Source organism: Rhizobium sp. WCS2018Hpa-16, from assembly GCF_031843705.1.
GTDB classification, from domain to species: Bacteria; Pseudomonadota; Alphaproteobacteria; order Rhizobiales; family Rhizobiaceae; genus Agrobacterium; species Agrobacterium tumefaciens_C.
This window is the reverse complement of record NZ_JAVTIX010000002.1, coordinates 342869-400539: the sequence shown is the minus strand read 5'-3', so window position 1 is coordinate 400539 and position 57671 is coordinate 342869. Positions and strand designations below refer to the sequence as shown.

The 57671-nt window shown below is 58.3% G+C and carries 51 protein-coding genes, 2 tRNA genes and 1 riboswitch (2 of these 54 running past the window's edge); of the genes, 23 read left to right on the top strand and 30 right to left on the bottom strand.

Annotated elements, in window-relative coordinates; all coding sequences use genetic code 11:
- On the bottom strand, nt 1–1291 hold the 5' portion of the coding sequence (locus RQI55_RS08070) for an acyl-CoA dehydrogenase C-terminal domain-containing protein (protein WP_243256681.1). Its footprint begins 506 nt before the window's first position; the window shows 1291 of its 1797 coding nt (coding positions 1–1291); its start codon is at nt 1289–1291; its stop codon lies beyond the left edge, outside the window.
- A gap of 356 nt (nt 1292–1647) precedes the next feature.
- On the opposite strand from RQI55_RS08070, the gene RQI55_RS08065 reads away from it, so the two are divergent.
- The 3 genes from RQI55_RS08065 to RQI55_RS08055 all read left to right on the top strand — a co-directional run bounded on the left by RQI55_RS08065 (nt 1648) and on the right by RQI55_RS08055 (nt 7361).
- Nucleotides 1648–5415 (top strand): peptidoglycan-binding protein, encoded by a 3768-nt coding sequence (locus tag RQI55_RS08065; protein ID WP_243256682.1) that lies wholly within the window; start codon nt 1648–1650, stop codon nt 5413–5415.
- 201 nt (nt 5416–5616) lie between these two features.
- Nucleotides 5617–6543 (top strand): sulfite exporter TauE/SafE family protein, encoded by a 927-nt coding sequence (locus RQI55_RS08060; RefSeq protein WP_042617975.1) that lies wholly within the window; start codon nt 5617–5619, stop codon nt 6541–6543.
- Nucleotides 6540–7361 carry a TIGR02186 family protein gene (locus RQI55_RS08055; RefSeq protein WP_243256683.1) on the top strand — a complete coding sequence of 274 codons (822 nt, stop codon included), beginning with the start codon at nt 6540–6542 and terminating at the stop codon, nt 7359–7361. Before RQI55_RS08060 ends, RQI55_RS08055 begins: the two co-directional genes overlap by 4 nt.
- Nucleotides 7362–7364: 3 nt before the next feature.
- Here RQI55_RS08055 and pdeM read toward each other — a convergent pair whose 3' ends face one another.
- From pdeM to RQI55_RS08030, 5 genes are all read right to left on the bottom strand, one after another.
- The gene (gene pdeM / locus RQI55_RS08050) at nt 7365–8093 is read right to left on the bottom strand and encodes a ligase-associated DNA damage response endonuclease PdeM (RefSeq protein WP_243256684.1); all 729 of its coding nucleotides are present in this window, start codon (nt 8091–8093) and stop codon (nt 7365–7367) included.
- Nucleotides 8094–8165: 72 nt separating this feature from the next.
- Nucleotides 8166–10685: a ligase-associated DNA damage response DEXH box helicase gene (locus tag RQI55_RS08045; protein ID WP_311272458.1), complete on the bottom strand. Its 2520-nt coding sequence runs from the start codon at nt 10683–10685 to the stop codon at nt 8166–8168.
- A gap of 39 nt (nt 10686–10724) precedes the next feature.
- A complete protein-coding gene (locus RQI55_RS08040) occupies nt 10725–11366 on the bottom strand; it encodes a YitT family protein (protein ID WP_243256686.1) in 642 nt (213 codons plus the stop codon).
- A 58-nt stretch (nt 11367–11424) separates the two neighbouring features.
- Nucleotides 11425–12036: a YitT family protein gene (locus tag RQI55_RS08035; RefSeq protein WP_243256999.1), complete on the bottom strand. Its 612-nt coding sequence runs from the start codon at nt 12034–12036 to the stop codon at nt 11425–11427.
- 183 nt (nt 12037–12219) lie between these two features.
- Nucleotides 12220–13161 carry a methyltransferase domain-containing protein gene (locus RQI55_RS08030; protein ID WP_243256687.1) on the bottom strand — a complete coding sequence of 314 codons (942 nt, stop codon included), beginning with the start codon at nt 13159–13161 and terminating at the stop codon, nt 12220–12222.
- A 158-nt stretch (nt 13162–13319) separates the two neighbouring features.
- Here RQI55_RS08030 and RQI55_RS08025 point away from each other — a divergent pair, with 158 nt between their 5' ends.
- The gene (locus tag RQI55_RS08025; protein WP_042617970.1) at nt 13320–13586 is read left to right on the top strand and encodes a DUF6460 domain-containing protein; all 267 of its coding nucleotides are present in this window, start codon (nt 13320–13322) and stop codon (nt 13584–13586) included.
- A gap of 1 nt (nt 13587) precedes the next feature.
- A complete protein-coding gene (locus RQI55_RS08020; protein WP_042617969.1) occupies nt 13588–14085 on the top strand; it encodes a CAP domain-containing protein in 498 nt (165 codons plus the stop codon).
- A gap of 267 nt (nt 14086–14352) precedes the next feature.
- Here the strand turns inward: RQI55_RS08020 and RQI55_RS08015 are convergent, their stop codons facing one another.
- Together RQI55_RS08015 and RQI55_RS08010 are read right to left on the bottom strand one after the other, a co-directional pair.
- Nucleotides 14353–15441 (bottom strand): quinone-dependent dihydroorotate dehydrogenase, encoded by a 1089-nt coding sequence (locus RQI55_RS08015; protein ID WP_243256688.1) that lies wholly within the window; start codon nt 15439–15441, stop codon nt 14353–14355.
- Nucleotides 15441–15809 (bottom strand): DUF952 domain-containing protein, encoded by a 369-nt coding sequence (locus RQI55_RS08010; RefSeq protein WP_243256689.1) that lies wholly within the window; start codon nt 15807–15809, stop codon nt 15441–15443. Before RQI55_RS08010 ends, RQI55_RS08015 begins: the two co-directional genes overlap by 1 nt.
- Before the next feature lie 222 nt (nt 15810–16031).
- On the opposite strand from RQI55_RS08010, the gene RQI55_RS08005 reads away from it, so the two are divergent.
- Together RQI55_RS08005 and RQI55_RS08000 are read left to right on the top strand one after the other, a co-directional pair.
- Nucleotides 16032–16682: a response regulator transcription factor gene (locus tag RQI55_RS08005; RefSeq protein WP_042617966.1), complete on the top strand. Its 651-nt coding sequence runs from the start codon at nt 16032–16034 to the stop codon at nt 16680–16682.
- 113 nt (nt 16683–16795) lie between these two features.
- Complete coding sequence (locus tag RQI55_RS08000) at nt 16796–17461, top strand: helix-turn-helix transcriptional regulator (RefSeq protein WP_243256691.1); 666 nt, start codon at nt 16796–16798, stop codon at nt 17459–17461.
- 9 nt (nt 17462–17470) lie between these two features.
- Here the strand turns inward: RQI55_RS08000 and RQI55_RS07995 are convergent, their stop codons facing one another.
- Nucleotides 17471–18232 (bottom strand): transporter substrate-binding domain-containing protein, encoded by a 762-nt coding sequence (locus tag RQI55_RS07995; RefSeq protein WP_311272560.1) that lies wholly within the window; start codon nt 18230–18232, stop codon nt 17471–17473.
- Nucleotides 18233–18447: 215 nt separating this feature from the next.
- Here RQI55_RS07995 and RQI55_RS07990 point away from each other — a divergent pair, with 215 nt between their 5' ends.
- On the top strand, nt 18448–20343 hold the full coding sequence (locus tag RQI55_RS07990) for a glycosyltransferase family 2 protein (protein ID WP_311272457.1): 1896 nt from the start codon (nt 18448–18450) through the stop codon (nt 20341–20343).
- A 28-nt stretch (nt 20344–20371) separates the two neighbouring features.
- Here RQI55_RS07990 and RQI55_RS07985 read toward each other — a convergent pair whose 3' ends face one another.
- Together RQI55_RS07985 and RQI55_RS07980 are read right to left on the bottom strand one after the other, a co-directional pair.
- Nucleotides 20372–20695 (bottom strand): BA14K family protein, encoded by a 324-nt coding sequence (locus RQI55_RS07985; protein ID WP_243256694.1) that lies wholly within the window; start codon nt 20693–20695, stop codon nt 20372–20374.
- A gap of 192 nt (nt 20696–20887) precedes the next feature.
- Entirely contained in the window at nt 20888–23140 is a 2253-nt protein-coding gene (locus tag RQI55_RS07980; RefSeq protein ID WP_311272456.1) for an autotransporter domain-containing protein, read from the bottom strand.
- A 256-nt stretch (nt 23141–23396) separates the two neighbouring features.
- Here RQI55_RS07980 and RQI55_RS07975 point away from each other — a divergent pair, with 256 nt between their 5' ends.
- A complete protein-coding gene (locus RQI55_RS07975; RefSeq protein WP_042617961.1) occupies nt 23397–24386 on the top strand; it encodes a helix-turn-helix domain-containing protein in 990 nt (329 codons plus the stop codon).
- Here the strand turns inward: RQI55_RS07975 and RQI55_RS07970 are convergent.
- The 3 genes from RQI55_RS07970 to RQI55_RS07960 all read right to left on the bottom strand — a co-directional run bounded on the left by RQI55_RS07970 (nt 24364) and on the right by RQI55_RS07960 (nt 27001).
- On the bottom strand, nt 24364–25551 hold the full coding sequence (locus tag RQI55_RS07970; RefSeq protein WP_243256696.1) for an MFS transporter: 1188 nt from the start codon (nt 25549–25551) through the stop codon (nt 24364–24366). The two genes, RQI55_RS07975 and RQI55_RS07970, sit on opposite strands and share 23 nt — an antisense overlap.
- 234 nt (nt 25552–25785) lie before the next feature.
- Nucleotides 25786–25859, bottom strand: a tRNA-Gly gene (locus RQI55_RS07965).
- Between the two features lie 44 nt (nt 25860–25903).
- Nucleotides 25904–27001 (bottom strand): 2'-deoxycytidine 5'-triphosphate deaminase, encoded by a 1098-nt coding sequence (locus tag RQI55_RS07960; protein WP_243256697.1) that lies wholly within the window; start codon nt 26999–27001, stop codon nt 25904–25906.
- Nucleotides 27002–27076: 75 nt separating this feature from the next.
- Nucleotides 27077–27155, top strand: a riboswitch (SAM riboswitch).
- Nucleotides 27156–27200: 45 nt separating this feature from the next.
- Here RQI55_RS07960 and RQI55_RS07955 point away from each other — a divergent pair.
- Together RQI55_RS07955 and apaG are read left to right on the top strand one after the other, a co-directional pair.
- On the top strand, nt 27201–28385 hold the full coding sequence (locus RQI55_RS07955) for an O-succinylhomoserine sulfhydrylase (RefSeq protein WP_243256698.1): 1185 nt from the start codon (nt 27201–27203) through the stop codon (nt 28383–28385).
- Between the two features lie 262 nt (nt 28386–28647).
- Complete coding sequence (gene apaG, locus RQI55_RS07950) at nt 28648–29040, top strand: Co2+/Mg2+ efflux protein ApaG (protein ID WP_042617919.1); 393 nt, start codon at nt 28648–28650, stop codon at nt 29038–29040.
- 49 nt (nt 29041–29089) lie between these two features.
- Here apaG and RQI55_RS07945 read toward each other — a convergent pair whose 3' ends face one another.
- The 3 genes from RQI55_RS07945 to RQI55_RS07935 form a co-directional block, all read right to left on the bottom strand.
- A complete protein-coding gene (locus RQI55_RS07945; RefSeq protein WP_243256699.1) occupies nt 29090–30082 on the bottom strand; it encodes an Hsp33 family molecular chaperone in 993 nt (330 codons plus the stop codon).
- 264 nt (nt 30083–30346) lie between these two features.
- Nucleotides 30347–31264, bottom strand: a complete 918-nt coding sequence (argF, locus tag RQI55_RS07940) for an ornithine carbamoyltransferase (RefSeq protein ID WP_243256700.1) — start codon at nt 31262–31264, stop codon at nt 30347–30349.
- Between the two features lie 58 nt (nt 31265–31322).
- Nucleotides 31323–32519, bottom strand: a complete 1197-nt coding sequence (locus tag RQI55_RS07935) for an aspartate aminotransferase family protein (protein WP_243256701.1) — start codon at nt 32517–32519, stop codon at nt 31323–31325.
- A 437-nt stretch (nt 32520–32956) separates the two neighbouring features.
- Between RQI55_RS07935 and RQI55_RS07930 the strand changes: the two genes are divergently transcribed.
- The gene (locus tag RQI55_RS07930) at nt 32957–33502 is read left to right on the top strand and encodes a GcrA family cell cycle regulator (protein WP_192063348.1); all 546 of its coding nucleotides are present in this window, start codon (nt 32957–32959) and stop codon (nt 33500–33502) included.
- 375 nt (nt 33503–33877) lie between these two features.
- On the opposite strand, the gene RQI55_RS07925 is transcribed toward RQI55_RS07930, so the two are convergent.
- From RQI55_RS07925 to phoR, 10 genes are all read right to left on the bottom strand, one after another.
- On the bottom strand, nt 33878–34267 hold the full coding sequence (locus RQI55_RS07925) for a DUF6481 family protein (RefSeq protein ID WP_042617914.1): 390 nt from the start codon (nt 34265–34267) through the stop codon (nt 33878–33880).
- A 37-nt stretch (nt 34268–34304) separates the two neighbouring features.
- Nucleotides 34305–34526 carry a hypothetical protein gene (locus RQI55_RS07920; RefSeq protein WP_042617913.1) on the bottom strand — a complete coding sequence of 74 codons (222 nt, stop codon included), beginning with the start codon at nt 34524–34526 and terminating at the stop codon, nt 34305–34307.
- A 225-nt stretch (nt 34527–34751) separates the two neighbouring features.
- Complete coding sequence (locus RQI55_RS07915) at nt 34752–34961, bottom strand: cold-shock protein (protein ID WP_042617912.1); 210 nt, start codon at nt 34959–34961, stop codon at nt 34752–34754.
- Nucleotides 34962–35323: 362 nt separating this feature from the next.
- A complete protein-coding gene (gene phoB / locus RQI55_RS07910) occupies nt 35324–36007 on the bottom strand; it encodes a phosphate regulon transcriptional regulator PhoB (RefSeq protein ID WP_174152016.1) in 684 nt (227 codons plus the stop codon).
- A 31-nt stretch (nt 36008–36038) separates the two neighbouring features.
- Entirely contained in the window at nt 36039–36755 is a 717-nt protein-coding gene (phoU, locus tag RQI55_RS07905) for a phosphate signaling complex protein PhoU (RefSeq protein WP_042617910.1), read from the bottom strand.
- A 92-nt stretch (nt 36756–36847) separates the two neighbouring features.
- Nucleotides 36848–37663, bottom strand: coding sequence for a phosphate ABC transporter ATP-binding protein PstB (gene pstB / locus RQI55_RS07900; RefSeq protein WP_042617909.1), 816 nt, complete (start codon nt 37661–37663; stop codon nt 36848–36850).
- Nucleotides 37664–37677: 14 nt separating this feature from the next.
- The gene (pstA, locus tag RQI55_RS07895) at nt 37678–39000 is read right to left on the bottom strand and encodes a phosphate ABC transporter permease PstA (RefSeq protein ID WP_042617908.1); all 1323 of its coding nucleotides are present in this window, start codon (nt 38998–39000) and stop codon (nt 37678–37680) included.
- The gene (gene pstC / locus RQI55_RS07890) at nt 38997–40481 is read right to left on the bottom strand and encodes a phosphate ABC transporter permease subunit PstC (RefSeq protein ID WP_042617907.1); all 1485 of its coding nucleotides are present in this window, start codon (nt 40479–40481) and stop codon (nt 38997–38999) included. The genes pstA and pstC overlap by 4 nt, the downstream gene beginning before the upstream one ends.
- Before the next feature lie 271 nt (nt 40482–40752).
- The gene (locus RQI55_RS07885; RefSeq protein ID WP_042617906.1) at nt 40753–41787 is read right to left on the bottom strand and encodes a substrate-binding domain-containing protein; all 1035 of its coding nucleotides are present in this window, start codon (nt 41785–41787) and stop codon (nt 40753–40755) included.
- Between the two features lie 212 nt (nt 41788–41999).
- Nucleotides 42000–43259 carry a phosphate regulon sensor histidine kinase PhoR gene (phoR, locus tag RQI55_RS07880; RefSeq protein ID WP_409233703.1) on the bottom strand — a complete coding sequence of 420 codons (1260 nt, stop codon included), beginning with the start codon at nt 43257–43259 and terminating at the stop codon, nt 42000–42002.
- 203 nt (nt 43260–43462) lie between these two features.
- On the opposite strand from phoR, the gene ppk2 reads away from it, so the two are divergent.
- Nucleotides 43463–44344, top strand: a complete 882-nt coding sequence (gene ppk2, locus RQI55_RS07875) for a polyphosphate kinase 2 (protein WP_042617904.1) — start codon at nt 43463–43465, stop codon at nt 44342–44344.
- Between the two features lie 74 nt (nt 44345–44418).
- Here the strand turns inward: ppk2 and RQI55_RS07870 are convergent, their stop codons facing one another.
- Nucleotides 44419–45609 carry a hypothetical protein gene (locus tag RQI55_RS07870; RefSeq protein WP_243256703.1) on the bottom strand — a complete coding sequence of 397 codons (1191 nt, stop codon included), beginning with the start codon at nt 45607–45609 and terminating at the stop codon, nt 44419–44421.
- Between the two features lie 317 nt (nt 45610–45926).
- Between RQI55_RS07870 and RQI55_RS07865 the strand changes: the two genes are divergently transcribed.
- A complete protein-coding gene (locus tag RQI55_RS07865; protein WP_243256704.1) occupies nt 45927–46883 on the top strand; it encodes a nitronate monooxygenase family protein in 957 nt (318 codons plus the stop codon).
- 126 nt (nt 46884–47009) lie between these two features.
- Nucleotides 47010–47085 (top strand) — tRNA-Thr (locus RQI55_RS07860).
- A 350-nt stretch (nt 47086–47435) separates the two neighbouring features.
- Here the strand turns inward: RQI55_RS07860 and rhaI are convergent.
- Nucleotides 47436–48728 carry an L-rhamnose catabolism isomerase gene (rhaI, locus tag RQI55_RS07855; RefSeq protein ID WP_243256705.1) on the bottom strand — a complete coding sequence of 431 codons (1293 nt, stop codon included), beginning with the start codon at nt 48726–48728 and terminating at the stop codon, nt 47436–47438.
- 90 nt (nt 48729–48818) lie between these two features.
- On the opposite strand from rhaI, the gene RQI55_RS07850 reads away from it, so the two are divergent.
- Nucleotides 48819–48977, top strand: a complete 159-nt coding sequence (locus tag RQI55_RS07850) for a YqaE/Pmp3 family membrane protein (RefSeq protein WP_042618061.1) — start codon at nt 48819–48821, stop codon at nt 48975–48977.
- Nucleotides 48978–48995: 18 nt separating this feature from the next.
- Here RQI55_RS07850 and RQI55_RS07845 read toward each other — a convergent pair whose 3' ends face one another.
- Complete coding sequence (locus RQI55_RS07845; RefSeq protein WP_243256706.1) at nt 48996–51089, bottom strand: bifunctional rhamnulose-1-phosphate aldolase/short-chain dehydrogenase; 2094 nt, start codon at nt 51087–51089, stop codon at nt 48996–48998.
- A 202-nt stretch (nt 51090–51291) separates the two neighbouring features.
- Here RQI55_RS07845 and RQI55_RS07840 point away from each other — a divergent pair, with 202 nt between their 5' ends.
- The 7 genes from RQI55_RS07840 to RQI55_RS07810 all read left to right on the top strand — a co-directional run.
- Entirely contained in the window at nt 51292–52119 is an 828-nt protein-coding gene (locus tag RQI55_RS07840) for a DeoR/GlpR family DNA-binding transcription regulator (RefSeq protein WP_243256707.1), read from the top strand.
- A 46-nt stretch (nt 52120–52165) separates the two neighbouring features.
- Nucleotides 52166–53176 carry a rhamnose ABC transporter substrate-binding protein gene (gene rhaS, locus RQI55_RS07835; protein WP_243256708.1) on the top strand — a complete coding sequence of 337 codons (1011 nt, stop codon included), beginning with the start codon at nt 52166–52168 and terminating at the stop codon, nt 53174–53176.
- A 252-nt stretch (nt 53177–53428) separates the two neighbouring features.
- Complete coding sequence (locus RQI55_RS07830) at nt 53429–54925, top strand: sugar ABC transporter ATP-binding protein (protein WP_243257000.1); 1497 nt, start codon at nt 53429–53431, stop codon at nt 54923–54925.
- A 13-nt stretch (nt 54926–54938) separates the two neighbouring features.
- On the top strand, nt 54939–55940 hold the full coding sequence (locus tag RQI55_RS07825; protein WP_243256709.1) for an ABC transporter permease: 1002 nt from the start codon (nt 54939–54941) through the stop codon (nt 55938–55940).
- Nucleotides 55937–56944 carry an ABC transporter permease gene (locus tag RQI55_RS07820; protein ID WP_243256710.1) on the top strand — a complete coding sequence of 336 codons (1008 nt, stop codon included), beginning with the start codon at nt 55937–55939 and terminating at the stop codon, nt 56942–56944. Before RQI55_RS07825 ends, RQI55_RS07820 begins: the two co-directional genes overlap by 4 nt.
- A gap of 3 nt (nt 56945–56947) precedes the next feature.
- Nucleotides 56948–57271, top strand: coding sequence for an L-rhamnose mutarotase (gene rhaM, locus RQI55_RS07815; protein ID WP_243256711.1), 324 nt, complete (start codon nt 56948–56950; stop codon nt 57269–57271).
- On the top strand, nt 57268–57671 hold the beginning of the coding sequence (locus RQI55_RS07810) for an FGGY-family carbohydrate kinase (protein ID WP_311272454.1). Its footprint extends 988 nt past the window's final position; 404 of the gene's 1392 nt are visible here — the first part of the coding sequence; it begins with the start codon at nt 57268–57270; its stop codon lies beyond the right edge, outside the window. The genes rhaM and RQI55_RS07810 overlap by 4 nt, the downstream gene beginning before the upstream one ends.

Here is a 57671-nt window from a genome sequence, read left to right as displayed (position 1 = left end):
CATACTGGCTCATGCCGTGTTCTTCGATATAGCCGTGGCCGCCATAGACCTGTTGCGCCATGACCGCGTGGTCAAAGCCCTTGTCGGTCAGCACGCCCTTGAGGATCGGTGTCACGAGGCCGATGAGATCATCCGCCGCCTGACGTTCCTTCTCATCGCTCGAGCGGTGGGCGATATCCGATTGCAGAGCGGACCACAGAAGGAAGGCGCGGCCAGCTTCGTTGAAGGCACGGATGGTCATCAGAGTGCGGCGAATATCGGGGTGAACGATAATCGGATCGGCTTTCTTTTCCGGTGCCTTGACGCCGGAGAGAGAGCGGCCCTGAATACGCTCGCGTGCATATTCCACGGCATTCTGATAGGCGATTTCGCTGACGGAGAGGCCCTGAAGGCCAACGCCCAGACGCGCCTCGTTCATCATCACGAACATGGCCGAAAGGCCCTTGTTTTCCGCGCCGATGAGGTAGCCCGTCGCGTCATCATAATTCATGACGCAGGTGGCGTTGCCGTGAATGCCCATCTTATGCTCAAGCGCACCGCAGACCACGCCATTGCGGCTGCCGACCGAGCCATCCTCATTGACGAGGAATTTCGGCACGATGAAGAGCGAAATGCCCTTGGTACCCTCTGGTGCGCCTTCGATGCGGGCGAGCACCAGATGGATGATATTGTCCGTCATGGAATGTTCGCCAGCCGAGATGAAGATCTTCTGGCCTGAGAGCTTGTAGGAGCCATCACCCTGCGGCACGGCTTTGGTGCGGAGCAGGCCCAGATCGGTGCCACAATGGGGCTCCGTCAGGTTCATGGTGCCGGACCATGTGCCTTCCACCATCTTCGGCAGATAGGTCTGCTTCTGCGCATCCGAACCATGCACGAGAATGGCGGCAATCGCGCCCTGCGTCAGGCCCGGATACATCATCAGCGAGAGGTTGGCTGACGACATATATTCGCCGATGGCGGCATGCAGCGTATAGGGAAGGCCTTGGCCGCCATATTCCGGCGGCACGGCAAGGCCAGTCCAGCCGCCTTCGCAATAGGCATCATAGGCCTGCTTGAAACCATCCGGCACGGACACGGAGCCATCTTCGGCGCGCTTGCAGCCCTGCTGATCGCCAGACCAGTTCAGAGGGAAAAGCTGCTCCTCAGCAAGCTTTGCGGCTTCACCCGTGATTGCCTCGATCATGTCGGGCGTTGCGTCTTCAAAGCCGGGGAGATTGTTGTAGCGCTCTAAACCGAGCACGTCGTTGAGTATGAAAAGCGTGTCTTTGACAGGGGCCTTGTATACAGGCATTCCGATGATCCTCCGCACCGCGCCGGAATATTCCGGCCAATTATGAGGACACAATATTTGACGTGCGCGTAAACGTCAAATGACATTTTCATGCGTTTTGGAGCACGGATATCTCTACCTAGAGTATACAAAGCGCGCTTTGCTGCAAGCCCCGCGCAAGGCCAATACTAAAGAAACGGTTAAAACAGAAAAAACTAATTAACAAATTGTTAACCACAATTCGGCAATTGTTCATTCTCAGGGGCTGCTTCGAGAATCGCGCGGTTCCTGTAGCCAATACAATGACCACTGCACGCCCCCTGCCAACTGGCCAAGGGACATGCAGATAACCGGGCAACGATGAAGCGGGCAGCAAGATGAACCGAGTGCGATCAAATTCCCAGGATCATAGTGACAGATCGTCTCTGGATGCGCTCAACCGCACAATCGAAGGCCTTGAAGCCCGGATCGAGGATCTTCTGGGTGCCAAGCCTGCGCGCCCATCTCATGAAAATCCTGCCTATGAGGCCACGAACCGTCGCGCTGACCTAACCGGAAGCGGCGCAAGGCCCGAAAATCCGCGCTTTGACCCCGTCAATGAGATTCGCCAGCGCCAGAAGGCGCTCGATGCCCGTTGGGAACGCCAGCAGGCGGAAGCGCCGCGTGGCGCGGATCTGCACGCAGAGCGCGACACGGACTATCGCGACACGCCCTCCCGCGATATGGACCGCCGTTACAGCGAGCGCGATTACCGTGCCTCGACAGCCATTCCGCCGCAGCGCCCGCGCCCGACCGCCCGTTACGAGCGCGCAATGCCGCAAGCCAATCAGGGGGATGCGGCCCTGCGGGAAGTGGCCGAGGCGTTGGTCAGCATGCGCCAGGAACTGAAGCACGAGATTTCCGAGGGCGTTGCCCGCGAAATGCAGGGTGTGCGTTCCGAGCTGCGCAATATCAGAACCTTTGCCGAGACACAGGATTTTGCCGAGGATATTCGTGAGGATGTCGCACGACTGGCGGCCAGCATCGAGCGCATGGGCGAGACGACATCGCCCGATGGCGAAGCGCTGCGCAGCGAGTTTGAGGAATTGCGCAGCCTGATGGATCAGGTTGCCCGCGAAACCAGCATGCAGCGCATGGAACAGCGTTTTAACAGCGTGGATGACAGGCTGCGCGAATTCGATACCGCTCCGCTTCAGGATGAAATCGTATCGCTCGCGTACCGTCTGGATGACATCAAGACCCAGCTGGGCTCAACGGGTGGCCAGGGCAATATCCGTGCGCTGGAAGAAAAGCTTATCACCATCGCCGGTGCTGTCGAGCAGATGGGCAAGCACATGCTGCCGCCCAACCTGGCTTTGGGCGAGCATTTCTCCGGCCTTGACCAGCGTCTGGAAGAGATGAGCCGGGCGATTTCCGTTGCCGGAAGCCGTTCTGCCGCAGCGATCGACCAGACACTGACCGAGCGGCTGGAAAATCGCCTGAGCGCGCTATCGGCCCAGATCGACACATTGAAAGACGATGCCGCCGAGCGGGCCAAGCCTTCCGACGCGCTGGGTGCGCGGCTGGACAAGCTGACAAGCCGCATCGAGGAACTGTCTACCGAGCGTAGCGTCTCGCAGCTGAGCGAGCGGCTGGACCAGCTTTCGCTGTTGATGGAACGCTCTCAGAGGCCATCCAGCCAGCCGGAACTGACTGCATTTCTGACCGATATATCCCGCAAGATCGATGAGCTGGGCAGCGGTGCCGTCAATGACAAGCTGGCCGAACGGCTGGAGAAGATCGCACGCCGCATCGAGGCGATCGAAACGCGGCCTTCCTCTGACCGGAACCCATCCTACGACACGGCCTTCACACGGCTTGAAGAGCGTCTGGGAGAGATCGCCGCAAGGCTTGATGAGACCAAGGCTCCGGTTGCATCCGACGCGACCGCCATGTCGCCGGAACTCGACCAGCGCATGTCGGCCATCGAAGACTATATGGCGTCGAGCGACGAATACATCATCGAAGCTGCGCGTCAGGCGGCGGAAGCTGTGCTGGAAGCGCATTCGCGCAACAATCTGGCGCAGACTGCCAGCAGCTCCGACATTGCCATTCTGACCGAGCTGGCCAACGACCTGCGCAAGCTGGAAGGTCTGAGCCGCAACACCGAAGAGCGCACACACCGCACCTTTGAAGCGCTGCATGAAACGCTGGTGCAGATTGCCGGTCGTCTCGACAATCTCGACAATCGCAGTGCACCGCGTTCGCCAGCCGCCCCTGCGACAGCGGATTCTGATCGCGACTGGGCAGACTATGACAGCATCGCGCAGATGCCAGCCGCCACCTTTCCAGAAGATGGCCTGATCAAGACTGAGCGCAATGCTTTCGAGACCCAGTCTGGCCTTATGTCCGAGATGGGCCATGACACAGAGACGCTGACGCCGCCGCAAGCTGCAAAGCCTGCCGGTGAAGAGCCGCGCGGCCTTTTGGCCGGGCTGACGCGCCGTTTCCGCTCCAGTGCCGCCAAGACTGAAAAAGAACCGCAGGCTTCCGCCCGCACACAGGTTGACCCTGCGCCTGCGCTCGACCCGATCGACACGCTTCAGTCGGACATGGATACCGAGTTGCTGGAGCCGGGCTCCGGTGCGCCTGATATCAAGAAAATTCTGGAGCGCGTGCGCGCCAGCCAGACCGCCGCTGCCCGTTCAGGAACTGGCGACACCGACAGCCGCGCCGACTTTATCGCCGCCGCCCGCCGTGCCGCCCAGGCTGCAGCGCAGGAATCTGCGCCAGAGCGCGGTTCCGCCTCGCGCACCCTGCGCGCCAAGCCATCAAGCGACAAGGCAGGTTCGGCTCTTTCGCGCTACCGCCGCCCGCTGCTTCTGGGCATCGGCGCCATTCTGCTGGCGATGATGGCCATGCCCGTTATCAAGTCTCTGGTCAGTGGCGACACCAAGCCCGCAACGGTTGCGACCGAAGCTGCGACCAGTGGCGAAGTCTCGGCCCTGACCGCCGCTCAGGAACAGCCAAAGCCCGCCATTGAAACACAAGCCGTGACCGTGCCATCCGACAGCGCGATGGATGAAAGCGCCCGAGCCGCTGGCGAACGGATGCAGGCCGATGCCGACAGGAACCCGCCTCTGATCGACACGCGCCCGATTGGCGGCGCGCCCCTGCCCGATGAAGCACCAGCGGTGGAAGCACCTGCGCCCGCTGCGCAAAATGACATTGCCGCTTTGCCCGCGCCTGAACAGGCACCCGCCGCACCACAGGCCGAGCCCCAGCAGCAGACCCTTGGCGAAACCGCCATTGCCGTGCCTGCAGGCATTGCACCGCAATCTCTTGTCGACGCCGCCGCAAAGGGCGACAGGCAGGCCTTGTTCGAGATCGGTGCCCGCTACACCGAAGGTCGCGGCGTCGCCACTGACCGTGCGGAAGCTGCAAAGTGGTACAAGCTTTCTGCCGATCGTGGCTTTGCGCTTGCGCAATACCGCCTTGGCAACATGTATGAGAAGGCAAACGGCGTAGACCGCAATCTGGGTGAGGCAAAGCGCTACTACGAAATGGCTGCCAATCAGGGCAATGCGGGCGCCATGCACAATCTGGCCGTTCTGCTCGCATCCGATGCGGCAGGTGCGCCCGACATTCTGGCTGCTGCCCGCTGGTTCATCCAAGCGGCCAATCTTGGCGTTCGTGACAGCCAGTTCAACCTTGCCATTCTTTACGCACGCGGCAGCGGCGTTCTTCAGAGCCTGCCGGAATCCTACAAGTGGTTTGCCATTGCCGCCCGTGATGGCGATGCCGATGCTGGCCAGAAGCGCGACGATGTTGCCAAGGCCATGCGCCCTGAGCAACTGGCCGAAGCCAAGGCCAAGGTTGATGCGTGGAAGGTGACGCCCCTGAACGACGATGCCAACACCGTGAACCTGCCAGCCGAATGGACCGGCGGGCAAGAGGTGAAGACCGCCTCTGTGGACATGCAAAAGGCGATCCGCAACATTCAGGCCATTCTCAACAATAATGGCTTCAAGGCGGGTGAACCTGACGGCAAGCTGGGCCCGGCCACAGTGACTGCCATCAAGTCATTTCAGAAGTCCGTGGGCCAGACGCCGGACGGACGCATCACCGACGAACTGGTGACCGCGTTGCTGGCTCGCAACAAGTAAATCGGCTCTTTACCGATCTTTCCTAAATATCAACGTATTTGCCATTGAATGTTTGACAGTCATGCCCACCACGGGCATGACCGATGAAGGTCGCAGGGCTTGTAGCCTTCGCCATTTTTTGACAGATACCACCCATTCGTGGTGAAGCCCGCCTTATGGCGGCTTTGCTGTTTTGCACGGAACCATGCCCGAGGTCCTGATGTGACTGTCTATCTGCCCATTGCAGAACTATCGGTGAATATTTTCATCATTCTCGGCATGGGCGCGGCCGTGGGCTTTTTGTCCGGCATGTTCGGCGTGGGTGGCGGTTTTCTCATCACTCCGCTTCTGATCTTTTACAACATTCCCCCCGTTGTTGCCGTGGCAACCGGTGCAAACCAGGTGGTGGCGTCCTCCGTTTCCGGCTCCATCAGCCATTTCAGGCGTGGCACGCTGGATGTGAAGCTGGGTGGCATGCTGCTGATTGGCGGTCTGTGCGGGGCAACCGTTGGCGTGTGGCTGTTTACGCTGTTGCGCAGCATCGGCCAGCTCGATCTCATCATCTCTCTGCTTTACGTCATTCTGCTCAGTACCGTTGGTGTGCTGATGCTGAAGGAAAGCATCTCGGCCATACGCCGCTCTGCCCGCAACGAGACGGTGACGCTGCGCCGCCCCGGCCATCACAACTGGGTGCACCGCCTGCCCTGGAAGATGCGCTTCAAGAAATCGAAGCTCTATCTCAGCGTCATCCCCATCATCGTTCTGGGTTTCGGCGTCGGTGTGCTGACCTCGGTCATGGGTGTCGGCGGCGGCTTCATCATGGTTCCAGCCATGATCTATCTGCTGCGCGTGCCCACCAACGTGGTTGTCGGCACTTCGCTGTTCCAGATCATTTTTGTCACTGCCTATACGACCGTGGTTCAGGCAGCGACGAATTTTTCCGTCGATATTGTGCTGGCCTTCATCCTGATGCTGGCGGGGGTCGTTGGTGCGCAATATGGCGTGCGCGTGGGCCAGAAACTGCGCGGCGAACAGCTTCGCGCGCTGCTGGCGCTGCTGGTTCTGGCGGTGGGCGTGAGGCTGGCGATTTCGCTGGTGCTAAAGCCGGATGATCTGTTTTCGGTGGCTGTTGGAGGGCTGGGATATTGATCCGTGCTGCCCTACTTGCTGCCGTTTTCGGCGTCTTCTGCACGCAGGCCTCAGCGCAGACGCCGCCGCTCGCCATTCTGCCGGATGCCAATGGGCAGGCGCGGACCTTGCAGGAAAACATCGAGATCGGCGCATCGACCTCGGAAATTTCCATCGCGTCGGATTTTCGCGGCGCTGACTTCACCATGTTCGGCGCGCTGAACAATGCCGACCAGTTGCTGCTGGCCATCGGCCAGTACGACATCGTCGTGACGCTGGAAGGCCCCAACGAATATTCCACCGTGCGCAAGAAAAGCCGGGTGGCCGGCATCTGGATCAACACCAGCGCCATTACCTTTGCGCCGCTGCCGGAATCCTATTCCATGGCAAGCACCCGCAGTATTGACAATATCGCTACGGCTGGAACGCTGAAGGCCATGGGTCTGGGCGTAGACCATCTGCCGCTGCGCAGCGCCGTTTTTTCCGGCGTGCCTGACAATGTCTTTGATTTTCAGGATGCCTATCGCCGTCTGAAACTGTCGAGCGGCATTTATCGCAATGACACGACCGGGGTGCGGCTGGAACGCACGGGCCTGTTCTGGGCTACGCTGCGCCTGCCAGCCAACGTGCCGAACGGCGTCCACACCGCCCGCGCCTACCTCTTCAAAAGCGGCATGCCCATAGCGCAAAAGGAATTGCGGTTGCGCGTGGTCAAGACCGGCATGGAGCAGGCCATAACGGATGCCGCCCACCAGACGCCTGTCGTCTACGGTATTTTGTGCGTGCTTCTGGCCGTGATTACCGGTTGGGGTGCCAGTATTCTGTTCCGCAGGGACTAAGGCCTAACCCAGCAGGTTTGTGAAGCGGACCGAGTAGATCCTGTCACGACCGAGCATATGCGCGACCAGTGCCGCATGGTCGAACAGGCCCTGCATGGCCTTGTGGCGCAGGTCCAGACCACCGCTTAACACGCCGAAGGCCGGCATCAGCATGCGCGCACCATCGGTTGCGAAGCAGGGTCGGCGCACCGACTTGTCGCGGCGGCGCACGGTGGCGGCGGGGTGAAGGTGACCGGCGATTTCACCGGGTGCGGCACCCAGCTTCGGCTCATGCCGGAAGACGAGGCTGCCATAGACCATCTCATCGGTTGAAGAGCCCGGCAGATCGACGGTGCCATCAGGATCATGGTTGCCGTTGATCCAGACCCACTCACGGCCCTTCGCCATCTCCTTGATGACCTCGCGCAGTGGCAAGGGCAGATGCGTTGATCCGATGCGATCGTGGAAATTATCGCCAAGGCTGACGACGATCTTCGGATCGTAACGGCTGATGAGGGACGACAGGATTTTCAGCGTGGCGATGGTGTCATAGGGCGGCAGCATACGACCGCGCCGGGCAAAGGCTGCACCCTTTTCCAGATGCAAATCCGAAACGACCAGTACCGACAGATCCGGGAGGTAAAGGCCGCCCAGCGGATCGCACCAGCCAGCAACTCCGTTGATGACGGTTTCCGAGCCAAGGCATTCAAAGCCGCTGGAAAATTTGTCGCTCAGGGCAAGTCGGCTCAACACGTATCACTTACTTTCTGTATCTAGGGCGCAATTCCGGACGCAAAACCGGTTCCCACTTTTGCTGGAATTGCTCTATGACATCGCATCGGCGATCAACTCGTCGGCGGCTTCGGCCAGCACATCATCCATGGCCTGACCTGCAACCGTCTCGCGCCCGATTTCCATCATGACCGGTACGGCCAGCGGCGAGACATGCTCCAGAGCGCAATGGGTGGTGTGACCTTTGATTCGCCTTAGCATATCGCCAAGTCGGCCAATGTCCAAAAGTCCTGATGATGCATCGCGCCGGGTCGCTTCCAAAAGGATGTGATCGGGCTCATGGCTGCGAAGAACGTCATAGATAAGATCAGCCGATACCGTGACCTGCCGCCCAGTCTTTTCCTTACCGGGATGGCGACGCTCGATGAGGCCTGAGATGATCGCGCAATTGCGGAAGGTGCGTTTCAGCATGAAGGATTCGTCCAGCCACGCCTCAAGATCATCGCCCAGCATGTCTTCATCCAGAAGATCGGTTAGCGACAGGCGGCCCGATTGCAGGCGCAGGCCCAAATCTTCCAGCGCCCATATGGCCAGCGAATAATCGGTGGCGACGAAGCCCATGGGCTTTGCCCCTGCCCGCTCCAGCCGCCGCGTCAACAACATGCCCAGCGTCTGGTGGGCCAGCCGCCCCTCAAAGGGATACATGACCATGAAGAAGCGCTTGCGAAACGGAAATGTCTCGACCAGCAGTTCATCGCGCTTTGGGATGACGGATTTTTCCTTCTGGATGGCCAGCCAGTCGCGGACCTGACCCGGCAAGGCTTGCCAGCGGGCGGGATCTGCCAGCATGGAGCGCACCTGATCTGCAAGATAGGTGGACAAGGGGAACCTGCCCCCGGCATAGGACGGTATTTTCGGGTCCATCGAAAAGGCCTGACTGACCAGACATTCGCTCTCGCGGATCCCTTCGAAACGCAGCACCTTGCCTGCAAACAGAAACGTATCGCCCTGCACCAGCTGCTCAAGGAAATATTCCTCGACCTTGCCCAGCGTCATGCCGCCGCGCCCGATGGTGCCCTTGGCGTTGCGCTTGACCATGCGGACATTCAGCTCTGCTGCCTCAACGATGGTGCCGAGATTGAGCCGGTACTGCATGGCGACCTGCGGGTTGGACACACGCCACAGGCCATCTTTCGTCTGGCGGATGCGGGCATATCGCTCATAGGTGCGCAGCGCGTAGCCGCCGGTTGCGGTGAAATCGACGATACGGTCGAAGGTATCGCGCGGGAGATTTGCGTAGGGCGAAGCGGTGATGACTTCGCGGTAGAGATCATCGGCATCGAAGGGTTCGGCGCAGGCCATGCCGAGTACATGCTGGGCCAGCACATCCAGCGCGCCTTCCGCAATGGGTGGCGTATCCTGCGCGCCGACATAATTGGCGTCCAGCGCTGCACGGCACTCCATAACCTCGAAGCGATTGGCCGGAACGAGGATGGCCTTGGAAGGCTCATCCATTCGGTGGTTGGCGCGACCAATGCGCTGGGCAAGGCGGCTTGCGCCCTTGGGCGCACCGATATGCACGACGAGATCGACATCGCCCCAATCGATACCAAGATCAAGCGTTGAGGTGGCAACGACGGCGCGCAGCTTGTTCTCCGCCATGGCGGCTTCCACCTTGCGCCGCTGGCCCGCATCCAGTGAGCCGTGATGCAGGGCAATGGGCAGATTATCGTCGTTGATCGTCCAGAGTTCCTGAAAGATACGTTCGGCCTGCGAGCGGGTGTTGACGAAAATCAGCGTGGTCTTGTGGGCTTTCAGTGCCGGATAGAGATCCTGCATGGCATAGCGCGCCGAATGGCCGGACCATGGAATGCGCTCTTCGGTCGTTAAAATGGCAATATCGGGCTTGGCCCCGCCATCCACGGTGATGAGGCCGGCGACGGGCTGGCCATCCGCTTGCGGGATGAGATAGCGCTGCAAATCCATGGGATCGGCAACGGTGGCGGACAGGCCGATGGTGCGCATTGATGGCGCGTGTTTGCGCACCCGCGCCAGCGCCAACGCCAGCGAATGCCCACGCTTGGAGGTAACGAGCGAGTGCAGCTCATCCAGCACCACGAATTTCAGGTCCTTGAAGAAACGCTCCGCTTCCTTGCTGGCGAGCAGTAGCGAGACCTGTTCCGGTGTCGTCAGCAGAATATCCGGCGGCTTGAGTTTCTGGCGCTGACGCTTGGACTGAGGCGTGTCCCCTGTGCGGGTTTCCACCGAAATCGGCAGGCCCATCTCCGACACCGGCTTCATCAGGTTACGCTCGATATCGACAGCCAGTGCCTTCAGCGGTGAGATGTAGAGCGTGTGCACGCCGACGAAAGCTGAACCGGGCGGCACCTTGCCGCGCTCAGCCAAATCCGTCAGCGATGCCATGAAGCCGCCGAGCGTCTTGCCTGCACCTGTGGGCGCAATCAGCAGCATGTTTTCGCCGGCTCTGGCGCGGGCGGCGAGTTCCAGCTGGTGGGCGCGGGGGCTCCAGCCCTTTTGCCCAAACCATGTCTGGAAAGCTAAAGGCAGACTGCCGACATCTTGGCCGGACGTGGGAGGGTCTATGTGTTTCACACCCCTAAAGTAGTGAAAGCCAGCCGAAAAAGAAGGGCCTTAGACCGCGATATAACGGTCTTTCCGGTGGTTGATGGCGATAACCAAGTTCATGACCAGCGCACCGAGAATGGAGCAGACGATGATGAGCGGCGTCGCCACGAAAAACGAGCAGAACAGAACCGTGCAATCAAAGGCAAGCTGGACAAGACCGGCGCGAACCCCGAAACGATCTTGAATGTAGAGAGCCACTATACCAAAGCCGCCAAGGCTGGCGCGGTGACGAAACAGCGCCATCATGCCTGCTGCAACCGTGAGACCGCCGAAAAGCGCAGCCACGATGGGATTGACGCTTTGCAAGGGGATAAAATGCGGAAGATATTCCGATAGCAGAGCCGTCAGCGCCACGGCGCAGAAGGTTTTGAGGGTGAAGGCAAGGCCGAGGCGTCTCAGCGCAATGTAATAAAACGGCAGATTGGCGAGGAAGAACAGAAGGCCGAAGCTGATATCGGTTGCGTAATGCAGCAGAAACGCGACGCCCACGACGCCACCTGTCAGAAGCCCGCCGCCCGACAACAGGATGACGCCGAGCGATATCAGCATGCTGCCCGCGATGACGCCCTGCGCATCCTCCAGCGCGGAATGGCGCTCAGGGGTCGATGCCCAAAACCTCAGTCGTGTCTGTTCTGCAGTGTCGCTCATCATGGTCCCCGCCTTGGCCTTCCACTCTTTGCGCAGAGTTCACAAAAAACTCAAGGGATCAGCGCACGACGATATAGCGATCCGAGCGGTGGTTGATGGCGAGGAAGAGGTTGAGAACGAAGGCACCGACGATGGAATAACCAACCGTTGCGGGATCGATGACAAAGAAAGCGGCGACCATGACGCAGCTATCGAAAGCAAGCTGGATGAGACCGGCGCGAATGCCGAAACGGTCCTGAATATAAATCGCCAGAATGCCGATGCCGCCAAGGCTTGCGCGGTGCCGATACAGCGCCAGAAGCCCGTAGCCCAGAAGCAGCCCACCCAGAAGGGCGGCCCAGAGCGGGTTGATGCTTTCGATGACCATCCAGCGGCTTTCCAGCTCCGTCAGCACCGAAACGAGACCGATGGCGATGAAGGTTTTGAGCGAGAAGGCCAGCCCGAGCCGCCGGAAGGACAGGTAATAGAAGGGCAGATTGACGAGGAAGAACATGAGGCCGAAGCTGATGCCAAAGGCGTAATGCACGAGAAAGGCCACACCCGCCGTGCCGCCCGTGAGCAGGCCGACCTTGGCCAGCATATAGAAGCCGAGTGCAGAGACGATGCTGCCGGTGACGATGCCCTGAATATCTTCCAGTGGCGCATGCTTGGCCGGATCGGCACTCCACATGCCATAAACGCTTCTCGTGAATGCCATGTGCGCTACCCCAAAATGGAACTGCATCGACGCGCTACGGATCCGCCGGATGGGTCGCTCGATGGAGACCATTTTGCACCGCAAAAGCCGCACGTTCAATATCGATATGTAAGCAGGGCTGACCTATCGATCAAAAGGCAAGAAACGAAAAGATCATCAGGGTTTTCTGGCAAGAAACAGAATGCCTCCGAGGGGTTTTCCGGCATCCTTGCGAATGGTGGTTTTCTCGATAGCCTTAATTTCGAGCCCTGACGCAGCCAGCAGGCCACAGACATAGGATTGCGAATGGGCATAGCGCAGGGATGGCCGCAGGACAAAACCATCGGCATCTTCAGCATCTTCCACCGAAAAGGCAAAGGAACCGCCCGGCGCAAGCAGTTCAATCACCAGCGGCATGACCGTTTCCAGACTGCCGAGATACATCATGACATCGGCAGCGGCGACGAGGTCTGCACGGTGGCGGGGCAGATTAGCGGCAAAGAGGCCCGAGGCTTCTGAGGCTAGCGAAAGATCGGCCTGCGCCAGATGGTGATAGATCGCTTTTTCCTGGGCCTTGGCCAGCATGTTTGCGGAAATATCGAAACCTTCCAACCGCGCTGCCCATTCGCAGATTTCTACACCCAGAAGACCGGTGCCGCAGCCGATATCGACCACACAGGCAAACTCGCCGGCTTCAGGCTTTGCCGTTTCGATCAAGGCTGCCAGCTTCTGCGGCACGCTGTAATCCAGCTTTTGCACCAGCGATGTTTCGAACCGCTCGGCATAATCATCGAACAGGCCTTCGACATAGGCGCTCGGCGGTTGTTCCGGGGTTTCGACGGCGCCCAGCACCGCCAGTTTCAAAGGGGCTGCGAAAATTCCATCCGGATCCAGCCCGTCCACGGTCTGGTAGGCTGCAATAGCCTTTTCGGTCTGGCCAGCCTTGTCGCAATAATCGCCCAGTTGCACCCAGCCTGCCGCCCATGAGGGCACAAGTTCCAGCGCCTGTTCCATCAACTCTGCCGCAGCGGCGTGATCTCCGCTTTCGCCGAGCATGCGGGCATAATCGGCGCGCCGGTCTGCGATGGCATCGCCGGACGAAAACTGGTTTGGGGCCATCATTGCTTTCCTGAAAGAGGTGGGCTGTCTTTCATCAGGCCACAAAAAAACTCAAGTCCTATTTCATGGCAAAGGCAATTATGGCGCAGAGACTGCGTCATCGCTTGCATAGTGGTGCCTGGCTTCATATGTCTTGGCGGAATTTAGGAGATTTGCTGATGGCTGGTGAGGTCGATAAGGTGCTGGGTGACAGTGTGGCGCGGACAATCATCAAATTGCTCGTCGTGTCGCTGATCGTGGGCTTCGTCATGGCGGTTTTCGGCCTGACGCCCTGGAACATCATCTACGGCGTGCGCGATTTCGTTCTCGACATCTGGCACAGCGGCTTCCGCGCTTTGGGCAGCATTGGCGACTACCTGCTGGCCGGTGCCGTGATCGTTATTCCCGTCTTCATCATCCTTCGCCTTTTGAGCTTTCGCCGCTAATATGACCCAACAGACAGTCTTTTCGCTTTCCCGGCGCGGCTTCGTGCTGGTTGGCGCAAGCGCCGCCCTTTCCGCCTGCGTTTCCCGCCCCACCAACAAGGGCATCGCCTCAGGTGCCCGGGATGAAACCGCAGCCGCGCTGCCCATGGTCAACGAGCTTCGCCGCTCCAAAGGTCTGGGAACGCTCAGTGCCAATAGTGCCGCGCAACAGGCCGCGCTCTATCAGGCCAGCCGCATGGTGAAGGCGCAGAAAATGGCGCATCTCATCGGCCTAACCGACAGTTTTCTCATTCGCATGAAAGAGGGCGGCGTTCCCCTGCCTGCCGCTGAAAATGTGGCCGCCGGTCAGGATACCGTCGAGCGTGTCGTCAAAGCCTGGATCGGCTCTCCGCACCATCTGGAAAACATGCTGGGCAATTACGGCGGCCTTGGCGTGGCCGTTGCCTATGATGCCGCCGCCAACAACCGCCCCTATTGGGCGATGGTGCTGTGTCGGTAATGAGGGTTGGGCTGAAGGCCAAAGGTTCGGTCTCTTCAACGCCTTCTTCGTCATGCTCGGGCTTGTCCCGAGCATCTGCTACGTTGTGATTTTGGAGGCGTGATCAGATCCTAGGGACAAGCCCTAGGATGACGGAGGAGAGGTCGGAGCCTCGAATTATCCGCTAAAGCATGTCACAGTGAATAGGATTCACTGTGACATGCTTTAGCTCATGCTTTGCCGCATGTACGTTATCGTTTAATTGAGGACAATTAAACGCGACATGCTTTAGATTTTCCGCTCAGCACAGCGATCCACAGCACTGTCCCGCAACTCCCTGACATTCCCAACCCGCTCACGCTCCACCAGGGTGGAAAGCCCGCGCACGATCTTGCCCGGAAGCCCCGGCCCTCCATAGACCATGCTCGAATAAAGCTGGACCAGATCAGCACCTGCCTTGATCTTTTCCAGTGCGGTTTCAGCCGATGACACGCCGCCAACGCCGATGATGGGCAGCGCGGGGCCGACGCGCTTGCGCATCTTGGCCAGCACCGTGGTCGACAGGTCAAACAGCGGCTTGCCGGAAAGGCCGCCAGTTTCATGGTTGTTCTGGCCCGGCATGAGGCCGGTGCGCGACAGCGTGGTGTTAGAGACGATCAGGCCATCGAGATTATGGGCGAGAACCTCAGCCGCGATATCATCCAGCCCTTCTTCGGTCAGATCAGGCGCGATCTTGAGGAAGACGGGAATGGCGCGGTTCAGCTTTTGCGTTTCCATATCCCGCTTTTGCAGCACAGCCGCCAGAAGCGCCGAAAGGCTTTCGCGTGCCTGCAAATCGCGCAGGCCCGGCGTGTTGGGCGAAGAGATGTTGGCCGTGAAATAGGACGCGACCGACGAGAAGGCCTCGATGCCCTTCACGTAATCCGAGATGCGGTCGTCGCTATCCTTGTTGGCGCCGATATTGACGCCGACAATGCCGCGCAGGTTGGCTGCAAACAGGCGCGCCAGAGCTGCTGCATGGCCCTCATTGTTGAAGCCGAGACGGTTGATGACGGCCTCGTTTTCCACCAGCCGGAAAATACGCGGTTTCGGGTTTCCCGATTGCGGGTATGGCGTCACGGTTCCGATTTCGGTGAAACCAAAGCCGAGCTTCAAAAGAGGCCCGGGCACTTCCGCGTTCTTGTCATAGCCCGCCGCCATGCCGAGCGGATTGGGGAAGACCAGCCCGGCCACCGTTTGTTGCAGGCGCGGATCATGCGGCACATGGCAGGTGGGAATGAAGCCGCTGCGCAGCGCCGTGATCGACATGCCATGGGCCACTTCCGGGTCCATCAAAAACAGGCCGCGACGGCCCAGCTGGGAAAAAAATCCACTCATCATGCAATCTCCGGAAACTGGTGTGCGCCATCATCATCCAGCGTGAGCGGCGTTTCCCACAGGACGGCGCTGAAAGGCAGGGGTGCGTATAGATGCGGGAAGAGGTCGCCGCCACGCGAGGCTTCAAACACGAGCTTATCGCCCAGCGCGCCACCATCGACCGCGACCAGAAGAAGATCTTCCTGACCAGCGAAATGGAGCTGCGCCGTTGTCTTGACCTGGGCTGCGGTGGAAAAATGGATGTAGCCATCCGTGATGTCTATGGCCGCGCCGGTGAAAACACCCGCCTCCTTGGCCTCGCGCCAAAGGGCCGATGGCACGACCTTGTAGATGACGGGGCTATCGATATCAGGGGGCGTTTCAGGCATGCAGCGTCTCCTTCATATGCGGGCGGTTTGCCGCAAATGCCCTTGCTTGTCCACAGTGCGGCACTGTTTTTTGCGGATTGTCAGAACCGGCTGGCGTCACAGCCCATAAGACCGTGCGTTGCGCCAAAATTTTACACAATCCTTGGTTTGTGGAGCTTGACGTTTGGCGAAACTCCACCAACAATAAGGTTTACATGAAATGCTCTTGGGAGGGGGTACGGCATGTCACAGCTCACCATCATCATCGCAGACGACCATCCTTTGTTTCGTGGCGCGTTGCGCCAGGCGGTCACGGGGCTTGAGGGCGACAATACAATCATCGAAGCTGGCGATTTCGAGGCGGCCAAGCGTGCTGTGGAGCGCCAACCCGATGCCGATCTTCTGTTGCTCGATCTTGCCATGCCGGGCGTTAGCGGGTTTTCCGGCCTGATGGCGCTGCGGGCGGAATTCGCCAGCCTGCCCATCATCATCGTTTCTGCCACGGACGACCCTTCGACCATGCGCCACGCCATTGAACTCGGCGCATCCGGCTTCATTTCCAAGTCCTGCGGCATTGAAGACATGCGCGCCGGGATCCGTGCTGTGCTGGAAGGCGATGTCTGGATACCGGCATCCTGTCAGTCCGGGCAGGATCAGGACCGCGATATGGCCGATCTCATCCACCGCTTAAGAACGCTGACGCCACAGCAGAGCCGTGTGCTGGGCATGTTGGGGGAAGGCTTGCTGAACAAGCAGATTGCCTATGAGCTTGGCGTTTCCGAAGCAACGATCAAAGCCCATGTCTCCGCAATATTGCTGAAATTGAAGGTAGACAGCCGCACACAGGCGGTGATCCAGCTTTCGAAGATCAACACACCGACGATGGTGGCATAGTTTACAAGGATTTTATTCCTTTTTCTACTTTACTCTTTGATCGTGTTTGGCTAAATTTCGTTTGATAGTGAAGCGGGCAGCGTGACGCCGCCGCCCTATCCGGACCGTTCAACATGCTGTCACACGATAATATCTGGACTGCGATCGATACGCTTGCGGACCGTAACCAGTTGACGCCTTCAGGCCTGGCGCGGAAGGCGGGCCTTGACCCGACATCGTTCAACAAGTCCAAACGTGTGGGGCCGGACGGGCGCCAGCGCTGGCCATCGACCGAATCCATTGCCAAGGTTCTGGATGCCACCGGCGCGACGGTCGACCAATTTTTCGGTTACGCCATGAACCATATGGGCAAGAATACGCTGCCCGATGGCAATTTTCCGCCCCAGACGGGTGCCATTCCGCTGCTGGGTTTTGCGCAGGCAGGTTCTGGCGGCTTCTTCGATGATGGCGGCTTTCCCGCAGGTCAGGGATGGGATGTGGTCGATTTTCCCGCCTCCCCTGCAAGCCGTCCGGGCGTCTACGCCCTCGAAGTGCAGGGCGACAGCATGATGCCGCTTTACCGCGATGGCGATATGCTGATCGTGGAGCCGGGCGCGCAGGTACGCCGGGGAGACCGCGTGGTGGTGAAAAGCAAGGATGGCGAAGTCATGGCCAAGGTGCTGGCGCGCCAGACAGCCAAGACCATCGAATTGTTCTCGCTAAACCCCGAGCACCCCAATCGCAGCTTCGATCTGGCCGATGTGGAATGGATGGCCCGCATCATCTGGGCCAGCCAGTAATCTGCAGGATTAAAACAACCCGTACGGGAAATAGCGGCGGTAGATTTCTTCCAGCCGTCCGTTGCGCGACAGGGCAGCAAGGGCCTGATCGAAGGCGGGAACCAGCTTGTTTTCAGGGTCTACGGTCATGATCGATAAGCCCTCGCCCAGGAAGCGATCCGACATATAGGGGCCATCGAACAGGGCGCAGCAACCGGCTGAGGCCGTGCCGGAAACCCAGAAGGGCAAACGCAGCCCATCGGCAAAGACCGCATCGATCTTGCCGGATTTCAAGGCCTCATACATCGGCTCGTAGCCATCGAAGCCGTTCACGACAACTGCCGGAAAGAAGGCTTTCAGCATGGCCTCGTGCCGCGAATTGGTGACAACACCCACCTTCTTACCGGATAGCGCATTGGCCGACTGGCCCTCGAGCTTGGTTGTCTTGTTGATGGCGAAGCGGGCGGGCAGCAGGATATAAGGTCTTGTAAAGCTGAAGCTTTTGCGCAGATCCGCACTGGATGCGATGCCGGACATGACGGCCTCGCCCTCGCCCATTTCCACGGCGGCTTCCAGCTCGTCAAACGGCAGCGCCTGCACCTGGCATTTGCTTTCGACTTTCAGCTGCGCGCAGATTTCCCGGGCCAGATCAACGTGGAAACCCGCAAGGCGTCCATCCTGATCGGTGAAATTGAAGGGCGGGAAATCAACCGACATCAGGAACCGCACACGGGGAACGGTGGAAAGATCCGCCCCCGGCAGACGCTCCTGGCTATCAAACAAAAGAGGCAGGCGACCCGCCTCCCCCAGAGTTTCGGAACTGGCCGGATGGGAACTTCCAAGGCCGATCGCGCAGACGAAAGCGGTGAAAATACCCATCAATTTTACGGGTGCAACTGGTAGGCGCATAGATATGATCCGCTTGGGGAATTTAGGGGCAACCACCTTACCGGTGGTTGATAGTGGCGTTGCGTTTTGATGAGTATACACAAGAATCGCGAAAAGCGATGCTTGTCAGGAGTGATATTGTTGTCAGCGACCGGTCCGACGACGGTCTTTTATTCGGCATCGACAGCCACCAACCAGACAGTGCCGAAACCGAGTTTCTGAAGACGCTGGGGCTTGGCAAGCCCTATATCGAGACATTTTCCGCCCGCGCCCGGCGCAACGGCTCCACCTTCGAGGCGGAGGTGATTTCCAGTGGAATGGTAACGGAAGATTCCTATTTCGGTGCTTTCGCCCGGTATCTGCGCCTGCCGTTTGAACCACAGCTGAATGGGGCGCTGGTGGTGGACACGCCGTCTTTGGATGTGCATCTTATCGAGGCGCGCATGGTGCGCCTTCGGCCTCACGATGCTGCCCCCTATATCGCAATCGTGCCTGATGTCAGCAGCATTGAGCGATTAAAACATGCGCTTGGAACGACGCCCGGCTTGCGTGAAGATCTGGTCGTGACCACACCATCGGCACTTCGCGACGCGGTGTGGCATGCCGGGGCTGAACGGCAGACACGCCAAACCGTGAATGCCCTGTTCGATGCAACACCACATTTTTCGGCGCGCATCACCTTGCATGGCAAGCAGGGCTTTCTGCTCGGCGTCGGCGTTACACTTCTCATCGGCGCGCTGCTGCTCTCTCCCACCACAACGTTTCACCTTCTGCACATCGTGACGGCGGCACTCTATATGGCTGCGATCCTGTTTCGGCTTCTGCCGCTGCGATCTCAGCCGGACAGGCGCACACTGGCGCTGGTTGAGACGACCCGCGAGGAAGAGCTGCCCGTCTACACGATCCTTGTGGCGCTTTACCGCGAAGAGGCGGTTGTTGAACAGCTCGTGGCCGCGTTGGACCGGATGGACTGGCCCCGATCCCGTCTGGACATCAAGCTTGTTTGCGAGGCGGATGATGAGGGCACGATTGCTGCAATCCGGCGCACCTGCCCCGGCCCGCATTTCGAGATCGTCACCGTTCCGCCATCGCTGCCGCGCACGAAGCCGAAAGCCCTGACCTACGCGCTTTCAGGCGCGCGCGGCGAGTTTACCGCGATCTACGACGCCGAAGACAGACCGCACCCCAAGCAATTGCGGGAGGCCTATACGCGGTTTCGCGATGGTTCCGAGACCCTGGCGTGTCTTCAGGCACCGCTCATCATCAGCAATGCCGATGCGTCGTGGATCACATCATCTTTTTCACTGGAATATTCAGCGCTGTTCCGGCGCATGTTGCCGACGCTTGCGCGCATGAAAATGCCCCTTCCGCTAGGCGGCACATCCAACCATTTCCGAACATCGATCTTGCGCAAGGTGGGCGCTTGGGACCCTTATAATGTGACCGAGGATGCCGATCTGGGCATGCGCCTTTACAGGCTTGGCTATTATTCCGACGTGATCAGCTATCAGACGCTGGAGGATGCACCGACAGACCTTTCTGTGTGGCTGGCCCAGCGCAGCCGCTGGTTCAAGGGCTGGCTGCAGACCTGGCTGGTGATGATGCGTTCACCGCTGACCGTTGCGCGGGAAATGGGTTGGAAAGCCTATCTCGTCTTTCAGCTTCTCATCGGCGGCATGCTTCTATCTGCCCTCACCCACCCGCTTTTCATCATCTATCTGATGTCGGTTGGCCGCGCTCTCTGGCTTGATGGTTTTGCTGCCTTCTCGCCAAGCCAACTCGCCCTTGTGACCGTGGACACGCTGAACATGTTCGCCAGCTACACCGTCTTCCTGTTGATGGGGACGCGGGCGATGATAGATCATGAAAGGGGTTTGATCGGAAGGCGATGGCTGGCGACGCCTATTTACTGGCTGATGCTCTCAGCCGCGGCGTGGCGGGCTGTTTTCGAGCTTCGCTATAAGCCATTTGTGTGGAACAAGACGCCCCACAAGCCAGTATCCAAATCAACTTAGTTATACGGCTTAAACCAGCCTAGATTGATCAGTATGGAGACTGGCACTCGGCGCGCGCGCCCTGCTTGGTCTGATAGGTGTTGTCGGTTGCGTGATAAGAGTGGTAGCGGGTAGCGCACCACGTCACATGCTGAATTTCCTCAGCTGACAAGGACATGCTGGAGGCGCTCGCACTTGCGGCGGCTCCGCTGCTAAAGGCAATAGGCGTGCTATCATAGGTTCCACTCTGCGACTGAGCCTGCTCCGCATAGGCGGGCGCGATGACGCTGAGCGCATGGGCCGGGATGGTGGTGGCGGCCGAGAAGCCCAGGGTTATTGCAGCGAGAGTAACCAGTTTTACCATTTTGGACATTGGTAATTCCTTTATTCTATTTGCAAAACCAACGTGCCCCAGCAAGCTTTTGTTCCAAAAAAGTGGAAATGTTAATTTTTTGTATTGACAGACACCAAAAACCGATCACGCATCGGTGATTTGGTGCCCCCAAACAGAAAAACCACCGAATTGCTTCGGTGGTTTTGAGCGGATAATCAGGCCTTGGCAGCGTCAGAAGTTGACCTTCCAGCCGGAACGCAGCCAAACGCTTGGGTCGCCGCCTTCTGTAGATGCGTTGACCATTAGCGATGCTGTACCGCCGCCGACAGCGAATTCTGCGCCGAGGCCGCCGCGAACCCACCACTGCTTCAAATCCTGACCGGGCAGGTCAACCGATGACAGGCCGAGAATGTTTGCGCTTGTAGCGGAAGACTTGTCCTCGAAGCGATGGGCAACTTCCGTACGCGCCAGAAGCGTGATGCTGTCGCTTAGCGGGTGAACGTAGTCTGCACCAAGACGGGCAATCGTTGCGTGATCGCTCATCTCGTCATAGGCGACCGGGAAGGAGCCGCCGCTTTCCGTGTAGGCATCCACCTTGCTGTTGGCACGCGACAGGCCGATGTAAGGCGAGATGGCCGTATCGGCAATCGTGACCGCATCCAGCCAGTCAAAGCGCAGCTTGCCGCCGAAGGTCTGCGTATCCGTGTTGCCGTTGGAGAAGTCCTGCGCGCCGCCATTCATATAGCCACGGTGAATGTCCATTTTACCGCCAGCATAATAACCGCCCAGCGTCACATAGAGATTGCTGACGACATTGGCCGTGACTTCAGGCGAGAGGTAGAAACCCTTGAAGTTGAAATCGCCGCCGCCTTCCAGATCCTGGTTGGTATAGGTGCCACCGATGGCAAAGCGCCCTGTGACACCATCGGCAATGCCATAACCCATGCCGATTTCGCCCAGGCCGAAGCCACCATCGGAAGCATCGCTCTTGTCATAACCGCTATCCACCGTGCCCCAGGCGGAACGCTGACCGGCATTGAGCAAGTTGCGCATCGGGCTGCCCTGAGCACCGAACATGGCGGTGTTGGCAGAACCAAGCTGCGTGGTGGTGGGCGTGGCCGCAGCACTCTGAATGGTCGGCACGAACTGTTCAGGCGTGATGATGCCGGCGCCGAGGGCATCGACACGGGCATAGTAGAACTGGCCGTTCTGGGTCATGCCCGCAACGACATTGCCATTGTTGGAGACTGATTCTGCTGTTGCCGTCGTGTCCACCGCAATGGTAGCACCATTGGCGCGCAACCAGTCTTCAACGGTGGTCAAGCCGGTCGCTTCCGTCGAACGGAAACCGTGGTACAAGCCGTTGGTGTCATTTGCAGAGCCGACGACGACGCTGCCATCTGCGTTCACGGCGCTGGCCTCGGCATAGCCCCCACCAAAGCCGCCCAGATTCTGCATGGTTCCGGTGATGCCGTCGCTGCCCACATGCCAACGGTAGGCAGCGGTGTAGCTCGGATCTTTGTTGTCAGGAGAAACATTAACCGAGCCAACGATCGTGCTGCCGTCTGCGCTCATTCGGCCGAAATTGATGCCCTGGCCAGCATCCTCATCCGCGAGAGTCAGATTCCCGATGTCTCGCATTCCACCCGCATCCGTCCAGCGGAAGACCCTGTCGACTCCGCCAGTTGACGTACCCGCGACAACGCTGCCATCGGCTGAAACGGCCAAGGCTTTGGAAGATCCGTCACCCACAAGCACTCCCAAGCCCGTAATCGTCCCCCCCACCCGCCAACGAAATGCCTCATTATCCGAATAGCCGACCACCGTGGCCCCATCCCCGCTGATCGCTTTGGCATTCGAGCCATTGCTGCCATGCAGCGTTCCGATGTCCACCATGACACCGTCCGCTGCGGCACCAGATGCAGTCGACCAGTAAAAAGCATGAAGCCCAGGGAGGGTCGGCATACCCCCGGGACCCACGTAGACATAGCCGTGACCGAAAAGGGCGTTGCCGTCATCGCTCACACCTTGGTAGTCGTTACCGAACGCTCCCAGATCCTCGATGACACCATTCTTGACGCGGTAGGCGTTGCTCAGTCCCGACCCAACATAGACGGAACCGTCTTCATTGATATCAGATGCATTAAATTGGCTAGTTATGACTGGCGATGATCCCGCAGAACCATTCCACAAATAGGGAAGGTAGCCGAGCTCGCCATAGCCTGTCACGAGCAATGTGGAGCCATCACCACTGAGACCGATAATTTTAGGATTATAAACCACATCAGGCTGCGTGAACTGGTCGAAGGTCGTGTTTGCGCTGGTATTGGAGGTGTCAGGAGCTGGCGTACCGCCAATGGCCTGCACGCTGAGGGGAAACGCCGCCGATGCGGCCAGCGCCAGCGCAATCAATGACGTTGTGCTGAAAAGCCTGCGCGTGTTTCTGGACATGCCATGATCTGGCTTACCTGATGTCATCGTCATTTCGCTTCATTCCCCTGCATATTGCTGCAACCGCATAGTTTAGATTCAGCGCGGATATAAAAATCTGCGACAAATCTATCCGTATGGCTGGTTTTCGAATATGTCTGAGCGTCCGTATTCATTGTCTGGACGTCCCGGCAGGCGATTTGTTGCGGGACAACAAAGTATAAAAAGATTATTGGATCATTTTTCTTATTTTATACTCACTGCATGAGAAAATAGTATTTTTGAATATTATAATATTTCAAGGCTTATTATGACATCCTTCGTGTTCGACAGTGCATCCCTGCCACATCAAGACAGTTTTGATGCCTATCGCGATCTTTACGCGGGAGGTTCTGATGTCAGCACCAATGGCCCTGGGTTCCGTGGCTGGGTGAAGGCATCGCGCCTGGGGAAGCTCGTGATGTTCGAGCGCAAGCTGAACGATGTTGCGCATGAACGCTCCTTGCGCCGGGCCAGCGCCGACGGGTTCGAACATTTTACCTTGCAGCTCAATCTTTCCGGCCAGTTACAGGTGGAAACGCCGAACGCGACGCGCTCTGTTGCGGCAGGAGACATTGTTCTCTTCGACACCACACAAGCGCAACGCACGATGATGACGGACTGTCACTATGTCACGTTTTCTGTCGCGGCAGATCTGGTCAGCACCGTGGATACGGATGCCCGCAACCTGCACGGCACGGTTCTCAAAGGTGGCAACGCCTTCATTCTGGCCGACCTCATGGCATCACTGGTGCGGCGCCCCTTGCATGATGACATGGCCGCTGCCGGGCGCGTGACGCAGATGTTTCGGCAGGCGCTGGCCTTGGCGCTGGACACGAGCCACACTGCGCAACCCAAAGACCCTAACGATGCCGTGGAACGTGTGCGGCTTCTGATCGATGCGCACATTGCCGACCGCAACCTCTCTCCCGAATGGCTGAGCAAGAAGGCCAATCTTTCCCGCACACGTCTCTATGATCTTTTCAAGTCTGCGGGCGGCATTTCCCGCCACATACAAAAGGCCAGAGCAACGAAGCTGCGCCAGCTGCTTGCACGACCGGATATGGGCCGTTTCAGCGTGGGCACTCTGTGTCACCAGGTTGGCTTTGCCAGCGAAAGCCACGCCATACGAACATTTTCAGACCTTTTCGCCATGTCTCCCGGCCAGTACCGGCGTCAGCTCAGCGAAACGCAGGCGGCAAAAGACAGCAAATCCGCCGCTGATTTCGATGGCTGGATCAGGGCACTGACGAACGCCTAGGCGCTTCCCCGCTTTTGTTCAAATCGCCTGTCGTCAAAGCATAGACGGCATAGGCACCCATGAATCCGTGAACAGACATCATGTAAAGGAAGAATGCCGCATGCCCCGCATGCTGCATGAGTGCAGAGACGAGCAAGGGGCCGAGCGCGCCGCCCACAGACACGAAGAACAACAGGGATGCCGCCAGGGCGACGTTTTCATGGCCGTGGCCTGCGCGATCATGTCCATGCGCAGAACACAGGGCATAGACCGGAAAACTGAATGCCCCGAAGATGGCGATGCCGATCATGTTGAGCATCGTGTTGGTATCAGCAAAGGCTGACAGAAACCCCGCCATGGCCACCGCCCCCATGAGCGTGACGACAATGACCGCGATGCGGTTCATTCGATCTGAAAAAAAGGCGAGAGGATATTGCAGGATCAGCCCGCCCATCAGACCCGCGCTCATGAAGGTTGCGATACCGGCTGGTGTCATCCCAACCAGATGTGCGTAGACCGGCCCGGTGGAGCGAAAGGTGGTTGCCGTCATGCCCGCCGCAATAGCGCCCAGCACGGCCAACGGGCTGATGCGCCAGGCGCTGGAAAGATCAAAACGACGAGTTATCGCAGCGGCAGAGCCAACGGTTTTAACGCGAGAAAATGGAAGCAGCGTTGCGACGAGCACAGCCGAAATCAGCAGAAAAAGCGCGGAACTGTTCACGCCAACAAGCGGAATGGCATATTGTGCCGCAGCCACCGCACCCAAAGTGACAAAGCGGTAGATCGACAATATCTGCGCCCGATGGGAATTGGAGGCGTTCGCGTTGATATAACCTTCAATCAACGCCAGCAGACCAGCATAGGCGAAACCTGATACCAACCGCAGGCCGATCCAGATGGCCGGCTCAGCCGTCGATGCCATCATTGCCGCGACAGATGCCGCAACCGTCACCAATATCGTGAAGATCTGGCTGTGGGAGAACCGGGCCAAAAGCCGCGTGGCCCACAGGCACCCCATGGCAAAACCCAGGCTGTAAACCGCACTCATGACCCCGATGAGGGTGACAGAAAACCCATGAGACGCACCCCGCACGGCAACCAAAGTCAGTTGCAGCCCATGCACCCCTATAACCATGCCTGCCGTCACCAGAACGGGAAGCAGATGTCTGATCTGTTTGAAAACCATGCGAGCCTGAAAATGCGAACCGGCAGACATACGCTGCCTAACGTGCGTGGTATGCCGTTTTGAAATGCAATAAAAACAGAAATGAAGATCGAAAGAACTGCTCAAGTATTTCAACGACGGTGCAGACGCAACAGCGTATGTCTAATGGCCCACCACACGCGCTGAAGGTGACCACGCGTCCCTGGCAGGAGGCACGCCGACAGCGCGCCTGATTGAGCTTTCTCAAAAAACGACTGGAGCGGGTGAAGGGAATCGAACCCTCGTATTCAGCTTGGGAAGCTGCTGCTCTACCATTGAGCTACACCCGCGCGATTGAAACTTCGGGCAGTTTAACCGGCCTGTCAAGAAGGGGCTACTCAGCCTTGAAGTGTTTTGAGAGCTTGAGGCCCTGGGCCTGATAGTTGGAGCCGAGGCCTGCGCCATAGAGGCCTTCGGGTCTTGTCAGCATATGCTCATAGACGAGACGGCCGACGATCTGGCCGTGTTCCAGGATGAAGGGGACTTCGTGGCTTCTGACTTCTAGCACGGCGCGGCTGCCTGTGCCGCCTGCGCTGGCATGGCCGAATCCGGGGTCGAAGAAGCCAGCATAGTGCACGCGAAATTCACCGACCAGCGGGTCATAGGGGGTCATCTCGGCGGCGTAAAGCGGTGGCACATGAACGGCTTCGCGCGAGACGAGGATGTAGAATTCATCGGGATCGAGGATAAGCTCGGCGCGGCCTCTGGAATAGATCGGCTCCCAGAAATCCAGCACATCATGGGCAGCCTTCTGGTCGACATCCACCACCGCCGTGTGGTGCTTACCGCGATAGCCGATCAGGCCCGTTTCCCCGAAACCTTCAAGGTCGATGGACAGCGCAATGCCGCCGCCGGAGACATTGGGCGTTTCGCTGGCGACCAGCGTTTCGCTCTCGTGCAGCGCCAGCAATTGCGTTTCTGCCAGCAGCGCATGGCCGATGCGAAAGCGTATCTGCGACAGGCGTGAGCCCTGGCGCACGACGATGGGGAATGTGCGCGGGCTGATTTCGAGGTAGAGCGGGCCGTGGTAGCCTGCCGGGATCTTGTCGAATTCCTGCGCATAATCGGTGATGACGCGGGTGAAGATATCGAGGCGTCCGGTCGAACTTTTCGGGTTGGCAGAGGCTGCCATGTCAGCCGGTAGCGCCAGCGCTTCCATCAAGGGCACGATGTAAACGCAGCCGGTTTCCAGAACAGCGCCTTCGCGCAGATCAATCTCGTGCAGGCTGAGCCGGGTCAGCTTTTCGATGACTTTCGTGGAGGGGCCGGGCATGAAGCTGGCACGCACACGATAGGCTTTCGCGCCGAGACGAAGATCGAGGCTGGCGGGCTGTACCTGGTCTTCATCCAGCGGCCGTTCGCTGGCCAGTTGGCCTGATTCGAACAGGTCCCGGATAGCGCCATCTGCCAATATGCCCGTCGTTCTCGTCATCTTTTCATCATCCCTTTTCATGGCGACAAAACCAAAAGCAAACCATTGACGCAAGTCGTTAACAGAGTTATGGCAACCTTATCCCGTGGTGATTTGGCCGGTCGGCTTGCAGCCACGTTAAACAAATGGCTAAAAAGACCGGGTGCGCTTGTAACCGGTCCGCTATTGCGACCGGTTTTTTTGTTTGTAAGGTGATGACATGAGCAAGAAATGGCGCCCGGCAACACAGCTGGTACACGGCGGCACCCTGCGGTCGGCATATGGCGAGACATCCGAAGCCATCTACCTGACGCAAGGCTTCGTCTATGAAAATTCCGAAGCCGCCGAAGCGCGCTTCAAGGGCGAGACGGAGGGCTTCATCTACGCCCGTTACGCCAGCCCCACCAATGACATGTTCGAAAAGCGCATGTGCCTTCTGGAAGGTGCCGAAGATGCGCGCGCCACGGCATCCGGCATGGCCGCTGTCAGCGCTGCCATTCTGTGCCAACTGAAGGCCGGCGATCACATCGTTGCTGCCCGCGCTTTGTTCGGTTCCTGCCGCTGGGTTGTCGAAACGCTTGCACCGCGCTACGGCATTGAATGCACGCTGGTTGACGGACGCGATCTTGCCAACTGGGAAAAGGCGATACAGCCAAACACGAAGCTGTTCTTCCTCGAAAGCCCCACCAACCCCACGCTCGAAGTCATTGATATCGCAGGCGTTGCGAAGCTTGCAAACCAGGTTGGCGCCAAATTGCTGGTCGACAACGTGTTTGCCACCCCGCTTTTCCAGAAGCCGCTGGAACTAGGCGCGCATATCGTCGTGTATTCGGCCACCAAGCATATTGATGGTCAGGGACGTTGCCTTGGCGGCGTTGTTTTGTCCGACAAGAAATGGATCGAGGAAGAGCTTCAGGATTACTTCCGCCACACCGGCCCGGCCATGTCTCCGTTCAACGCATGGACCCTGCTGAAAGGCATCGAGACCCTGCCGCTGCGCGTGCGCCAGCAGACGGCGAACGCTGCGAAGATCGCTGATTTTCTGGCGGATCAGAGCAAGGTCGCCAAGGTCATCTATCCCGGTCGCGCAGACCATCCGCAGGCCGATATCATTGCCAAGCAGATGACTGGCGGCTCGACGCTGGTGTGCTTTGAGCTGAAGGGTGGCAAGGAGGCGGCATTCAAGTTGCAGAACGCGCTTGAAATCGTCAAGATTTCCAACAATCTGGGCGATGCTAAGAGCCTGATTACCCACCCTGCCACGACCACCCACAAGAACCTGACGGATGAGGCGCGCGCCGAACTCGGCATGTCCGGTGGCACGCTGCGCCTTTCCTGCGGCATCGAAGATACCGATGATCTGCTGGAGGATTTTGCGGCGGCAATGGCTGCAGTCTCTGCCTGAGAAACACGGATGGCCCGGCATTGCGACCGGGCCGTTTGCCATGGCGATCGCCTTTAGATGGATTTGACGCCATTGAAACAAGGAACATCTTCGTTCCAGACCTGCTACACTCAACCACCGAAATGAGCCCGTGGAGCAATCCATGCCAGCCGAAACGTGCATTGTTTTGGGCTGCCACGCTAATATCGCCTTACGGTTTATTGACGATAGGCGGCGCCTGTAGTGTAGAATGTCTGGACAACCAATTACTTAAGGTCCCGTAATGTACCGTGCGCTAACAAGAGATATCGAGGTCACAGTCGACCCCTATTATCTTGAAGAGCAGTCCGACCCGGCTGACAGCCGATATGTCTGGGGCTACACCGTTGTGATTTCCAACAATTCCGAGATCGGCGTGACGCTGGTCAACCGCTATTGGCATATCACTGATGAAAATGGACAGGTGGACGAAGTGTCCGGCCCCGGCGTGATCGGCGAACAGCCGCATCTAGAGCCCGGCGGGACTTACGAATATTCATCCGGCTGCCCGCTGGATACGCCATCCGGCATGATGTTCGGCCATTACGAGATGCAGTCTGACACCGGAGAAGTCTTTACCGTGGCCATCCCGGCATTTTCGCTGGATAGCCCGGGGCTGATGCGCGTGCTGAACTAAGCACCTTAAACGGCATTCGGCCGGACCTTTCAGATCCGGCCTGCCATTGTCACTCCGCAGCCTCAAGCTCATCCACCTGATAGCGGTAGGTGGTGGAGCAGAACTCGCAGGTGACGGAAATAACGCCGTCTTCCTGGCTGTCGCGGATCTCGTCGGCTGAGAAGCCTGAGAGAACACCCTTGATCTTCTCACGGGAGCAGTTGCAGCGATCAAGGATCAGCTGCGGATCGTAAACCCGCACGCCCTGCTCGTGAAACAGGCGATAAAGCAGCTTTTCCGCTGGCACCTGCGGATCGGTCAGTTCATCTGTATCGACCGTGTCGATCAGAGCAACTGCTTCATTCCAGGCATCGTCTACCGCATAATCCACATTGTTCTCATCGCCATCCCCGCCATGCAGATCCCGCTGGCGCAAACGCTCCGGTGCCTGCGGCAGGAATTGCGCGATGAGGCCACCGGCACGCCAGCCGTGACGGGGCTTGCCTTCCTCGTCACGATCGAACAATTCGGCAACGCCCAGCCGCACGCGGGTGGGCAATTGCTCCGACTGGCGGAAATAGACGCCTGCGATTTCTTCGAGTGTCGAACCATCCAGCGGAACGATGCCCTGATAGGGCTGCATGCCCACGCCCTGATCAATGGTGAAGGCGAGAATACCCGCACCCAGCAGCTGTTCCGGCGATGTCTTTCCTTCAGCCGTCGCCTGCGCCAACCGCTCCTCATCGAAGCGGGCATAGGCGCGCATGTTTTCCGGCGCGGTAAAATCGGCAACCAGCAGGTCCACGGGGCCGTCGCTCTTGGTCTGGACCGTGAGCTTTCCGGAAAACTTCAGCGATGTGCCGATCAGCGCGGTCAACACCACCGCTTCCGCCAGCAGGCGGGCGACAACCGGAGGATATTCATGGCGGTCCAGGATGGCGTTCAGCAGCGGCCCAACCTGCACGGCGCGGCCGCGCACATCCAGCCCTTCCACCTGAAAGGGAACGACCTTGTCGTCGCCAGCGAATTCGAGGGTGTCCAGATCGACCGTCACATCTGCCATATCACTTACTCCTTGGTGCCCCAACTGCGCACAGCCACACCGACAGATAAGGCGGCAGGCGAAACTGGCCAGCGGGCATGATGCTGTTACCGCATAGATAAACCGGCGGAGGTGAAAACGGAACCACGTCCGGCCGGGTATTGCGGTGAACATTGATGAAAGCTGCCGATGAAGTCCGGCAGCACGTGCTTGGTGCTACAAATGGGAAGCCATGCCGGATATTCAAGCACCCCGCATGGCTTGCCTCAACGGCACCCGGTCAGATCAGATAACGCCCATGCACCAGGCAATGATGGCCTTTTGCGCATGCAGACGGTTTTCCGCCTCATCGAACACCACAGACTGCGGGCCATCGATAACGTCGTCGGTCACTTCCTCGCCACGGTGCGCTGGCAGGCAGTGCATGAACAGCGCATCATCATTGGCCTTGCCCATCAGCGCGGCATTGACCTGATAGGGCTGGAAAATGTTGTGGCCGCGAGCCTTATGCTCCTGGTTCATGGAGACCCAGGTGTCGGTGATGACGCAATCGGCACCTTCGACGGCCCGCTGCGCATCATGATACAGCTTGACCTCGCCGCCGTTGTTGCGCGCCCAGTTCATGAACCGGTCATGGGGTTCAGACCCCATAGGCACGGCCATGTTCATGCGGTAGCCAAAACGGGCGGCACCTTCCACCAGCGAATGCAGCACATTGTTGCCATCACCCGTCCAGGCGATGGTCTTGCCCTTGATCGGGCCGCGATGCTCTTCAAAGGTTAGGATATCCGCCATGATCTGGCAGGGATGCGTATCATCCGTGAGACCATTGATAACAGGCACGGTCGCATGTTCGGCAAGCTCCAGCAGACGCGAATGGTCGGTGGTGCGGATCATGATGGCATCCACGTAGCGCGACAGAACCTTTGCCGTATCGCCAATGGTTTCAGCGCGGCCAAGCTGCATTTCCGTGCCAGAGAGAAACAAAGTCTCGCCGCCGAGCTGGCGCATGCCGACATCGAAGGAAACGCGGGTACGGGTGGATGGTTTTTCGAAAATCATCGCCAGCATTTTGCCAGCCAGCGGCTTTTCCGCCGTGCCGTTCTTGGTCGCAATCTTGCGTGCGCGCGCGTCATCCAGAATGACCCGCAGGTCCTCAGAGCCGACGGCCGAAAGGTCTAGAAAATGCTTTGCTGATGCCATTTCAATACAGTCCCATCGATGCAGGTGGCGCCTTGGGCGCGCACCTGACTATGCGCATTCAGGCGCTTTTTGCGGTTTTCGTCGTGAGGCTTTCCGCCGCACGTTCAATCCGGGCCAATCCTTCACGCGCTTCTTCAGCCGTGACAACAAGCGGCGGCAGAATACGAATGACGTTGTCACCTGCTGGAACACCCAGAAGGTGCTCGGCGCGGATGGCGTGCAACAGTTCGGACGATGGCATCTTCGCCTTGATACCGATCAGCAGCCCCTCGCCTCGGATTTCCTCGATCACGTCGGGGTAGCGATCCTTCAACGATGCAAGGCCCTGGCGGAATATCAATGTGACATCGCGCACATGCTCGAGAAAGCCATCGGCCAGAATGATATCCAGCACCGCATTTCCGCAGGCCATCGCCAGCGGATTGCCGCCATAGGTCGTGCCGTGAACGCCAGCCGTCATGCCGGATGCAGCTTCCGCCGTTGCAAGGCAGGCGCCGAACGGAAAGCCGCCGCCGATGCCCTTGGCCACGGCCATGATATCAGGCGACACGCCAGACCATTCATAGGCAAAGAACTTGCCTGTGCGTCCAACGCCGGTCTGCACCTCATCGTAAATCAACAGCAGGCCGTGCTCTTCGCACAAAGCGCGCAGGGAACGCAGGAACTCAGGGGCAACGGGGCGAACACCGCCCTCACCCTGAATGGGCTCGATCAGCAGGGCAGCCGTTTCCGGCCCGATGGCAGCCTTCAGGGCGTCCAGATCGTTGAACGGCACCTGATCGAAGCCTTCGACTTTTGGTCCGAAACCCTCGATGTATTTTTGCTGCCCGCCAGCCGCGATGGTCGCCAGCGTACGTCCGTGGAAAGCGCCTTCAAAGGTGATGACGCGGAATTTTTCAGGATGGCCGTGGGTGTAGTGGTAGCGACGCGCCGTCTTGATCGCGCATTCCAAGGATTCCGCACCCGAATTGGTGAAGAACACCTTGTCCGCAAAGGTTGCATCCGTCAGCCGCTTGGCCAGCGTTTCCTGACCGGCAATCTCATAGAGATTGGATAGGTGCCAGACCTTCTCGACCTGACCCTTCAGGGCTTCGACCAGGTGCGGATGGCTGTGGCCAACCGATGTGACGGCCACGCCCGCACCGAAGTCCAGATATCGTTCGCCGGTCTCGGTGATGAGCCAAACGCCCTCTCCTCGCTCAAACCGCAAGGGTGCTCTGGAAAACGTATCGAACAATGGCGCTGTGTCGGCCATGGCTGTCTCACTCCTTGCGCATAAAGGGCGCTGTCAATGGGTCTTACCGGTTATCCCGTGCCTGAAAATCAAAAATGCCGCCTCGCGGCGGCTTGGGGTATCCTCTTACTGCGAGGGCACTATTGTCACTTCGCCTGAGGATGTCAACAAATGTCCTCATTTTCAGGCATTCTCAAGCTGTTGTAGGGGCTGATATGACGCACACTAGGTGTTGCTTTTCTGACTCACAAACACAGCAAGTTGGGGAAAACCGGAAAATCGATTCCAGATGATTCTCCCGACTCTTGTCACGGAGTCTGCCGACGATTAGGTTAACTCTCAATTACTAGATCGCAAGCGGCGGACCTAGTCACCTACAATCTGGCGGATACTCTGCGCGTGGTTCACTCCACGGCATAGCAGAATGATTCTGCCTTCGCGACCAGCGGAGACACGGCATGAACTGGACTGATGAACGGGTCGAAAGACTGAAACGACTGTGGTCTGAAGGCCTCAGCGCCAGCCAGATTGCCGCCCAGCTCGGAGGCGTCAGCCGCAACGCCGTCATCGGCAAAGTCCACCGCTTGAACCTTCCTGGCCGCGCCAAGGCTGGCGGCACGGTTGCAACCGCGCGTCCCGCTGCAAAGCGTCCGGCAGCGACAACTGCACCCTCTGCTGCGGCACCCCGCGCTGCCACTTTCCAGGGCCGCGTTGCCCCTGCCCGCGCCAACACACGCGCCGCAGACGCAAACGTTCAGAAGGACGATGCGGAGACGGATGCACCACGGATTCTTGAATATGTGCCGGTCAGCAATTCCACGCTGCCGACATCGCTGCGCCTGACGCTGACGGAACTGACGGAACGCACCTGCAAGTGGCCAGTTGGCGACCCTCTGAAGGACGACTTCCACTTCTGCGGCTGTGATGCTTCTGAATCTTCGCCGTACTGCCGCTTCCACGCAAAGCTGGCTTACCAGCCAGTAAGCGAACGCCGCAGAGCCTAAGGCTTCGCATCCAGTTCGACGCAATAAAATGAGCGGGTCTTTGGCCCGCTTTTTTGTTGCGATTTTTTCGGCTTGGACAGCGCAAACATGCACAGGCGAAGGCGTCACCAAGGAGATGGCGATTGATTTGTCAGTTTGTCATCGGGGATTGAAACGGCGTACCGGTAAGCGGACTCTGGAGCCGCAAGAGCTGCCGCAAGTCACGGCATTCAGAGCCTCGGGATCATGCCGCGCTGCACCGAAATGCGGCGGCATGGCTGATCCCATATGCGGCAAGGGTGCGAAGCGCCTCTTGGGCTTTCGCACTCCGCGCAGCATTCGCAGCGGATGATCGCAGCCCCTCGATTGAACGGCTGCAGGATCATGGCTTCAAGCTTAGCCCTGGCGGGCCTTGCGGTTGGCATAGCGACGATCGCGTTCTGCCTTGCGGGCTGCTTCGTCTTCGACGACGCGAGCGATACGATTTTTTTCAGCCGCCTTGCGCTCATTTTCTTCAGCGTTTGCAGCAGCTTCGAGTTCAGCTGCGCGTTGCGCGGCCTCTTCTTCCAGGCGCAATTTTTCTTCGCGCTTCTGCTGGTCACGCTCGGCCTGGCGGGCTCTGCGGGCTTCGGCAACGGCAATCTGCTCGGCCTGCTTGGCTTCGAGCGTGGGAGCCGCGGCTTCCTTGGCTTCGCGATAGGCCTTCAAAAGAGCGGCCTTTGCCTCGGCAGCAGCGCCGCGACGTTCGGAAACTTCGTTATTCTTGATATTTCGAGTGTTTCTCAAATCTCTATTCCAGTTGATGCGTCATACCGATCAGGGATCAGGTTTTTTTGGCGCGTTTGGTTGGGATAACTGCGGGCTTCAAGCTGTCTTCCAGTTCTTTCGCAAGACGCGCTTCCCGCAGCCTGAGGGTCTTTTCATCACGGGCGCTCGCAATCGAGTTCAACTCATCGACCGCTTTGCCGCGGGCAAAGAACTGCGATTGCGTCGCTCCGAAAGCAATTTCGGCCTGCTTGCGGGATTTGCTGTGAGCGTCTGACATGGAATTTTCTCCTATCGCATCGCACTGAAAACCGGAATCGATTTATGGATAGAGCGATACGCATTCACGGCTTGAAGCGTATTCTTGCATCTAAGAATGCAATACGTCCAAGCATGTGGCCGACTTGCGGCATAAAAAAAGGCCAGGCAACATGCCTGACCTCGGTGGTCTCAAACTTTCGACAATGCCAGTACATCCGTGGTCAAAGGAAAGTCGATACCCGTATTAAGCAGCCTGGAGATTGCAGGCAGACATCTTGCCGGACTTGTTGTCCCGCTCGAGATCGTAGGAAAGCTTCTGGCCTTCTACGATTTCGCGCATGCCTGCACGCTCAACAGCGGAAATGTGCACGAATGCATCGGCGCCGCCGTTGTCTGGCTGAATGAAGCCGAAGCCCTTGGTGGAGTTAAACCATTTTACTGTGCCTGTGGTCATAATGAACCCTTTCAAAGCATAAGTTATAAGTCACAGAACGTGAGTCCTGTATGCGGTGTAGCGATTTTTTTGAAAGGAAGGGTTAGTTCAAAGCGCGGTGCTAATCGCGCGGTAACCAAAGCTCAGCAAGCAAAAGATCGATGACCAATACATAGAGCCTTCTGGCCACTGAGTCAAACTTTAAATTACAGAAACATAAAATCAACACTCAGAAGCTGTGCAGGTCACTCCGGTTACTGGCGGCATCTAGCGGCGCTAACGCATTGATATCCATTATGCCAAATGCAAAACACCGCCCCTTGTGGGAGCGGTGCATGAGATTTTGAGACCATACGGGAGACGTTTCAGCCCCGGTGCGTTGGTCAGGCTTCCATGGAGTATCCGGCGCCGCGCACGGTACGGATCACATCCTGCATGCTGGAGAAGTTGAGTGCCTTGCGCAGGCGCCCGACATGGACGTCCACCGTTCGCTCATCCACATAGATATCGTGACCCCAGACACCATCGAGAAGCTGGGAGCGCGAAAAGACGCGACCGGGAGACACCATCAGGAATTCGAGAAGGCGAAACTCGGTTGGTCCGAGCCGCACTTCGCGGGCCTTGCGGTGAACGCGATGCGTTTCGCGATCCAGCTCGATATCACCGCATTTCAGCACGGAGGACAGAACCTCCGGCCGGGCGCGGCGCAACATGGCCTTGACCCGCGCCATCAGCTCAGGCGTTGAAAACGGCTTGACGACGTAGTCATCCGCACCTGTGGCCAGACCACGCACGCGCTCGCTTTCTTCGCCGCGTGCCGTCAACATGATGATCGGCAGCCGCTCGGTTTCCGGGCGCATTCTCAGACGACGGCAAAGCTCGATGCCGGAGACGCCAGGAAGCATCCAGTCGAGGATCAACAGATCCGGCGTGCGTTCCTGCAAGCGGATTTCCGCTTCGTCACCACGCGGAATGGTATCCACGTCGTAACCTTCGGATTCCAGATTGTAGCGAAGCAGAACGCTCAAGGCTTCTTCATCTTCGACAACTGCGATTTTGGGCACCATGGCTAGAGACTCCGCCAGTCGTTTAGAGAATTCACTCGGTTACGGCACCGAGCGTGTTGGAACTATCGTCCTTCGGGCGTTCGCCTTCAGGCTGGCTGCCAGTGGCCATGTAGTAGATGGTTTCCGCGATGTTGGTCGCGTGGTCGCCAATGCGCTCGATGTTCTTGGCGCAGAACAGAAGATGCGTGCAGGTGGTGATGTTGCGCGGATCTTCCATCATGTAGGTCAGCAATTCGCGGAACAGCGATGTGTACATCGCGTCGATTTCCTCGTCGCGTTCGCGGATGGCCTGCGCCTTTTCAACCGAACGGGTCGAATAGACATCCAGAACTTCCTTGAGCTGCACCAGAGCAAGCTCGGAGAGATGCTCGATGCCGCGGGCCAGCTTGCGCGGAACGCCTGTGCCGGCAACAGCGAGAACGCGCTTGGCTGTGTTCTTGCCAAGGTCGCCAACGCGCTCCAGATCAGCGGCGATGCGCAGCGTGCCGATAACTTCTCGAAGGTCGGCAGCCATGGGCTGGCGCTTGGCAATGGTCACGATAGCCTTGTCGCCGATTTCGCGCTCGGCGTGATCGAGAATGGTGTCGTCAGAGATGACCTTCTGCGCCAGGGCCGAGTCCGAATTGACCAGCGCACGCACAGCATCGGCGCACATCTGTTCGGCAAGACCACCCATTTCGGCGATCCGGCGGGTGAGGAACTTCAGCTCGTCATCATAGGCGGACATGATATGGTTTGGTGTCGGCATGTTCGAATTCTCCAGTTAGATGACGCCACCCGCCAAGCGCTCGAAGGCTCAGGCGGGGTGGCGTGGATGCTATGACACGACAGAGGGCAGGATCAGCCGAAGCGGCCCATGATGTAGTCCTGTGTGCGCTGGTCATCCGGGTTGGTGAACATCTTGTCGGTATCGTTTTCCTCAACCAGATGGCCGAGGTGGAACATAGCCGTGCGCTGAGACACGCGCGCCGCCTGCTGCATCGAGTGCGTCACGATGACGATCGTGAAGTTGCTGCGCAGCTCGTGGATCAGCTCCTCGACCTTTGCCGTTGCGATGGGGTCGAGCGCCGAGCAGGGCTCGTCCATCAGAATGACTTCAGGCGAGACGGCGATGGCGCGGGCAATGCACAGACGCTGCTGCTGACCGCCGGACAGGCCGGTACCGGATTCGTGCAGACGATCCTTGGCTTCGTTCCACAGGCCGGCCTTCTGCAGGCTGGCCTCTACGATCTGGTCCATATCAGCCTTGCTGCGGGCAAGACCGTGAATGCGTGGACCATAGGCGATGTTTTCATAGATGGTCTTCGGGAACGGGTTCGGCTTCTGGAACACCATGCCGACACGCGCGCGCAACTCGACCACGTCGATCGCTGGATCGTAGACATCGTCCTCATCGAGCGTGATCTTGCCGGTGACGCGGCAACCGTCGATGGTGTCGTTCATGCGGTTCAAGGTCCGCAAGAAAGTGGACTTGCCGCAACCGGATGGGCCGATCAAAGCTGTCACCGTATTTTCGCGAACGTTGAGGTTCACATCGTACAAAGCGCGTTTCTCGCCGTAATAGACAGAAACGTCCTTGCCGATCATCTTGTACGAAACTTCATTCATTTTCTTGTCCAGCGCCTTTTCAACTGCTGCTTCCGACAACATGTTCATAACATTCAACTCCTCTACCAGCGCCGTTCAAAGCGCCGACGCAACAGGATTGCGCCAACATTCATGACGATGAGGAACATCAGCAGGATGATGATAGCGCCGGATGTTCTTTCAACAAAGGCACGTTCTGCTTCGTTCGCCCACATGTAAATCTGCACCGGCAGGGCCGTGGATGGGTCCATGGGTGTTGTCGGATAGTTCGTAACGAAGGCAACCATGCCGATCAGCAGCAATGGTGCGGTTTCACCAAGAGCATGCGCCAGGCCGATGATGGTGCCGGTCAAAATACCGGGCATGGCCAGCGGCAGAACATGGTGGAAAATCGTCTGCATCTTGGATGCGCCGAGGCCAAGAGCCGCAGCACGGATGGAGGGCGGTACAGCCTTCAGCGCCGCACGGGTGGCGATGATGATGGTTGGCAGCGTCATCAGGGTCAACACCAGACCGCCAACCAGAGAGGCCGAGCGCGGGAAGCCCATGAAGTTGATGAAGACCGACAGACCAAGCAGACCGTAAACAATGGACGGAACAGCCGCCAGGTTGTTGATATTGACCTCGATGAGATCCGTCAGGCGGTTCTTGGGCGCAAACTCTTCCAGATAGATGGAGGCTGCGACACCGATGGGCAGAGACAGGACCAGCACGATCAGCATCATATAGAACGAGCCGATGAGAGCCACGCCAACGCCCGAGGCTTCCGGACGGCTGGATGCGCCGTTGAAGAAGATGCCGGTGTTGAACTGCTTGGCAATCTGGCCGGCATCGGACAATTGCTTGACCCATGCGAGTTGCTGATCGGATATGCGGCGGTTCTCTTCATTCACGCTCAGATCGACCTGGCCCTTGAAGGCGCTGTCGAGATCGCCCGATGCCAGAAGGGAAACCGTGCGTGTGGTGCCGATGATAGCAGGATCGGCAACGACGACATCACGAAGCTGAACGCGGATACCGTCCGAAATCATCGCGGACACACCGCGCAGAGCCGTGCGGTCATCCAGCGAGACGCCGAGTGCCTTGGCCACCGCATTGCGGGCGATGAGAGGATAGTTGGCCGTAACGAGCTTGGCCGGGTTCTGGGCACGCACATTGTCAGGATCGATGATCTTTTCAGAAAACTCGACCGGGACCGTGATCATGGTCTGCTGGAACGCTGTGTAGCCTTTGCCCACGACGGACCAGAGCAGAAGAAACAGGAACAGCAGGCCGAAGGTAATGGCTGCGAGACCGTAGGTGCGGAAGCGGCGCTCGGAGGCGTAGCGGCGTTTGATGCCGATATCGCGCCGGACCTTCTTCGTTGCGGCTGGGGCAATGGTGCCCGGAGTAACGACGTCGGTCATTCGTACTGCTCCCGGTATTTGCGCACAATATAGAGCGCGTAGATATTGAGGCAAAGCGTGATGGCAAAGAGGGTGATGCCAAGCGCGAAGGCAACCAGTGTCTGTGGCGAGGTGAACTCAAGGTCACCCGTCAACTGGCTGACGATCTTGACGGTGACGGTGGTCATCGGCTCGAACGGGTTGAGTTGCAGGCGTGCTGCCACACCTGCAGCCAGCACCACAATCATGGTTTCACCGATGGCGCGCGAGGCCGTCATCAGGATCGCGCCGACGATGCCTGGAAGGGCTGCCGGAAGGATGACCTTCTTGACGGTTTCAGAGCGGGTGGCACCCAGACCGAGTGAACCGTCACGCATGGTGCGTGGAACGGCGGTGATGATGTCATCCGACAGCGACGAAACGTAAGGGATCAACATGATGCCCATGACGAAGCCGGCGGTGATGACGCTCTGCGCCTGGATGAAGTTCGTGTAGTCGCCAGTCGCCAGTCCGTTGATCTGCGAGGAAATATCGCGCAGGAACGGGCCAACGGTGGTCAGGGCGAAGAAGCCGTAGACGATGGTCGGGATACCCGCCAGCACTTCCAGCAGCGGCTTTGCAACCGAGCGGAAACGAGGGCTGGCATATTCGGCCATGTAGATGGCGGAAAACAGACCGACCGGAACGGCAACCAGCATGGCGACGAAGCCAATATAGAGCGTGCCTGCCAGAAGCGGGATGAGGCCGAACTGACCTGCGCTATCGGTGGAACCGGCAGCGGCAAAACGTGGGTCCCAAACCGTTCCGAAGAAGAACTGATGGGCGGGCACCATGTTGAAGAACTGAATGGCTTCCGTCAGCATCGACAGAACAATGCCGATGGTGGTGAGAATGGCGATGGACGATGCCAGCACCAGAGCCGCAAGGATGACCTTTTCGACATTGTTGCGCGCCCTGAAGCGTGGCGCAATGCCGCGCATGGCATAAAGCGCACCACCGATGGCCGCGACGAGAACGACCAGAACCATTCCGACCTGGCTTGTGGCGGACATGGTGTTCAGCGTTTCAGCAGCTTCGACCATGTAGGGCTGCGGGTCTCCGGCAATGGCGACGCCCTTGGAGCCCAGCAACGGCCGCAATGTGGCCGGATCAGCCTTGGCAGCAGCAAACTCTTCCGGTGTCAGACGCTCAAGGCCACGCGCAATCGAGCCGACCATGCCGTAATTGAGGCTCTGCTGAGCCTCAGATTGCGCCTGAATATCCTCTGGAAACGAGGCGCGCACCGCAGAAGTGATGACCAGAGGGCTGACAATCAGCCAAAGCGCCAGAATGAAAGCCGCAGGAAGAACGGCCCAGACGAGAACATAAGAGCCGTGATAACCCGGCCGGGAATGCATTTTTGTGGTGCTTGCGCCCACCATTGCGACTGCGCGACGTGTGCCAAGCAAATAGCTGGCTATGCCGATCAGCGCCAATATCAGTAAAAGAATGGATGTGTTCATGGAGACTTTCCTCGGCGCATCAGAAAAAGGGATGCGGTATCAGGCAGCTTTGTTATTTGCACATCGGATCGTCCGAAGACCGGGCTGACCTTTCAGTCATCGGGCTTCGCGACAGGCGGCGTAGTCCCCTGCTCGGCTTCGGCTTCCAGATTGATAGATCCTATTCATCGGGTCGTATGAACATCCGGTAAATAGGACCTGTCAGCCCATGAGCGCCTTGGCAGACAGATAGATGGAAGGCGCGGCATCACTGCCGCGCCTCCCGTCCGGATTACATGACCTTACCGGTTTCGAACTGGGCGCGGATTTCCTTGCGCTCTGCTTCAGGAGCAGCAACCAGGCCGTAGTTGGACAGCGGAGAGTCTGGGCCGATCATCTCGTCGGAAACGAAGAACTCAACATATTCCTTCAGGCCAGGAATAACGCCGAGATGCGCCTTCTTGACGTAGAAGAACAGCGGGCGAGACACAGGGTACTTGCCGCTTGCAACGGTTTCCGTGGAAGGAACAACGCCGCTGACGGTTGCAACCTTCAGCTTGTCCATGTTGTTTTCGTAGAATGCGAGGCCGAATACGCCGAGGCCGGTCTTGTTGGCAGCAATGCGTGCCAGCGTTTCCGTGTAGTCGCCGTCGATATCGACAGCAGCGCCGTCTTTACGAACTGCAACGCACTTGGAAGCAGCTTGCTTGGCGTCTGCAACGAGACCCTTGATCGCGTCGGTCGCACCAGCTTCCTTGCAGCCATCAGCCATGATCTTCTCTTCGAAGACTTCGCGTGTGCCGTGCTTGGAACCAGGAATGTAAGCAGCGATCGCTACGTCTGGGAGCTCCTTGTTAACTTCCGACCACTTCTTGTAAGGGTTGGCAACGAGCTTGCCGTCTTTTACGATTTCAGCAGCCAGACCAAGGTACAGGTCCTTTGGCTCAAGCTTGACGTCCTTGTTGGACTTGTCCATCGCAAAGACGATGCCGTCATAACCGATCTTGACTTCCTGAACGTCGGTGACGCCAGCTGCCTTGCACGCTGCAAGTTCGTCAGCCTTGATCTTGCGCGAAGCGTTTGCAACGTCGATGGTGCCTTCACCAACGCCAGAGCAGAATGCCTTCAGACCACCGCCTGTGCCGCCGGACTCAACAACTGGAGCCTTGAAATCAGGGAATGTTTCAGCGAAAGATTCAGCAACGATCTTTGCGTAAGGCAGAACGGTGGACGAACCGGCTACCTGGATCTGGTCGCGAGCAGCGGCAGCGCCTGCAAAGGCAACCGAAGCTACCAGGGCTGCTGCGGACAATTTTACGATATTCATGTGACTCTCCCGTAGGGTGCCCGCGGTGGGCTTTTGTGAACGCTGCCGGCAGAGTTTTACCCTATCACCCAAACTGGGCTACCCCGGCGGCTTCTTCATAACCAGTCTTGCCTCACCCTTTTATGTCATTTCGGTGAAGTATTTGTGACAATCTAGTTGATTGATTTTAAATGGATTTTTTGATTTCCTACGGGACGGGGAAATCCTTTATGTCAAAATCTGACGGTGAAGTCCGTTCCCACTTCCATTTCCGAGCGGATAATGAGACGGGCGCGGTGTCTTGTTAGAATATGCTTGACGATGGCAAGCCCCAGACCGGTCCCTTTTTTGGAGCGGCTGTCGGCAACGCTGACCCTGTAGAACCGCTCGGTCAGGCGCGGAACGTGCTCTGCGGGAATGCCGGGGCCCTTGTCCAGAACGCTGACCTCGATGGGCTCGCCAGCCAAGGCCTTCAGGTGCACGTCGACCACCTTGCCTTCCTGACCGTATTTGCAGGCATTCTCGACCAGGTTCTGGAATACCTGCACCAGCTCATCCCGGTCCCCCGTTACCTCGACCTTCTCATCCGTGACATGGAGATTGATCGTGACATCGAGGTCTTCGGCAAGCGGCAGAAGCGCATCCCGAACGTGGCCCAAAAGCGGCACCAGATCGACCTTCTGGTCCGGCGCGATATTGGCGCGCAGCTCTAGCCGCGACAGCGACATGAGGTCGTCCACCAGCCGGCTCATCCGGGTTGCCTGATCCAGCATGATGCCGAGGAACCGCTCACGAGCCTTGGGATCATCACGCGCCGGACCCTGCATTGTTTCGATAAAGCCACGCAGGGACGCAAGCGGGGTTCGCAACTCATGGCTGGCATTGGCGACGAAATCGCTGCGCATGCGGTCGATGCGGCGCGTTTCGGACACATCGCGAAAGGACAGGATGTAAAGCGAGGTTGCCGCCTCACCTTCAAGGATGGCAGGCGCGATGCGGACGATGAAGACGCGCTCGGACGGCAGGCGTTCGGAATGTTCGGTCTGGTTCGCCTCGCCCGTCGCAATCGCCTCTCTGATCACATCGAGCAGGCCTGGCGAGCGCATGCGGCCAGAAATATGCGATCCCGCCGGGAGCGTACCAAATGCGCGCTCGGCAGCCGCGTTTTCGAAGAGAACGCTGGCATTTCGATCCAGAATGAAAACCGGCATATCAAGCGCGGCGAGCCCCGAACGGACACCGGCAATCCGGCTTTGCGCAACGTCCTCATCGTCATCCACCGTCTGGGAGGCCTGCGCCTTCACATCCAGCGAAGGGCGGGCATTGACGGTGAGAATGGCGACAACGGCTGCGGCCCACAGGACGGCTGGAACAACGGGAGACAGCAATTCAAGTGACGCGACGACGGCCAGCATGGAGACGACCAGAATGGGCAACCAGCTGTTGCGAAGCTGGCTCAGATATTGTCTGGCGCTGCGTTCACTCCCTATCATCTCCATTCACCCTATGCCTTCCGTCGCAAATCGCCGATCGAACTCTTCTATCCCTCTTTCATGACAGAGATTCATCACTATGTCTTTTCCCACAGTTTGATATCCATGTGTGGTGGAGGCTCAGCGCGATGAGCTCTTGTCATGCGATCTTTCATGCGACGTGAACGACAGGTCGGCAACGACTGCACCCAAAGGGAGCCAGAATGAGCGAAAACGCCAAGGACCGCTCCGTTGAACTTCAGATCAACGGAAAAACCCGCATCTTCAACATCGATGATCCGGTTCTGCCGGACTGGGTGGAAGAGGCCAAGCTAACAGCTGGCGGCTTTCCCTATGACAAGAAGATGAACCGCGAAGAATATGACAAAACGCTGGAAGCGCTACAGATCGAGTTGGTCAAGGTGCAACACTGGTTGCAGGCGACCGGCACCCGCGTCATGTCCGTTTTCGAAGGCCGTGATGCGGCGGGAAAAGGCGGAGTCATCTCGGTCATCATGGAGTATCTCAACCCCCGTGCCGCCCGCATCGTGGCGCTGACCAAGCCCACGGAAACCGAGCGTGGGCAATGGTATTTCCAGCGTTACATCTCGCATTTTCCAACGGCTGGCGAGTTCGTGATGTTCGACCGCTCCTGGTATAACCGGGCTGGTGTCGAGCCGATCATGGGGTTCTGTACGCCAGAAGAGCACAAGCGATTTCTGAAGGAAGCGCCCCGCCTTGAAAAGATGATCGTCCATGAAGGCACGCATCTGTTCAAGTTCTGGCTGGACACCGGCCGCGAAACCCAGCTCGACCGTTTTCATGATCGTCGCCATAGCCCGCTGAAAGCCTGGAAACTGTCCGATATGGACATTGCGGCACTGACCAAGTGGGACGACTACACCGCCATGCGTGACCTGATGCTGGAAAAAACCCACAACGACGAAGCGCCATGGACCGTGATCCGCGCCAATGACAAGCGCCGCGCCCGCATCAATCTCATCAAGCACATTCTGAAATCACTGGATTATGAAGGCAAGGACAAGAAGGTGATCGGTGATATCGATCAGAAGATCCTTGGGTCAGGACCTGATTTTCTGAAGTGAGAAGCTGCAAGCGTGGCGTGAGATCCCCTCTCCCTTCACAGGCCGCAACCCGGCCTGTGAAGCGAAAGTCCTGATCATTCGCCCGGCAGGATCCGCGCTGAATAGAGGTTGACCGGGCGTCCGTTGCCATCGACATCGCTGTTGATGATGATGCGGCCCGCGCTGCTGGGCGCCAATGTGCGGTCGAATGTGACATTGATCAGCATATCGGCCCGCTCCGGCGTTGCGGTGAAACGGTGGCGCGCGCAATTTCCAAGGCTTCCGAAATCGCAGCTGATCGAGAGTTGGGTCTGGCGGTCGCTGGAGGATTGCAAGGTCACGGCGATGGTCGAGGACTTGCCTGCCATTTCGCGCAACACCTCTGGCGGAACGGTGATCCCCACATTGCCATCGGCTTCCGATACACGTGAGGACAGGCGTATCGCCTTTCCGGCGGCGGTGGAAATCGGCTCGACAACGGCGAGAGAGCCGGCCTGCAGGCCCTGATTGCCACGCTCGGCATTGAAAACCTCCTCCCAGGCATCGGAAAAGCCACGACCGGCCTCACGGTTCTGCGGCGGGGCCTCTGGCGCACCGGTGAAATCTTCCGACTGCACTTCCGGCGGCGGGTTGGGCACGCCGGTGTCACGCTCCGCCGGGCTCAGCAATATGCCTGAACTGTAGATCCACCAAGCGCCGAAGCCGAGAAACGCGAGCAGCGTGAAGTAAATGAACAGCCGCGCAACCACGCCCTTCTTACGGCGAGCCTTTGCCGCCCGCTCTGGCGTAAACGACAGGGAAGCGGCGTCTTCGGCGCGGGTGGAGCGGGCATCTGGTGCGGTCACACCGCGTTCGGCATGAAAATCATCGATGCTGGGGCTCGGAATGGGCCTGGTATCAGGCGTGTCATCCAGCCGCTCTGCGCGCAGTTGCGGCTCAACCGGCAGCGCATCATCCTCCTCAACCCTGTCGTCAGGCTCTGCCACTTGGCGAGCTGCTTTTGCCGCTGGCGGAGCAACGGGTGCCGGCGCGCGTGCCGTCTCCCGGCGCACATGATCTTCCACCACGCTCAGCAGGCGGTTTCGCTCTTCGTTTTCGATGGCGTGAACAAGCACCTCCAGCCGCTGGCGCTGCTGCGCCACGACTTCCGGATCATCTATGCCCTGCTTGCGCAGCCCCGCTTCCAGCGCCTGGCGTGAGGATTGGTAAATCCGTGCCCGAACCTCGGCACTCGATCGGTCCGATTTTTCGAGGGCATTTCTGATTGCCGTTTCCAGTCCGCTCACTATCGGTCCTTTTCTTGCCATCCGAAAGGCTTTTGCGGCATAGCGCCACTGTTTACGATTCGGTAACGTCTCGCTTGCCCATCCGCAAGAGAAGTATTTGGCAAATGTCAGAATGTCGTGGGAAAACATGCCCGAAAGGCCCCGCCATGTGCCCGCTTGGGCAATGGGGGGTGGCTGAGTCTTTGTGAGTCCTCTGCCCACCCATGCGAGCCCCGCTTTCAACACCCAGACGAAACCAGCCGCTTTTTTCGCTTTTCAATGCTGCTCCGCTTCGCTACATCTTACGTGCGCGTAAACGTCATTCATGGGGAGGAAACATGCTGCCGTCTATACTCAAGGACAATCTTCGACTGCCGGTCGTTGCGTCGCCGCTGTTCATCATTTCCCACCCGGAATTGACGCTGGCGCAGTGCAAGGCAGGCGTTGTTGGCTCATTTCCGGCGCTGAATGCCCGCCCTGAAAGCCAGCTGGACGAATGGCTTGCCATGATGACGGAAGACCTTGCCGCCTATAATGCAGCAAACCCGGAAAGACCGGCCGCTCCCTTTGCTGTCAACCAGATCGTCCATATGTCGAACAAGCGGCTGGAGCATGATCTGGGCCTTTGCGTGAAATACAAGGTGCCGATCGTCATCTCGTCGCTCGGTGCCGTGCCGGAGGTCAATGCCGCGATCCATTCCTATGGCGGCATCGTGCTGCATGATGTCATCAACAACCGTCACGCAAACTCCGCCATCCGCAAGGGTGCAGACGGATTGATCGCCGTGGCCACAGGCGCAGGTGGCCATGCAGGCACGCTCTCACCCTTTGCTTTGGTGCAGGAAATCCGCGAATGGTTTGACGGCCCCCTGCTTCTGGCAGGTGCCATTGCCAATGGCGGCGCAATTCTGGCGGCACAGGCCATGGGCGCAGACATGGCCTATATCGGCTCTCCCTTCATCGCCACGACGGAAGCACGGGCAAGCGAGGCGTATAAGCAGGCCATCGTCGATGCCTATGCCAACGACATTGTCTATTCCAACTATTTCACCGGCATTCACGGCAACTACATGAAATCCTCCATCATTGCCGCCGGAATGGACCCCGACAATCTGCCCGTGGCCGATCCCTCCAAAATGGATTTTGGCGCAGCAACGAGCGGCGCGAAGGCATGGAAAGATATCTGGGGCGCAGGCCAGGGCGTGGGTGCCGTCAAGGCCATCGAACCCGTCTCGGCCCTTGTCGACCGTCTGGCCGGAGAATACGCCGCAGCCAAGGCGCGGATTTGCGGGTAGATCAAAAAGAAGGAATGGGGGCCGATGGATTTTTACCGCAAGCCCCATTCAAGACTTGAAATCCATCCGCAATGCCTGTATCAGCCCGCCATATCAACCGCGCCGACACATCTCGGCAGCCGGTAAGCCGCTTTAGCTCAGGTGGTAGAGCACATCATTCGTAATGATGGGGTCGCAGGTTCGAGTCCTGCAAGCGGCACCATTTTTCATCGAACATTAAAATCATCGCGCTCACGCCCCTATTGTGTCGGCTGAACCGTCGTTCTCGGGATCAAAGTCCCATCTTGGCTTTGTGGCGAGAGTTGCCTATCGCCGTTGAGGAAAGCGATGCTGAGCACGATGCCAACCAGCACGCACAGCAGCGCTACGAAAATCAGGCCTGATCTGTCTATGGGCTTCTTCTTCATGGTTCGCTAACATAAGCGTGAATGTGAAGATGATGGGGCGGAAAACACGTTTCTTTAAAGTCTGACATATTTGGTTATGAAAGCGTAAAGGCACGCCATTGGCGTGCCTTTGTTTGTTAAGCTTTGCTGTGCGTCGCAAAGGCCATCAGATAATGCCGCCGCTGCCGCCTTTGGTCTCTGGGCGCTCAGTTGCGACCTTGGCGCGGTAGCCGCTGGCGCGGTAGGTGGCGACGGGGTCGATTGCGCCGCCTGCACGTCTGCGCGCCTCGGCCAAAATAGCCTCGACATCTGTGCGATAGGCGCGTTTCAGCGTGTCGGATGCCATCAGTGCGTCATTGTCCTGCTGGTAGCCATCCAGAGCAACGCGGTCCACCAGAAGCGCCTGCGCATAGGCCCGGCGGATTTCGTTGGCGCTGGAGATGAGGCTTTCAATCGGGTCCGTCACATTGTGCGACTGGTCGATCATGTGGGCCGGGTGGAAGCCTTTGACGCCGCGATGGTCTGCATCGACAAGCTCGTTGAAGACGAGGAACAGGCGGTAGGGATCAATCGAGCCCGCATCCAGATCATCATCGCCATATTTGCTATCATTGAAATGGAAGCCGCCGAGCTTGCCGAACTGAATGAGGCGGGCGACGATCATTTCGATGTTGGTGTTGGGCGCATGGTGGCCGAGATCCACAAGGCAGAAGGCCTTATCGCCCAGCGTATTGGCGATGAGGTAGTTCGTGCCCCAATCCTGCACCACGGTCGAATAGAAGGCAGGCTCATACATCTTGTGTTCGGAAAAGATGCGCCAGTCATCCGGCAGCGCCTTGTAGATATCGGCCATGGCGGAGAGATAGCGCTCGAAGCTTTTGGTGAAATTGCTCTGGCCCGGGAAATTGGAGCCATCGCCCACCCACACCGTCAGCGCCTTGGAGCCGAGGGCATTGCCAATCTCGATACATTCGATGTTGTGCTCCACGGCCTGCGCGCGTGTGGCGGCATCGGCGTGGCTGAGGGAGCCGTATTTGTAGGAATGCGGCTGGTCCGGCGCATCTGAAAACGTATTGGAATTCATCGCATCGAAGCCGAGACCCAAAGCATCGGCATGGGCTTTGAGTACCTTTGGGTCCTGTTTGTCCCAGGGAATGTGCAGGGACACATTGGGGGTTGCCGTCGTCAGCTGGTTGATGACGGCGCAATCGTCCAGCTTGTCGAAAATGCCGCGCGGCTCACCCTTGCCGGGAAAACGGGCAAAGCGCGTGCCGCCGGTGCCCACACCCCAGGATGGAACGGCCACGAAGAATTTCGACACCTGCTCGGTTATGGCTTCGATATCGATATTGCGCCGCGCCAGATGCTCGCCCAGCGCATCATAGTCCGAGCCGTGGGCCGCCTGGCGTTTTTCGTTCTCGCGCTCGACAATATCTGCGGCAATCTTCAGTTCAACCATGTCTTCCTCCCGGTCCGCGCCACCCATTTGAAACCAATCCGGCGTTTCCCACGTTATGTGGGCAGCAACAAACAGACGGGATATTCAATCGTGGACGTAATTCGTATTATTCTTGCCATTTTCCTGCCGCCAGTCGGCGTGTTTCTTCAGGTTGGCCTTGGCCTGCATTTCTGGCTCAATATCCTGCTGACGCTCTGCGGTTATATTCCCGGCATCATTCACGCCATCTGGGTTATCCTGCGCAAGTAAGCCTGTTTTCACCCGCACTTAGCGGGTGAAACTTTGCGCATTGCCAGCATCGACATTGATGATGTTGCCTGTCGATTTGGCCGAGGCATCCGATGTCAGGAAGTAGATCGCTTCTGCGATATCCTCCGGGAAAACGTTCAGCTTCAGCATGGAGCGATTGCGATAATGCTCTTCGAGATCGGTCACTTCGATCTTCGAGGATGCAGCCCGCTGCTCCCGCCACTCGCCATTCCAGATTTTCGAACCACGCAGAACCGCGTCGGGATTGACCGTGTTGACGCGGATGCCAGCGTCCGCTCCCTCCAGCGCAAGACAACGCGCCAGATGGATTTCGGCTGCCTTTGCCGTGCAATAAGCCGAGGCGTTGGGCGATGAGGCCAGGCCGTTCTTCGATGCTACAAAGACCACGTTGCCGCCGAGCTTTTGACGACGGAACAGCCGGAAGGCTTCCCGAGACACGAGGAAATAGCCGGTCGCCAGAATGTCGATATTCTTGTTCCACATGGCAAGCGTGGTGTCTTCCACAGGCGCAGACGAGGCAATGCCGGCATTGGAAACGAGAATATCGACGCCGCCGAATTCGACGCTGGCCTCGGCAAAGGCTGACAGCACCGCGTCTTCCTTGGTCACGTCAAGCTTGACTGTGCGAACGGCATCCGCGCTGAACCGTTTTTCGAAATCGCCTTTGGTGGCTTCCAAAGCGGCTTCGTCAATATCGGCCAGCACCACGCAGGCACCTTCATTCGCCAGACGTTCAGCCGTCGCACGACCAATGCCACCGGCACCGCCGGTGATGAAGGCGACCCGGCCAGCCAAGCTTTTCGGCTTTGGCATGCGCTGAAGCTTTGCCTCTTCCAAAAGCCAGTATTCGATATCGAAGGCTTCCTGCTCCCGCAGGCCCTGATACTCGGACACTGCAGAAGCGCCGCGCATCACATTGATGGCGTTGACGTAGAATTCACCGGCAATGCGCGCTGTCGCCTTATCCTTGGCAAAGGACAGCAGGCCGACGCCGGGAATGAGGAAAATCACCGGGTTGGGGTCGCGTATTCTAGGCGAGTTATCGTGCTTGCAGGCCTCGTAATACCTGACGTAATCGGCGCGGTAGTCTGCAAGCGCCTGATCAAGACCGGCGAGCAGCGCATCCACATCGGGTTTTGCCGTATCGAGATCGAGGATCAGCGGGCGGATCTTGGTGCGCAGAAAATGGTCAGGGCAGGATGTGCCGAGCGCCCCGAGCGGCTTCAAGTCCTTGGAATTGACGAATTCCAGCACGGCATCCTGATCATCGAAATGGCCGAGCTTGCGCTCATCACAACCGATACGGCCACGGATTTCAGGCATCAGGCGCGCAGCGATGGCCCGGCGCTCTTCAACGTCAAGGCTCTTGGCCACGGCACCGCCGAAAATCGTCTTGCCCTCGGTTTCCTTGGCAAACCAGGTGATGGCCTTGTTAATGATTTCAAGCGTCAGCTCGTAGCAGGTCTTGGCATCATTATCCCAGGTGAACAGGCCGTGGCTTTCCAGCACCACGCCCTTGGCACTGGGGTTTGCCTTGACGAAGGCTTCGAGGTCGAGACCGAGCTGAAAGCCGGGGCGGCGCCATGGCAGCCAGCCGATATCGGACCCGAAAATCTGTTGCGTCAGCTCTTTGGAATTCTTTGAAGCGGCAATGGCGATGATCGCATCCGGGTGCATGTGATCGACATGATCAAACGGCACGAAACCGTGCAGGGGCGTGTCGATGGAAGCGGCGCGCGGGTTGAGATTGAAGGTGCAATGGGGCAGGAAACCGACCATGCGGTCTTCGTCTTCCACGCTCTTATAGATGCCTTTCAGGGCTTCCAGCTTGTCGAGATAAAGCGTGGCAAAGCCATCCAGCTTGATGGTGCCGACATCGCCGCCCGAACCCTTGACCCACATGACGCGGAGTTTTTCGCCCGTCAGCGGGTCAATTTCCAGCACCTTGGCCGAGGTGTTGCCGCCGCCGTAATTGGTGATGCGCTTGTCTGCACCCAAAAGATTGGAGCGATAGAGCAGCTTGCCCGGCTCATCGAGTGTTGCCGCATAGGCATCATCCCAGCGGTTTTCGAGAAGACCCGTCTGGCCCATCGCAATATCCTCCCATGTCGTTTATCGCAGACCTTGAACACCGGCCCGCCTCCCAATGCAGGCAGGTATCGCGCATTCAAAACGACAATGTCAATCATAAACGATCATATATTTTCATGCTGCATCGCACCATTGTTTATTTTGATCGAACTTGATTGACAACATCAGATCTTTACGAATAACTGACCATCAGGAGGACCCCATGCACGAAAGCGAACGCCATCGCATCATCTTGAGCGCCATACAGGAAAAGCCTGTTGTGACGGTGCAGGATATTGCCGAATTGACGGACGCTTCCGAAGCGACGATCCGGCGCGATATCGCCTCCCTGCATGTTAAGGGAAAGCTGCGGCGGGTGCGTGGCGGAGCGGAGGCGGTGCATCCACCACAGCTCGGCAATCTCGCGGCTCGGCCGTTTCGCGTATCGGAATCGGTCAATATCGACAAGAAACGATCAATTGCGCGCAAAGCGGTGGATCTGTGTGAAGAAGGCGACGCCATTATCATCAATGGTGGCACCACGACCTTCCAGATGGTGCATTATATGTCGGCGCGCCGTTTGCAGGTCATGACGAATTCCTTCGCCATTGCCGAGCATCTGGTCAAGCATTCCAAGTGCAATGTCAGCGTTCCCGGCGGCGCGATCTATCGCGACCAGAGCCTGATCCTGTCGCCGTTCGAGAATGATGCGATCCGCAATTTTTATGCGCGACGGATTTTCATCGGGGCGCAGGGTGTCGGCGCGCTCGGCATCATGGAGTCGGATGCGCTGGTTATCCAGAGCGAACAGAAATTGATGCGGCAGGCGGAAGAGCTGATCGTGATGATCGACTCCTCCAAATTCCGCAAACGCTCAAGCCTTATTCTCTGCCCGTTGGAAAACGTGTCCACCATCATTACCGATGAGGGCATTACCGACGAGGCAGCGCGGATGGTGGAAGCGGCGGGCGTGACGCTAATCGTGGCCGGACTGGCTGCGACGGCGCAGACGCGACCGCCAGACGAGGAGGATTCCGCCTCGGTTGCTTGAGGAGCACCGCGGCGGAGAATGATGTTCAATCGGGAGGAGAACCAACATGAAACTATCACGGAGAAGACTGAGCCAGGCCCTGGCACTCAGCGTCGCCATCGGCGTTGCCGGTTTTGGCGGCATGGCACAGGCCAAGGATATCAAGATCGCGCTTGTCGTGAAGTCCCTCGGCAATGGCTTCTTTGAAGCCGCCAACAAGGGCGCGCAAGAAGCGGCAAAGGAACTGGGTGGCGTCGAGATCATCTATACCGGCCCGACAACGACCACAGCCGAAGGTCAGATCGAGGTCATCAACTCGCTGATCGCGCAGGGCGTTGATGCCATCGCCATTTCCGCCAACGATCCGGATGCGGTTGTTCCAGCGCTGAAGAAGGCAGCCCAGCGCGGCATCAAGGTTATTTCCTGGGATAGCGGTGTTGCACCGGCAGGTCGTATTCTCCAGCTAAACCCATCCTCCAACGCGCTGATTGGCAAGATGTGCCTGCAGCTGGCGGCTTCGCATCTGGATGGTGGCAAGGGCGACTTCGCCATCCTGTCTGCCACCACCACCTCCACGAACCAGAACATCTGGATCGACGAGATGAAGAAGCAGCTGAAGGACTTCCCCGGCCTCAACCTCGTTACCACTGTTTATGGCGATGACCTTGCCGACAAGAGCTACCGCGAAGCGCAGGGCCTCCTCACCTCGCAGCCCAATGTGAAGGTCATCGTCGCACCAACGACCGTTGGCGTGCTGGCCGCATCGCAGGCGGTGAAGGATGCGGGCAAGATCGGGCAGGTCTTTGTGACAGGCCTTGGCCTTCCATCTGAAATGGCTGGTGCCATCAAATCAGGCGCGACAAAGGAATTTGCCATCTGGAACCCGATCGATCTCGGCTATTCCGCAACCCAGATCGCCTATCGCCTCGTCAAGGGTGAAGCAGACGGCAAGGCGGGTTCGGAAATCGCAGCCGGACGCATGGGCAAGATCAAGGTTGGCGAAAACAACGAAGCCGCCATGGCTGATCCGTTTGTCTACAACTCGTCCAATATCGATCAGTTCTCGAAGATTTTCTGATCTTTTGATGTGTGGCTCGACGGCGATCGTCGTCGGGTTTTCAGACAGACATCACACCCTAGACGTCATCCTCGGGCTTGTCCCGAGGATCTAACGAACCCCGACATCGAACGTGGTTAGATCCTCGGGACAAGCCCGAGGATGACGTCGAGGACGTGGGTCGCCCCTGCTCCACAATGAGCGCTCGGAATTCTGACAATGACAATGGCTGTAGAGAAAATCACTGACGCGACAGCGCCACACGCACAGGCTATGGGAAGTTCAGCTCCCATCCTCGAAATGCGCGGCATCAGCCAGATATTCCCCGGCGTCAAAGCACTCGATGGCGTCAATATCCGGCTCTATCCCGGCAAGGTCACAGCTCTGATCGGTGAAAACGGCGCGGGGAAATCGACGCTGGTTAAAATCCTCACCGGCATTTATCGCCCCAATGAAGGTGAAATTCTGCTGGATGGCCAGCCGGTGACGTTTCAAAGCGCGCAGGATGCCATCGATGCGGGTGTGACTGCCATCCATCAGGAAACCGTGCTGTTTGACGAGCTATCCGTGGGGGAAAACATCTTTCTCGGCCATGCTCCTAGGGGTCGCTTCGGCCTGATGGACTGGAAAACCATCAACGACAAATCCCGCGCGCTGCTGGAGCGGCTGGAAAGCAAGATCGATCCCACCATCCGGCTGAAAGACCTGTCCATCGCGCAGCGCCATCTGGTGGCGATTGCGCGGGCGCTGTCTGTCGAGGCCCGCATCGTCATCATGGACGAGCCGACGGCCGCACTCTCGCGCAAAGAGATCGATGATCTGTTCCGCATTGTCGAGAACCTGAAGGGACAGGGCAAGGCGATCCTGTTCATCAGCCACAAATTCGATGAGGTCTATGAGATCGCCGAGAGCTACGCCGTTTTCCGCGATGGGAAAATGGTCGGCTCGGGTGATCTGAAAGAAACGCCGCAGGACGAAATCGTGCGGCTGATGGTGGGCCGCGATGTGAAGGATGCTTTTCCCAAGCAGGCCGTCAACATCGGCACGACCACGCTTTCGGTGCAGCGCTACTGCCATGACACCGAATTTCGCGACATTTCCTTTGATCTGCGCAAGGGCGAAATCCTTGGGCTTTATGGCCTGATTGGTGCCGGGCGTTCGGAGCTTTGCCAGTCTTTGTTCGGCATCACCCGTCCCGCATCCGGCACCCTGACCCTTGATGGCCAGCGAATTTCCATCCGCAGCCCGCAAGATGCGATTGCAGCCGGCATCGTCTATGTGCCGGAAGAGCGCGGGCGGCACGGGCTGGCGCTTGATCTGCCGATCTATCAGAACATGTCGCTGCCATCGCTGGCGCGCACATCGCGCAAGGGGTTTCTGGCCGCTGCCAACGAGTTTGCGCTGGCCCGCAAATATGCCTCACGTCTGGATCTGCGCGCTGCCGCACTCTCCGTTCCCGTCGGCACACTCTCGGGCGGCAACCAGCAGAAAGTCGTCATCGGCAAGTGGCTCGCCACCCAGCCCAAAGTCATCATTCTGGATGAGCCCACCAAGGGCATCGATATCGGCTCCAAGGCCGCTGTCCACGGCTTCATCAGCGAGCTTGCCGCCGAAGGACTGTCGATCATCATGATTTCATCCGAACTGCCGGAAATTCTCGGCATGTCGGACCGCGCGATCGTCATGCGCGAGGGCTTGATGGCCGGCATATTCGAACGGACAGATTTTTCAGCCGAAAAGCTGGTGCGTGCTGCCACGGGCAATGCGTGAGAGGACCAACGCCATGAAAAGACTATTGAAAAACCGTGAATGGCTGCTGGCAGGCATCATCATCGCATTGATCGCGGGTTTCTCGATGCGCTCCCCCGGCTTTGAGCGCCCCGGAAATCTCGTCAATATCTTCAACGACACCTCCATCCTCATCATTCTGGCGCTCGGCCAGATGGCGGTGATCCTGACGAAATCCATTGATCTTTCGGTGGCCGCCAACCTTGCCTTTACCGGCATGGCCGTGGCCATGACCAATGCCGCCTTTCCCTCGATACCCCTGCCCTTCCTGATTGCCATGGCAGTTGTGATCGGCGCGTTCTTAGGGTCGATCAACGGCATTCTTGTCTGGTGGCTGGGCCTGCCCTCCATCGTTGTCACGTTGGGAACGCTCACCATCTATCGCGGCATGGCCTTTGTTCTCTCAGGCGGTGCGTGGATCAATGCGCACCAGATGTCACCCACATTTCTCAATGTTCCCCGCACGCCTGTTCTGGGCATGCCTGTTCTCTCCTGGGTCGCTGCTCTCATCATCGCAGGCGCCTGGCTGGTTCTGACCCGCACATCCTTCGGGCGCTCTGCCTATGCATCCGGCGGCAATCCCGGCGCGGCGGTTTATGCGGGCATCGATGTTGGCCGCACGCGGTTTCTGGCCTTTGTTCTCTCAGGCGCGCTAGCGGGGCTTGCAAGCTATCTCTGGGTCTCGCGTTACGCCGTGGCCTATGTGGATATCGCATCCGGCTTTGAACTGGACAGCGTTGCGGCGAACGTCATCGGCGGCATATCGATTGCCGGTGGCATTGGCTCGGTTGCCGGTGCGGTGCTGGGGGCGTTGTTCCTGGGCGTCATCAAAAATGCGCTGCCCGTCATCGGCATCTCGCCCTTCGCGCAAATGGCGATATCAGGCGTCGTCATCGTGCTGGCCGTGGTGTTCAATGCCCGCGCCGAAGCGAAGAAAGGCCGCATCATTCTGCGCGACAGGGCGGCAAGCGATACCGTCAAGGAGGCCAAGGCATGAGCATGACCGCACCGGAGACACAAACGCCGCGCGTCATTCCAGATAAGCTCGGCACGCCGTTCAAGCGCATCATGGCCAGCTGGGAAGTGCTGCTTTTGGGCGTTGCGATCCTGATCTTCATCGTCAACTCCTTCGCATCGCCTTACTTTCTCGATGCCTATAACCTCTCGGACGCCACCTTCAACTTTACCGAAAAGGCGCTGATCGCATTCGCCATGGCGCTTTTGATCATCGCTGGCGAGATCGATCTTTCGGTCGCCGCCATCATCGCGCTCGCCTCCACCGTCATGGGTTATGCGGTGCAGATGGGCGTCGGCACATCGGGCCTTGTGGCGCTTGGCATCGGCACCGGCCTTGCCTGCGGTGCGTTCAATGGTTTTCTTGTCGCGAGGTTGCGGCTGCCCTCCATCGTCGTCACCATCGGCACGATGAGCCTGTTTCGCGGCATTTCCTATCTGGTGCTGGGCGATCAGGCTTTTGGCAAATATCCTGAGGATTTCGCCTTCTTCGGCCAGGGTTACGTCTTCTGGGTCATCTCCTTCGAATTCGTGCTGTTCGTGGTCATGGCCGTCATCTTCGCCATTCTGTTGCACGCCACCAATTTCGGCCGTCAGGTCTTCGTCATCGGCACCAACCCCTTCGCGGCGCGCTTTTCCGGCATTCCCGTGGAACGGGTGAAGTTCATTCTCTTCCTGCTGACGGGCCTCATGAGCGGTATCGCCGCCGTGTGCCTCACCTCGCGTCTCGGTTCCACCCGCCCCTCCATCGCGCAAGGGTGGGAACTGGAAGTGGTGACGATGGTGGTTCTGGGAGGCGTTTCCATTCTGGGCGGTTCCGGCACCATTGGCGGCGTGGTCATTGCCGCCTTCGTCATGGGCCTCGTCACCTTCGGGCTTGGCCTCTTGAACGTGCCGGGCATCGTCATGTCGATCTTCGTCGGCCTGCTCCTCATCATCACCATCGCCATTCCCATCGTCGTGCGCCGCCTGCGGGCCATGAGGTAGACCATGCCAGAGTTTGAAAAACACGCCTTCAAGATGAAGCTCTTTCCGGGCATGGAGGCCGAGTACCGCAAACGCCATGATGAAATCTGGCCGGAACTGGTAACGCTTCTGCATGAGGCGGGCGTCAGCGATTATTCCATCCACCTCGACCCTGAAACCAACATTCTGTTCGGCGTTCTGACCCGCCCGAAAAACCACACCATGGCGGCTCTACCGGACCATCCCGTCATGAAGAAGTGGTGGGCGCATATGGCCGATATCATGGAAAGCAATCCCGACAATTCCCCTGTTGCCCGCGATCTCGTCACGCTGTTTCACCTGCGATGAGCGAGGCAATCCGCAATGTTGCCGTCATCGATATCGGCAAGACCCACGCCAAGCTTATCGTGGTGGATGGCGAGACCGGCGAGGAAATCGCATCACGCCGCATCGCCAACCGGGTCTTGAGCGCCCCGCCCTACCCGCATTACGATATTGAAGCCCTGTGGGCCTTCATCCTTGATGGTCTCTCGGCATTTCGTGAGACACCCGGCTATCAGGCCATTTCCATCACCACCCATGGTGCATCCATGGCGCTCTTGAACGCGCATGGTGACCTTGCTTTGCCGGTTCTGGATTATGAGCATGCATACCCTGAGGATATACAAGCATCCTATGCGACGCTTCGCCCGCCCTTTGCGGAAACATTTTCGCCTGCCCTTCCCATCGGCCTGAATGCCGGGGCGCA

Excerpts from the sequence above, each read along its gene's own strand:
- RQI55_RS08065 (WP_243256682.1), top strand. The coding sequence starts at position 1,648 with ATGAACCGAGTGCGATCAAATTCCCAGGATCATAGTGACAGATCGTCT.
- RQI55_RS08040 (WP_243256686.1), bottom strand. The coding sequence starts at position 11,366 with ATGAGCGACACTGCAGAACAGACACGACTGAGGTTTTGGGCATCGACC.
- RQI55_RS08035 (WP_243256999.1), bottom strand. The coding sequence starts at position 12,036 with ATGTGGAGTGCCGATCCGGCCAAGCATGCGCCACTGGAAGATATTCAG.
- RQI55_RS08030 (WP_243256687.1), bottom strand. The coding sequence starts at position 13,161 with ATGGCCCCAAACCAGTTTTCGTCCGGCGATGCCATCGCAGACCGGCGC.
- RQI55_RS08025 (WP_042617970.1), top strand. The coding sequence starts at position 13,320 with ATGGCTGGTGAGGTCGATAAGGTGCTGGGTGACAGTGTGGCGCGGACA.
- RQI55_RS08020 (WP_042617969.1), top strand. The coding sequence starts at position 13,588 with ATGACCCAACAGACAGTCTTTTCGCTTTCCCGGCGCGGCTTCGTGCTG.
- RQI55_RS08015 (WP_243256688.1), bottom strand. The coding sequence starts at position 15,441 with ATGAGTGGATTTTTTTCCCAGCTGGGCCGTCGCGGCCTGTTTTTGATG.
- RQI55_RS08010 (WP_243256689.1), bottom strand. The coding sequence starts at position 15,809 with ATGCCTGAAACGCCCCCTGATATCGATAGCCCCGTCATCTACAAGGTC.
- RQI55_RS08005 (WP_042617966.1), top strand. The coding sequence starts at position 16,032 with ATGTCACAGCTCACCATCATCATCGCAGACGACCATCCTTTGTTTCGT.
- RQI55_RS08000 (WP_243256691.1), top strand. The coding sequence starts at position 16,796 with ATGCTGTCACACGATAATATCTGGACTGCGATCGATACGCTTGCGGAC.
- RQI55_RS07990 (WP_311272457.1), top strand. The coding sequence starts at position 18,448 with ATGCTTGTCAGGAGTGATATTGTTGTCAGCGACCGGTCCGACGACGGT.
- RQI55_RS07985 (WP_243256694.1), bottom strand. The coding sequence starts at position 20,695 with ATGTCCAAAATGGTAAAACTGGTTACTCTCGCTGCAATAACCCTGGGC.
- RQI55_RS07980 (WP_311272456.1), bottom strand. The coding sequence starts at position 23,140 with ATGACGATGACATCAGGTAAGCCAGATCATGGCATGTCCAGAAACACG.
- RQI55_RS07975 (WP_042617961.1), top strand. The coding sequence starts at position 23,397 with ATGACATCCTTCGTGTTCGACAGTGCATCCCTGCCACATCAAGACAGT.
- RQI55_RS07970 (WP_243256696.1), bottom strand. The coding sequence starts at position 25,551 with ATGGTTTTCAAACAGATCAGACATCTGCTTCCCGTTCTGGTGACGGCA.
- RQI55_RS07960 (WP_243256697.1), bottom strand. The coding sequence starts at position 27,001 with ATGACGAGAACGACGGGCATATTGGCAGATGGCGCTATCCGGGACCTG.
- RQI55_RS07955 (WP_243256698.1), top strand. The coding sequence starts at position 27,201 with ATGAGCAAGAAATGGCGCCCGGCAACACAGCTGGTACACGGCGGCACC.
- apaG (WP_042617919.1), top strand. The coding sequence starts at position 28,648 with ATGTACCGTGCGCTAACAAGAGATATCGAGGTCACAGTCGACCCCTAT.
- RQI55_RS07945 (WP_243256699.1), bottom strand. The coding sequence starts at position 30,082 with ATGGCAGATGTGACGGTCGATCTGGACACCCTCGAATTCGCTGGCGAC.
- argF (WP_243256700.1), bottom strand. The coding sequence starts at position 31,264 with ATGGCATCAGCAAAGCATTTTCTAGACCTTTCGGCCGTCGGCTCTGAG.
- RQI55_RS07935 (WP_243256701.1), bottom strand. The coding sequence starts at position 32,519 with ATGGCCGACACAGCGCCATTGTTCGATACGTTTTCCAGAGCACCCTTG.
- RQI55_RS07930 (WP_192063348.1), top strand. The coding sequence starts at position 32,957 with ATGAACTGGACTGATGAACGGGTCGAAAGACTGAAACGACTGTGGTCT.
- RQI55_RS07920 (WP_042617913.1), bottom strand. The coding sequence starts at position 34,526 with ATGTCAGACGCTCACAGCAAATCCCGCAAGCAGGCCGAAATTGCTTTC.
- RQI55_RS07915 (WP_042617912.1), bottom strand. The coding sequence starts at position 34,961 with ATGACCACAGGCACAGTAAAATGGTTTAACTCCACCAAGGGCTTCGGC.
- phoB (WP_174152016.1), bottom strand. The coding sequence starts at position 36,007 with ATGGTGCCCAAAATCGCAGTTGTCGAAGATGAAGAAGCCTTGAGCGTT.
- phoU (WP_042617910.1), bottom strand. The coding sequence starts at position 36,755 with ATGCCGACACCAAACCATATCATGTCCGCCTATGATGACGAGCTGAAG.
- pstB (WP_042617909.1), bottom strand. The coding sequence starts at position 37,663 with ATGAACATGTTGTCGGAAGCAGCAGTTGAAAAGGCGCTGGACAAGAAA.
- pstA (WP_042617908.1), bottom strand. The coding sequence starts at position 39,000 with ATGACCGACGTCGTTACTCCGGGCACCATTGCCCCAGCCGCAACGAAG.
- pstC (WP_042617907.1), bottom strand. The coding sequence starts at position 40,481 with ATGAACACATCCATTCTTTTACTGATATTGGCGCTGATCGGCATAGCC.
- RQI55_RS07885 (WP_042617906.1), bottom strand. The coding sequence starts at position 41,787 with ATGAATATCGTAAAATTGTCCGCAGCAGCCCTGGTAGCTTCGGTTGCC.
- phoR (WP_409233703.1), bottom strand. The coding sequence starts at position 43,259 with ATGATAGGGAGTGAACGCAGCGCCAGACAATATCTGAGCCAGCTTCGC.
- ppk2 (WP_042617904.1), top strand. The coding sequence starts at position 43,463 with ATGAGCGAAAACGCCAAGGACCGCTCCGTTGAACTTCAGATCAACGGA.
- RQI55_RS07865 (WP_243256704.1), top strand. The coding sequence starts at position 45,927 with ATGCTGCCGTCTATACTCAAGGACAATCTTCGACTGCCGGTCGTTGCG.
- rhaI (WP_243256705.1), bottom strand. The coding sequence starts at position 48,728 with ATGGTTGAACTGAAGATTGCCGCAGATATTGTCGAGCGCGAGAACGAA.
- RQI55_RS07845 (WP_243256706.1), bottom strand. The coding sequence starts at position 51,089 with ATGGGCCAGACGGGTCTTCTCGAAAACCGCTGGGATGATGCCTATGCG.
- RQI55_RS07840 (WP_243256707.1), top strand. The coding sequence starts at position 51,292 with ATGCACGAAAGCGAACGCCATCGCATCATCTTGAGCGCCATACAGGAA.
- rhaS (WP_243256708.1), top strand. The coding sequence starts at position 52,166 with ATGAAACTATCACGGAGAAGACTGAGCCAGGCCCTGGCACTCAGCGTC.
- RQI55_RS07830 (WP_243257000.1), top strand. The coding sequence starts at position 53,429 with ATGGGAAGTTCAGCTCCCATCCTCGAAATGCGCGGCATCAGCCAGATA.
- RQI55_RS07825 (WP_243256709.1), top strand. The coding sequence starts at position 54,939 with ATGAAAAGACTATTGAAAAACCGTGAATGGCTGCTGGCAGGCATCATC.
- RQI55_RS07820 (WP_243256710.1), top strand. The coding sequence starts at position 55,937 with ATGAGCATGACCGCACCGGAGACACAAACGCCGCGCGTCATTCCAGAT.
- rhaM (WP_243256711.1), top strand. The coding sequence starts at position 56,948 with ATGCCAGAGTTTGAAAAACACGCCTTCAAGATGAAGCTCTTTCCGGGC.